We start from the raw sequence: 51836 nt of genomic DNA, 5'->3' as shown, positions 1-51836 counted from the left end.
CATTGACACTTGCCAAACCATGTGTAGGATAGGCGGGAGACTTTGAAGTGGCGTCGCCAGGCGTCATGGAGTCACCCTTGAAATACCGCCCTTGGTTTGGTCGGTGCCTAACCCACGGCCGTGATCCGGTCGGGGAACAGTGTTAGGTGGGTAGTTTGACTGGGGCGGTCGCCTCCTAAATTGTAACGGAGGCTTGCAAAGGTGTCCTCAGCACGGTCGGTAATCGTGCGTAGAGTGTAAAGGCACAAGGACGCTTAACTGCGAGACATACAGGTCGAGCAGGTGCGAAAGCAGGCCTTAGTGATCCGGCGGTCCCGAATGGAAGGGCCGTCGCTCAAAGGATAAAAGGTACGCCGGGGATAACAGGCTTATCTCCCCCAAGAGTTCACATCGACGGGGAGGTTTGGCACCTCGATGTCGGCTCATCGCATCCTGGGGCTGGAGAAGGTCCCAAGGGTTGGGCTGTTCGCCCATTAAAGCGGTACGTGAGCTGGGTTCAGAACGTCGTGAGACAGTTCGGTCCCTATCTGCTGTGGGCGTTGGAAATTTGACTGGAGCTGTCCTTAGTACGAGAGGACCGGGACGGACTGACCTCTGGTGTACCAGTTGTGCCGCCAGGCGCATCGCTGGGTAGCTATGTCGGGAAGGGATAAGCGCTGAAAGCATCTAAGCACGAAGCCCACCAGAAGATGAGATTTCCCTTGTAGGTCGTTCGAGACTAGGACGTTGATAGGCGGCAGGTTGAAGCGTGGTAACATGTGAAGCCGAGCCGTACTAATTACCTACGTGGCTTAACGCCACACGTTGTTGCATTTACATATTGCATTTGCTTGATACGATGAGAGTTGACCTGCTAGGTCGCCCTGATCGGTTTTGCTACGGCTATCCGCATGTCACCCGATTCTTGGTGACTCTAGCGCGGGGGACCCACCTCTTTCCATTCCGAACAGAGCCGTTAAGCCCCGCAGCGCCGATGGTACTGCCACTAGGTGGGAGAGTAGGTCGTCGCCAAGTTCCTTTGAGCCCCGACTCCTGATTGGAGTCGGGGCTCTTTTTGTGTGCGCCCCCGGCTATGCAACGTCAGCGCCGGTTTAACCAACGAGAAGGTGCATCTTCCTCGAGGCGTAGTGCCTTGGGTAAGGCCTTATCAGAGCCCTCGGAAGGCAAGCCGGCGAGGACCGCAATTCTCGCCTCAACATCGGTGGCTTCGATTGCGTCGATCGCAAACTCGTTGTCGACATACGCAGTCGAGTACTCTCCTGTTTGAAACCGAGGGTTCTCTATGACTGAGGCACAGAAGGGTATGGTCGTTGAGACCCCAACGATCATGTAGTCCTGAAGCGCGCGACGCATACGCCGTAGGGCAGTCTCTCTGTCTTCCCCCCATGCGATCAGCTTTGCAATCATAGGGTCGTAGTAGATCGGCACGCGGCCTCCTTCGCTGACTCCGGTATCGACTCGTACTCCCGTACCGTCAGGAGAGCGGTGTCTAAACAGTGGCCCTGGGTCTGGTAGAAACCCACCCGGTACGTCTTCTGCGTAGATCCTGCATTCGATCGCATGTCCGTTGATCGTGAGATCATTCTGGCTGTACCCCAGTGTGGCTCCAGACGCGATTCGTAGTTGCTCGGCTACGAGGTCCAACCCGGTAATCATCTCTGTAATGGGGTGCTCCACCTGAAGACGGGTGTTCATCTCAAGGAAGTAGAACTCCATTTCAGAGGTCAGGAGGAACTCGATGGTGCCTGCACCTTCGTAGGAGCACGCTTTAGCCGCTGCTACCGCTGCAGCGCCCATCCTCTCGCGTAGTTCAGGAGTCAGTACTGAGCTCGGTGCCTCCTCCACCACCTTCTGGTGACGCCGCTGGATAGAGCAGTCACGTTCAAAGAGGTGCACTACGTTGCCATGGGAGTCAGCGAGGATCTGAAATTCGATGTGACGCGGTCCAACCACGTACTTCTCCAGATACACCCTTCCATCACCAAAGGCGCTTTGGGCCTCACTGCGTGCCATCTCGAAAGAGGAGAGGAAGTCCTCTGCCCGGTGAACAACCCGCATTCCCTTGCCGCCTCCGCCTGCTGCCGCTTTAACGAGCACAGGGTATCCGATGTCACCTGCGACCCGTTCTGCTTCTTCAGCGTCCTCGATCGCGTCGGGAGTGCCCGGAGCCATTGGGACACCTGCGGCTCGCATAAGCTCACGCGCCGACGTCTTGTCGCCCATCTGCTCAATGGCCTCTGGCGATGGCCCAACGAAGATTATTCCGGCTTCTGCACAAGCGCGAGCGAACCCGGCGTTCTCGGAGAGGAAGCCATAGCCTGGATGGATCGCCTGAGCGCCAGTGGCCCGAGCTGCGTCTAGGATCGCGTCGATGCGCAGATAGGATTCGTTGGATGGAGCGGGCCCAATTCGGACGGCCTCGTCAGCCATCTGCACGTGGAGCGCGTCTCGGTCGGCGTCGGAGTAAACGGCCACGGTACGTATACCGAGTTCTCGGCAGGTCCGGATGATGCGAACGCATATCTCGCCTCGGTTCGCGATGAGGAGGGTGTCGAATGACAGGGCGTCGGGCATCAGGGTTGGTACGGTTTTAGAGCCGGTAGAAAGGATGAGCTCACTCGTGCCAGATCGGCACGGCGGGACGAAGTCGCATGGCAGAGATATCCAACCATTACCACGTCCTAGACGTCTCGGAGACGGCCAGCCACGCTGAAATTAAGCGGGCCTACCGGAGTCTCGCCCAAGAGCTACACCCGGACCGAAACGCGGGTGCTCACGACCGATTGGAGCACTTTCGGGAGATCCAAGAGGCGTATGAGGTGCTGTCCAACCCGTCCGCTCGATTGGAGTACGACCGTATGCGCTTCGGTCTCGGAGACGCAGGGCGCGACATGCACGCTTCTGTTCATTTCGGAGCGGCGTTCGCAATCTCCAAAGCGTACACGCGGAGCCACGTCGAAGCCGAAGTCCGGCTAATGTTTGAGCAAGCGCTTAAAGGAGGGCACACGAGCGTTACGCTCACCGATGGCACAGCGGTACAGGTGCCAGTCCCGCAGGGGGTCCGCTCCGGCGTAAAGGTTCGGTTCAAGGAGAAAGGTCCGGAGTCCGAGAGCGGCAAGAGGAGCGACCTCTACGTGGTCTTTCGCGTAGCCCCAAGCCCCCGTTTTAGACGCGAGGGGAATGACCTCCACATCGTGGAGCCCATTACGGTGATTGAAGCCTTGTTGGGCACTCAACGCGCAATTACAAACGCGTACGGCCGAAGCGTCAAGATCAGCGTCTCGCCTGGAACGCAGCCGGGGGAACGGTTGCGTCTACGTGGGCAGGGAGTACGGACTGCCACACAGTGCGGAGACCTGTACGTAGAAGTGCGAATGATCGTGCCGCGCTCCCTGACAGAAGAGCAGAGAGAGGCGCTTGCGGCATGTGTCCGAAGCCTCGGGCTGCAGTAGCCTCTGGCGAGGCCCGTTTCCAGATCGAGCGCGCCGGTGGAGTGCTGGCGCGCATTCGTAAAAGTGGGACGACGGCATAAAAAAACGCGTCGACCCGCAAGGTCGACGCGTTGCGCCTGAAGTCGACAGTCGATTAGGAGTCCAAGACGTCGAAGTCTGCGCGGCTGCCCACCGCGACGTTGACGACGTTGGTGACATCAACAGGCACCTCGTCCGTCCGCTCTGAGGTCTTCAGGTATACCGTCCCCTCGAAAGTGGCGTCGTCACGGCCGGGGAGGCCATCGAGGTCTGCGTCGTTGCCAGCAAAGAAGACACCGCGGTAGACAGTGCCTTTGTACGTGTCGACGGGGTAGGCGTATCCTTCGCCAGGAATGCCGCCAAGGGTTGCGTTCTGAAGCTCGTAGAGGGCCAAAATAGGAGGGTGCTAGTGAATGGATGTTGAGTGGTAATGTATGGAATGCTTTGAGGGCGCGGTGAGTTCGGCCCTTTGGCGTCCTTCATTCATTCCCGCCCACCCGATATGCGTCGATTCCGTCCGTTCCTCCTCGTCACCGCGATGGCGCTAGCCGGGTGCTCCGCAGGTGGGCCGGTAGGAGCGCCAGAGGCCGTGCCACCGGTGCGCGCCTCTGGCGATGAGGTGCGTCTTACGATTCTACACCTTAATGACGTGTACGAGATCACGCCTGTAGAGGGCGGGAAAGCGGGAGGGCTCGCGCGGGTCGGCGGTCTTCTGCGGCAGCTTCGCGCCGAAAACCCGAACACCATAGCGGTCCTGGCAGGGGACTACCTCAGCCCATCCGCGCTCGGCACGGCGCGTGTAGACGGCGAGAGGCTAGCAGGGCGGCAAATGGTCGCAGTTTTGAATGCGATGGGCTTGGACGTTGCTGCGCTGGGCAACCACGAGTTCGACGTGAGCGAGGACGCGTTCCGCCAGAGGATGATCGAAAGCGAGTTCACGGTCATCTCTGGAAACGCTCGGGCCGCCAGAGGCTTCGCGTCGTTTGAGGGCGTGGACGAACACACCGTGCTCACGGTGGGACCGGACAACATCCGCGTTGGCGTAGTCAGTACCGTTTTGCCGTCGACCGTGAAGGACTACGTCCAGTACGGGGACGTGATGGAGGAACTGGCTGCAGATGTGCGCGAGACCGAAGGGAAGAGCGAAGTGCTGATCGGTCTGACGCACCTCTCTTTCGCCGACGACGTGAGAGCGGCGGCAGGCATTCCCGCGCTAGACCTCGTGCTAGGAGGGCATGAGCATGAGAACATCCGCGCCTACCGCGGAACGGACGCCACGCCCATCCTCAAAGCGGACGCCAACGCCCGGACCGTCTACGTGCACGAGGTGCGTCTGAACCGGGCCTCTGGCGAGATGACTGTCGAGTCCACGCTGGTTCCGATTACTGAGCGGACGCCAGAGGACCCCGCCGTTGCCGCCGAGGTGGCACGATGGGTGGACGCCGCGTACGCCGGCTTCCGCGAGCAAGGGTTCGAGCCCGACCGCATCGTGGTGCAACTGGGCGAGCCGTTAGATGGGCGCGAGGGGACGATTCGGACGCGGCCCTCTCTCCTGGGGACAACCATCGCCGACGGCTTCCGTGCCGTCTCCGGTGCGGAGGCTGCGGTCTTCAACGGCGGCTCCGTCCGCATCGACGACGTGCTGACGCCGGGGCCGTTTTCCGAGTACGACGCCATCCGTGTGATGCCGTTTGGCGGCGACGTGGTCACCGTCGAGATGCCCGGACGGCTTCTGGCGCGCTTGCTAGACCAGGGACAAACCAACGCCGGAACAGGCGGCTACCTCCAAACCAGTGGCATTACGGGCGCCTCTGGCGCGTGGCTGGTGAACGGTCAGCCTGTCGACCCCGCGCGTACGTACACGATCGCCTCGAACGACTTCCTCGTGTCTGGCCGCGAGGCCGGGCTGGACTGGTTCAGCGTTGAGGGCAACGACGAGATCACCCAGACCGGCGTGTTCGGGGATGTCCGGCAGGCCTTTATCGCGGAGCTTAAGAAGCTCTACGGTGATGGCTGAGCCTCTGGCGCCAGAGGCCGCGCGCCGGACGGCGCCCTAGGTCAGGATGTCCAGCAGCACCACCTCGAAGATGAGCGTGGAGCACGCGGGGATAATCTCGACCTCCTCGCCGTCGACAGTCCGAGTCCTTCTCTCCGTGCTGTAGGCGAGGTAGGGCGGGATTGTGAGGCGGCGCTTGCTGCCGATCCGCATGCCGGTGACGCCCTCGCTGAAGCCCGCGACGAACGCCGAAACGCGCTCGGTGTAGTTCGTCGCGCTGTCAAAGACGGTCCCGTCTTCGAGCTGGCCGACGTAGTTGATGCGCACCAAGTCGTTGGCATCTGCGCGCGCGGGGCTCGTCCCGGTAACGAGTTCCTCCATCACGATCTCCCGCGACTCGTTCGCGCACGAGTTGACGACGGGTTCGTTGGAGTCGCAGCCGGCGAACGGCAGGGCCAGTAGGAGAAGCAGAGAGAGACGGTTCATCGGGGACCAAGAGGGAGGGCGCGAAGATATCGGCCTGGTGGGGCCGTCTCGTGCCCAGGGCACCCGTCTTCACCCCGTCTGCGGCCTCTGGCGGCACAAGAGCCGGGCCCCTGGCGCCAGAGGTCTCGACGCGCGTCGCGCAGCGCCAGAGGCTACACGCCGAGGACCTCGGGGTCCAAGATGGCGTGGTGCTGGCGGAGCGTCTTGTAGCCCAGCTTCTGGCCGGCCTTGGCCCACTTCATCCACTTCACCTTCTTGATGCCCTCGCCCTTCTCCGGGATGAACTCCCGGGCCTCCGTCGTCATGGAGAACCAGTGCGTGGTCTTGACGGCGTAGACGCCGCGCTTATGCCAGATGTACCCGTGGATGGTGTGCCCGAGCGGGTGGAGGATCTCGATGTACTTCTTCTTGACGCCGACCTCCTCAGACACCTCGCGCCGCGCGGCTTGAACGGGCGTCTCGCCGGGGTCCTCCTTGCCCTTCGGCAGGTCCCACTTCCCACGCCGCTTGATGAGGAGCAGCTTGATGTTGCCCTTCTGGGAGCGGCGCACCACGAAGCCGCCAGCGGCCACGACGGGGTACGGCCGCCAGTAGTCGCCGTCGGCGTCCACGTTCAGGATGGCCTCTCGCGGGATGGACCACACGACGGGCGGGCTCGGCATGGTGAGCTCGGCGCCGTCCGGGCTTGTCGCCAGGTCGAGCGCGTCGCGGTCCAGCACGAGGATCCAACCGGGCCTGCCGGGGTGGCTCCGCCGTGCGTGCTCGGCGGTGGGGAGTTGGTCGTACATCCAGAACGGCTCAGTCTTGGTGCTGAGGCCTTTCGGAGTCAGGCTGCGGGGATCGTCGTACGTGACGGCGTAGAGGAGCACGTGCGGTCAGTCGCGAGCGACAGGCGTTTGAAAGGAGGGCTCCAAGGTCGCACCTCGCGCGTAGTCATGCCCATATCCGTCCGTTCACGATCTCAGCCTCTGGCGCCAGAGGCCTTCCCCTTCTCGATATGGCTCAGTACGACTTCGACTACATCGTTATCGGCGGCGGCTCCGCTGGCCTCACCGCGGCAGGCATCGCGGCCAACGCGGGCGTCAAGACGATGATGATCGAGCGCGACCGCCTCGGCGGCGACTGCACGTGGACGGGCTGCGTGCCCTCTAAGGCGCTCCTCCACGCGGCCCACCTTGCGCACCACGCGCGCGAAGCCTCCGCCTTCGGCGTGGACGCCGAGGTAAGCGTCCGCTTCGGCGACATCATGCGGCACGTCCACGCGCTCCGCGAGGAGGTCTACGAGGACGCGGACGATCCGGCGATCTACGAAGGCTTCGGCATTGAGGTGGTCCACGGCGACGCGCGGTTCATCAACCCCCACACCATCGAGATCACGCCAGAGGCCTCTGGCGGCGACCACCACAAGCGCCGCGTGACGAGCCGCATGTTCGTCATCTGCTCCGGCGGACGCGCTGCGCCGCCGCCCATCAAAGGACTGGACGCGGTGGACTACCTCACCAACGAGACGCTGTTCGAGATCACTGAGCAGCCCGAGCACCTCGCGATTGTGGGCGCCGGACCCATCGGCATCGAGATGGGGCAGGCGTTCAACCGGCTGGGCACTCAGGTGACGATCGTGGACAACGCGGACCGCATCCTCGGCCGCGACGACCCCGACCACGCGGACACGCTCCGCCAGAGGCTTGAGGAGGAAGGCGTGCGGTTCGTCTTCGGCGCGAAGGTGGAGCGCGTAGAGGCGGCCGATGCCTCTGGCGTGCGCCTGCACCTCGGCGGTGGCGATACACTGGAAGCCGACCGGCTGCTCATCGCGACAGGGCGGAAGCCCAACATCGAGACGCTCAACCTCGGCGACGCCGGCATTGAGTACACGAAAAAGGGCATCACCGTCGACGACCGCTGCCGCACCTCGCAGGGCCACATCTGGGCCGCTGGCGACTGCACCGGCGAGTACCAGCTCACCCACATGAGCGAGCACATGGCGAAGGTGGCGACGACCAACGCTATCCTCAAGATTCCCTCCTCTATCGACCGGGCCGGCGTGCCGTGGACCACGTTTTCCGACCCCGAGCTGGCGCACCTCGGGGCGAGCGAGGAGGAACTACAGGAGCGCGGCGAGAGCTACGTCACCTACGACTTCCCATACACGAAGGTGGACCGCGGCATCACCGAGGGCAAAACCATCGGCAGCATCAAGGTCTTCGCGACCGAGTGGCGCGGCAAGATCCTCGGCGCGAGCGTACTGGGCGAGCGAGCGGGCGAGCTGATGCAGATCTTTGCCGTCGCGATGAAGGCCGGGACCTCGCTCCAGACCATCTCGGACACCATCTTCGCCTACCCCACCTACGCGCTCGGCGCCCGGCGCGCGGCAGACCAGTGGTACGTCCAGAAGCAATTCCCGGTCGCGATCAAGGCACTCCAAACTGTTCTCGGCTACCGTGGGACCGTTCCGCCGCCGCCAGACCCCGACCGTGTGATGTAAGCGCGCAAGTGAGCGCCAGTAGGGAGCAGATCGGGCCTCTGGCGCCAGAGGCTTGCGCATTCGCCAGAGGCCGGCTTGCTTCCAGTCCCCAGTCCCCAGTCCCCAGTCCCGCAATGAACCTCCTCCTGCTCAGCAACTCTTCCTCCGACGCGGGCTACCTCACGCATGCGCTCCCGTGGCTTCGGGAGACGCTAGACGGCGTGAAACGCGCGGCGTTTATCCCCTACGCGGGCGTCACCGTGTCCTGGGACGATTACGCCGCAAAGGTGCGCGAGGCGCTGGACGGCTTGGGCATCGAGATCGTGAGCGTGCACGAGACGGCAAACCCGACGGGACTGGTAGGGGAGGCCGATGCGGTTCTCGTCGGTGGTGGCAACACGTTCCAACTCCTGAAAGAGACGTACCGCGTGGGACTGGTTGAACTCGTGCGCCAGAGGGTGCAGGACGGGATGCCGTACGTGGGCTGGAGCGCGGGCTCCAACCTCGCGTGCCCCACCATCAAGACGACGAACGACATGCCCGTTGCGCAGCCGCCAACATTCGAGGCGTTCGGGCTCGTCCCGTTCCAGATCAATCCCCACTTTACCGACGCGCATCCGCCCGGCCACCGCGGCGAGACGCGCCGCCAGAGGCTGGCGGAGTTCGTTGTGGCGAACCCGGAGATGCCGGTCGTGGGTCTGCCCGAGGGCACGGCGCTCCGTGTGGCCTCTGGCGAGATGCACATCCTCGGCGCCGAGCACGCGCTCGTGTTTGACCCGACCTCGCCCGAAGGACGCGAGATCAGCGCGGAGGAAATCGCTGCGCTGGCGGTGTAGCCTCTGGCGGCGCGGCCGTCACTTTCCGCACAGGCAGGACGTAGGGGCGGCACGTCCTGTTGATTCCACTGCTCCCCCTCTCGATGCCTCTTATCCCCATTACCTCCGCCGATCACATCCCTGGCGAGACGATCACCGACCACCTCGACGTGGTCTACGGCAACACGGTTCGCGCCAAACACGTCGGGCGCGACCTTATGGCCGGGCTGAAAAGCGTCGTCGGCGGCGAGATCCGAGGCTACACGGAAATGCTGCGCGACGCGCGCGACGAAGCGCTGGACCGCATGAAGCAGGACGCGATCGATGTGGGCGGCGACGCCGTCATCAACGTCCGGTTCACGACCAGCATGGTGGGGCAAGGCATGGCCGAAATGATGGCCTACGGTACAGCCGTGCGCCTCAAAGCGTAGCCTCTGGCGCCAGAGGCATGTCCGGTTCTCGCCAGAGGCCTCTGGCGCTACGGTCCGGGAACGAGCGCGCGCACGCTATCGGGCAGACCCGAGGAGATCGCAGGCGACTCCGCCGCCGTTTTCCACGGGAGGTCCGGCCACCACGGTTGGGTGCGGTAGGCCTCTGGCGTGACGCTCTCGCCCGGGCGCGGGAACGCGACCGGAATCCCGAGCTGCTCGGCGGCGGCGCGGACGCGCTCAGCGGGCTCGGTCCAGCCGTGGACCGAGAGGTCGAACATGGCCCAGTGGACGGGCATCATCACGCGCCCGCGCACCATCCGGTGGACCGCGATGGCCTGCTCCGGCCCGAGGTGCACGTCGGCCCAGGCCTCGTTGTACGCGCCGCTCTCGATGAGCGTGAGGTCGAACGGCCCGTAGCGTCTGCCAATCTCGGCGAAGGACGGCGTGAGCGCGGTGTCGCCGCTATAGAACACGCGCTCGGACTCGCCGAGGATGGCCCAGCCGGTCCAGAGCGTTGCATCGCGGTCATTCACGAAGCGCCCGGAGAAGTGCCGCGCGGGCGTGCTCACGAGCGTCACGCCAGAGGCCTCGGCTGTTTCCCACCAGTCCAGTTCCGTGATCGCCTCTGGCGCGATGCCCCATGCTTCCAGGTGCGCGCCGATGCCGAGCGGTACGATCCACCGCGGCACACGGCCGGCGAGTGCGCGGACGGTCGGCGTGTCGAGGTGGTCGTAGTGATCGTGAGAGATCAAGACGGCATCGAGCGGAGGCAGCGCGTCCAGCGCCAGAGGCGGCGGCGCGAACCGCCGCGTGCCGATCCACCGCGACGGCGAGACGCGCTCGCCCCATACCGGGTCGATCAGGATGCGCGCCGAGTCCAGTTCGACGAGCAGCGTCGAGTGCCCCAGCCACGTCACGCGCAGCCTCTGGCGCGGAGCGGAAAAGTCCGTGGCCTCTCGCGTGACCGTCGCCAGAGGCGCGTCGGGAAACTGCGCGGGCGTCGCGTCGGTGAAGAAGTCCCAGGCCGTGCCGAGAGAGAACCCGTCGGCTTGGGCAGGGATCACGTTTTCAAACCCCTCGGCGCCATACTGCGGTGAGCGCTGCACGCGCTCCAGCCTCGCGCCTCGGATCTCGCCACCCAGCGAGGGCCACGCCTCGACTGTCACGATGACCGCTGCGAGCATCAGCGCCAGGAGCGTCCACCCGAGCACGCGGCGCCAGAGGGGCCGGCTGCGTGGAGCCTCTGGCGTCGAGTCCGGCACAGGCTAGGCGTCGGCGCCAGAGGCCTTCTGCGCGAAGGCGAGCACGAGCCGCGCGTGCGCGGCCAACACATCCACCAGGCCGAGATCGCCCAGCCGCTTGTCGGGTGAGGTGGGCAGGCCCGGCGGCGAGACGCGGCCCATCCAGAGCGGCAACTTGTCGCCCAGCGCACGCGGCCCCGGAAACCGTCCAGGAGGCAGGTGCGCGGTATAGAAGTCCGCCTTCCGCGCGAGCCGGTCGTAGACCGACTGGTCCGGCTCCACATCGCCCTCGGCGCCGGCCGCGATCATCTCGGCGCCCAGCAGGAAGTCGTGGTAGAGAAACGGCACCTCCGCCAGCGCTGGCCCCACGGCCTGCAGGGCCTCTGGCGCGGACTGGAGCCCCACCTCTGCCGCGCGGGCCGTGACCGTCGCGACGAGCACGAGCGTTTCCTCGGCCACGACGCTCATGTCGGCGTCTGGGCCGAGTGCCGGAGCCGTCGCGCGGATCAGGTCTTGCGTGGTGGAGAGGGCGGCGGTGCTGGCGAAGGCGGCCACGCGGGCCGCCAGAGGCGCAGGACTAGTCATCGGAAAGGGCGTGTTCGAGCAGCACTACGCCGGTCTCCCCGTCGAGGATCTGCACGAGGGACTGGCCTCTGGCGCTGACCGTAACGGGGCCGGGAGCGTCTACGACGAGGCGATCCAGCGGGACGGCGTCGGGGCCCTCGCTCGCGAGGCGGACCTCGACAAGGCAGAGCACCCGTGCGCAGGCCTCTGGCGCGGTGACTGTCGCGAGGTGGCGGCCGGGGAGGGCGAGCACCGGGCGTTCTACGCGGGGCGCGAAGGATTGGAGGTCCACGCTGTAGCGGACCGGCGCCAGAGGCTCACCGCTGGCACCGAGCAGAAGCGCGGGGACATCGCCGAGCAAACCCGCCTCGTCCGCACCGCGGCGGAGCGGAGTGTCGAACGCGGGCTCGCTCGCCGCCGCCATCGTCACCTGATCAACGGTCAGCGGGTCGATGCCCGTGAGCTCTCGGAAGTACACCGCCATCGGGTAAAACCGCGGGCCGACCTCTTCCTCAATGTGGCCGAAGCCCGCGTGGACGAGCACTTTGGCGTCAGGATCGCGCGCGAAGATGCGGTCGCGCAGGTGCTCCGCCTCGGTCAGGTCGCGGCGCTTCTGGTAGTCCAGCGTGTCGTTCTCGATCTCCGGCTTGGCGTCGTCGTACGGGATCAGGGTGTAGCCCAGCCGGACGGCCTCGCGGATCATCTCGCCGAAGACCGGCTCGTCGGAATAGTACCCGTCCCCCGCAGCCGGATAGCCTCTGGCGGCAACGCTGCTGTCGATCTCGGGCGCGAACGTCTCGGCGGCGAGGTAGCGATAGCCGCGCTCGTACAACAGGGGCAAGAGGCGGAGCGTGAGCAGACGCGTGGCCGCGTCGTGGTGCGCTTCGTTGACCATCACGACGCGTTCCGCCTCCGCACTTTTAGCGATGTACGCCGCGGCATCCACAGCGCGGACGCCTGCGTCAAGCACGGCTACGCTGTCCCGGCGGCGTCCCATCGAGCGGTCCCACATCACGAGGGCGCTTTGGTGGCGGCCCAACGCTGCGTCCCGCTGCGCCAGCGTTTGGATGTAGGCATCGCGCCATTCGTCCGATTCTATCCACGCCGCTTCGGTCTCCAGCAGACGCGCGTACGCCGAGAGCGGGCCGTCACCATCCTGCGCGCGGCTCAGCTCCCACGGCGGCGGCACGTCGCCAGAGGCGTCGGTTTGGCCTCTGGCGGGAAGCGTCAGGAGCGCGAGGGCGGTGAGCGCAAGAAGGCGGAGCATGGGCGGTCGGGGAGAAGCGGAACGTGGGGAGACCGCCACGCCAGAGGCGAGTTGCCCGGCCTCTGGCGGAGGCGTCCGCCAGAGGCGCGGTCGTTACGCCTGGCTCTCCGTACCGTCGCTGCCGCCGCCGATGGAGTCGCGCATGCGCGTATCGGCTTCCACGTTGCGGATCTGGTAGTAGTCCATGATGCCGAGGTTGCCCTGGCGGAAGGCCTCGGCCATCGCCTTCGGGATCTCGGCCTCGGCGGCGACGAGGTTGGCGCGCTGCTCCTGCTCGGCCGCGACGGCGGCGGCGCGGCGCTCCTCCGCCTTGGCGCGGGCAACCCGGAGGTCGGCCTCGGCCTGGTCGGTCTGGAGCTTGGCGCCGATGTTCTCGCCCACATCCACGTCCGCGATGTCAATAGAGAGGATGTCGAACGCCGTCCCGCTGTCCAGCCCCTTCGCGAGGACCGTCTTGGAGATCAGGTCTGGGTTCTCCAGCACCTGTGCGTGCGTCGCAGACGAGCCGATCGTGGACACGATGCCCTCGCCGACGCGCGCGATGATCGTTTCCTCGCCGGCGCCACCGACGAGCCGCTCGATGTTGGCCCGGACTGTCACGCGCGCGATGGCGCGGACCTGGATACCGTCCTTCGCGATCGCGGAGATCGGTGGCGTCTCGATCACTTTCGGGTTGACGCTCACCTGCACGGCCTCGAACACGTCGCGGCCCGCGAGGTCGATGGCGGTCGCCTGCTCGAACGAGAGGTCGATGTTCGCCTTGTCGGCGGAGATCAGCGCGTTGACCACCTGGCGCACGTCGCCCTCGGCGAGGTAGTGCGTTTCGAGCTGGTTAGCGGTCACGTCGATGCCGGCCTTCCGGGCCGTCACGAGCGGGCGCACGATAGCGGGCGGCGGCACCTTGCGCAGGCGCATCCCGATCAATTCGCTGATCTTGATGTCGACCCCGGCGGTGCGCGCCGAAATCCAGAGCCCGAGCGGTACGAAGTACGCCAGGAGGATGAAGCCGAGGACGATCGCGAGGATGACGACGATCGCGCCGCCACCGAGGAGTGCGTCAAACATGGACGTGTGGGCCTGTGGCCCGGGGTGTTAGTTCGTGCGGCGGTAATCGCCGCTACGGCCGCCAGATTTCGCCAGGAGCCGCATGCTGCCGATCTCGATGTCTTTCGAGACCGACTTGCACATGTCGTAGACCGTCAGCGCGGCGATGGACACGGCCGTCATGGCCTCCATCTCCACGCCCGTCGCGCCCTCCGTCTTCGTGATCGCGCGGATGTCGATGGCCGACTCGGCTTCGTTGAGCTCGAACGCGATCTCGACGTTCTGGAGGAGGACGTCGTGGCAGAGCGGAAGCAGGCGGCTGGCCTGCTTGGCGCCGAGCACGCCCGCGATCTGCGCGACGGTCAGCACGTCGCCCTTCTGGATCTGCTGGTCCCGCACGGCGACAAAGGCGCGCTCGCCGAGCCGCACCTGGCCTGTAGCCACGGCCGTCCGCGAGGTCGCCGTTTTGGCGCTGATGTCCACCATCCGCGCGCGGCCCTGCTCGTCGAGGTGGCTGAGGCCGCTGGCGTGGTGCGGTGGAGAGTCGAGGTCGGTCATCGTGTAGAGGTGGTAGGTGCTGGCAAAGATACCGGCGAGGGCCGAACGGGGTTGCGCTCATGCCGCAGGATGGCGCCTCTGGCGCCCGAAGAAAACCGGCACGCCGGCATACCGTCTCGCGCGTCGCCTATCCCCCGATCGCAATCATGGAGCGGTTCGCGTTCGCGCCAGAGGCGAGCGCGTCCAGGCTGATGGTCTGTCCGTCGTGGGCGGGCTTTTTGCGCGCGACCGCACCGGCAACGAGCGCGCGGAGGTCGTCGTCGGTTGCACCCTCGCGCATGGCGTCGCGGAGGGAGACCTCGGCGGAGCCGAAGAGACACACTTTGAGGGCGCCATCGGCGGTGACGCGGAGGCGCGTGCAGCCGCGGCAGAACGGCGCGCTCATGCTCGCGATAAAGCCGACGCGGCCCGGCCCGCCTCTGGCGAACGTGAACGTGCGCGAGGTGGAGTCCGGCGCGTCCTCACGCGGCGCCAGGGGCCCGTGCGCGTCCTCTATGCGCGCGTGGGTCTCGGTCCACGGCACGAGCGCGCTCTTCTCCCAGCCCAGCCCGGCAAAGGGCATCCACTCGATAAAGCGCACCTCCACGGGATAACGGAGCGCGAGCGCGGCCAGGTCTTGCACCTCGTCGTCGTTGCCGACGCTGCCGCCAGAGGCCTCCTCGTTGCGCAGGACGACGACGTTGATCTTGAGCGGCCGGCCAGTGCCGACGCCGTAGCCTCTGGCGAGCGCGGCCTCCATCGCGCCGAGCACGCGGTCCAGGCCGTCGCGGCGGGTGAGCGTGCGGAAGCGGTCGTCGCGGAGCGTGTCGAGCGAGAGCGTGATCTGGGTGACGCCGGCCTCGTCCAGTGCGGGCAGGTGCTTTTCCAGCGCGAGGCCGTTGGTGGTCATCGCGAGGCCTTGCACACCCCCCATCGCGCCGATCCGCCGCGCCACCTCGACGGCGTCTTTGCGCGCCAGAGGCTCGCCGCCGGTCAGCCGCACCTTGTTGACGCCCATGCCGACGAAGAGCGCGGCGACGCGCTCCAGTTCATCAGTCGTGAGGAGCAACCGGTTGGGCGTCCAGTCCAGCCCCTCGGCGGGCATGCAGTACGTACAGCGCAGCGTGCAGCGCTCCGTGAGGGAGAGCCGGAGTTGCGTGTGCCGCCGCCCGAGCGGGTCGATAAGGGCCGGGTTCATCCTTTATCGCGCCAGATAGCTCTCGCGATGGCGAACGCGACCCCGACGGCGATCCCCGCGAGGAGGAGCACAGCGTACCAGGTGGTCGATCCGAATTGCATGGGGTGGGGGAAGGGGCAGGGGACTACGCCAACCGCGCCGCCCGCGTTCGCAGTCCGCGGGCGGAGTTCTCGCGACCTCCCGTGGCCGCCGTCCGGCGCGGCGCCAGAGGCCTCTGGCGGCTATCGAAAGTCCGGGACGAAGGCGATGTCGCTCTCGCCGCGCTCGATCTGTGTGACCAGGATGCGCTCGCCGCCTGGCAAGACCGCGAGGCCGGGTTGGTCCGGCACGTCGGAAACCTGCGCCACGTCCTCGCGCACGTTCCGGCCCGTTTCGACGCGGACGACGAGGGCGCCGCCGTCGATTCGGCGTTCCAGCACGTAAGCCCAGGCGCCATCTACGGTCCAGTTCGCCCAGTCTGCGGGCGCGACGTTGGCGCGGAGCCGCGTGATGCTGTTGTCGCGCGCGATGCCGTCCGGCCCAGGCGGGAGCCGCCAGAGGCCGTTCCGGTCGTGCCGCACGACGAGGAGCGCGCCGTCCGACGCCTCCATCGCGCTCACGCCGCCGTAGCGCGTGATTACTTGCGCGTCGCCGCCAGCGGCGGGCATGCGGTAGATCTGCCACGTATCGGTCCGCTGGCTCGCGAAGTAGATCCACTCGCCGTCGCGGCTCCAACTCGGCGCCACCTCGTCTCCGGGGTCGCTCGTGAGCGTGCGCACCTCGCCGTCGGCGCCGACGATGAAGAGGTTGGTGTCGCCCTGCTGTCGGCGCGCGGCGAGCACGATGGATTGCCCGTCTGGGCTCCAGCGTGGCGTGCTCACGCGCGGGCCGTTGAACTGCGTGAGGCGGCGCGGATTCTCGCCTCTGGCGTCGGAGACCCACACTTCGTGCGAGCCGGAGCGCGTGGAGACGAACGCGATCTTGCTCCCGTCACGGGACACGTTGGGTTGCGTGTCCTCGCGCGTGGAGGAGAGTAGGGGGACGGGCTCGCCGCCGGGGTACACCCCCACGATCTGCGTGCGTGAGAGGCGCCGCGCGAACGCGAGGCCGGACCCGTTGTCGGCGATGGACGGCTCCGAGACCTCGCCGCCGTCGGTGCCGAGCGCGATCCACCGCGGACGCCCACCGTTGACGCCGATGCGCCAGAGGCCCGCCGCACCGTCGCGGTTGGCGGCGTAAACGATCTCGCGGCCATCGGCGCTCCAGTCCAGGCCGGTCACGCCTTTCTGTTCTAGAACCAGCCGGGAGACCGTCCCGCCCGAGGCGGAAACCGTGCACACGTCCTGGCGGCCATCCAGAGCCGTGCGGACAAACGCGAGCCGCAAGCCGTCCGGGCTGAACGCAGGGTCGAGGTCGCCCGGGTAGGTCGCGGGCGGGGCGGTGAGGCGTTGGGGTGCGCTCCCATCGAGCGGGAGGAGGTGCACGCCAAAAGCGCCGGAGCCGCCCTGGCGCCCGGCGAACGCGAGCCGCAAGCCGTCCGGACTCCACACGAGGTTGCGCACCTGGAACCGCTCCAGGTCGCTGAGGAGCGCGGGCGTCCCGCCAGAGGCCGAGACGGTGTAGACGCCGCAGCCGTCTTCGGTGCAGCGCGCGAACGCGAGGCGCTCGCCGTCCGGGCTCCACGCCGGGCTGTGATCGTCGGCCGGGCTGTCCGTGAGCTGCTGCATCGAGCCCGCGGCTTCTTCGGAGGCGTCCTTGATGTAGATGTTGAACGGCTCATCCCCTCCGCCATCCCACGCAAACGCCACGCGCGAGCCGTTGGGCGAGAGCGCGGGGTCCCGCTCCACGCCGGGAAGGCTGGTCACGGGCACGGCCGCCAGAGGCCGGAACTGCGAGGTGTACACGCGGATGGCGATAAACGCCCCGGCGCCCACGAGCGTGAGCGCGAGCAGGATGCCCAAAACGAGGCTCAGCCGCCGCCTCTGGCGCCGCCGCAAGAGGTCCGCGCGGCGGCTCTCGCGTGCCGAGGCCGGAGCGCCCGCGCGGCCGCCGGTGATGCGCGCGCCAGCGGCGATGCGCGTGTCGGCGCGGGCCTCTGGCGCGTCCTCCACGTCGGCGATGAGGCGGTAGCCGCGCTTGCGGATCGTCTCGACGTAGGACGGATTGCGGGCGCGGTCGCCGAGCGCTTTGCGGAGCTCGGAGATGCACCGCGCGAGCACGTCGTCGGTGACGATGGTGCCCTCCCACACGTCGGCCATGAACTCGTCCCGCGTGACGGTCTCGCCGGGGCGGCGGGCCATGCACACGAGGACCTCCATCACCTTCGGCTCAATGCGGCGCACCTCGTCCCCCCGCCGTAAGCGGTTGGCCATCGGTTCCACCTCCCACTCGCCGATGCGGAGGCGGGTGGGCAGCGGAGCGGCCGACGTGAGAGGGGGCGTCGCCTGTTCCATAAATGCCGGGGCGCGGGAGCTGCTGTCCCGCGAAAGCCAGGGCCGAGCCAACGTGCGCGCCTCGCGCCGTCGTGCCCGATCCCGGATGGGGAGGATAGAGGCATGGGCCGCAGGTGTCCACTATCCACGGCGAACGGAATCCGCCCGTTCCCTCTGTTTTCGCCTCCCTCAGGTATTCCTCAGACACGCCACACGCCTTCCCCATCTGATTCGGGCCCTTTTGTCCGCATCCTGCCTCCGGTCACCGACACGGCGCCCCGCCCCACTATGACACGCGACTTCCTCATCCGCTGGAGCATCGCACTCGTCGTCGGGCTCGCCATCGCGCCTCTGGCGCAATCGTTCGAGGACCGCTTGCTCTTTGCCAACGCTGGCGCCGACCCGATCCCTGAGCGCACCCTGGTGCGCTCGCCGGACCAGCCCCGCGGCGTCCTCCATCACTACGTGGTACCGGGGAAGGTATCGGAGGACGCCGCGGGCGCTGCTGGCGCCACGCTCTCGACGGACGCCTCGGCAGGGGGCGTTGTCATGAGCCCTACAGACTGACCTGAGACCGGCTGCGCGACTGGCGTCACCTCACCAGCGACCCGCGGGGCTGTGTCCACCACCACTGCCACGCGAGGCCGATCGCATTTCTTGTCGGTCTCGCCGAGCCCACATCCTTTGCCCGGGGGATGTGGGCTCTTCTTTTATGTGCCTCCCCGCCGAGCCTCTGGCGCCAGAGGCGACCTACGCTGCGGGCGAAGCGGCGTCGAACCGGATGGCCTCTGGCGGGACGGCCTCCGTGAGCCACACGCCGTTCGTCGTGAGGTAGAACGCCGCGCCGCGGGCGTGGAGCGAGGCGGCATCCACCTCCAAAATGACGGGCGCGCCACGGCGGCTGCCGACGCGGACCGCGGTCTCTCGGTCGGGGGAGAGGTGAACGTGGTGGCGCTCCATCGGGCGGAGGCCTTCGCGGCGGATGGCAGGAAGCGCCCGCGCGACCGTGCCGTGGTATAGCGTCGCGGGGGGCTCGGCGGGCGCGAGGCCGAGATCGACCGGTACCGAGTGCCCCTGGCGGGCGCGGATCCGCGCGCCGTCCGGGCTGATCTCGAACCGGCGCTTGTCGTTGGTCTCCACCACGCGCTGCAACGCCTCTGGCGAGATCGGCACGCCAGCGGCCTCGGCGCCCAGCAAGAGGTCGCCGATGTCCGTCCACCCGTTGGAATCCAACGTGACGCCAGCGGCCTCGGGCTTGTGGCGCAGCACGAGCGAGAGGAACGTGCTGAGGCGGCGGTCGGACATCGGCGCCAGAGGCTACTCGGCGACGTAGATCGGCGCGCCGTCCAGGACCGTCATCACGACCTCGGTGTCGAGGATGGCCTCTGGCGGGACGCGCATGAGGTCCTGCGAGAGGATCACGAAGTCGGCCCGCTTGCCAGCTTCCAGGCTGCCGACCATGTCTTCCATGAAGCCGGCGTAGGCGGCGTCGAGCGTGAAGCCGCGCAACGCTTCCTCGCGCGAGAGCACCTGGTTGCCGTACCAGCCGCCTGCGGGGGCATCCTCGGCGTCCTGGCGCGTGACCGCGGCGTGGAAGCCGAGCAGCGGGCTCACGCGCTCGACCGGGAAGTCGCTGCCGAGCGCAAGGCGCGCGCCGGCGTCGATCAGACGGCGCCACGCATAAGCGCCGCGCACGCGGTCCGCGCCGACGCGGGTCTCGGCCCACGGCATGTCGCTCGTGGCGTGCGTCGGCTGCACGCTCGCGATCACGCCGAGGTCAGCCGTGCGCTGGATGTCGTCCAGCGAGACCACCTGCGCGTGCTCGATGCGGTGGCGTCCGGCGCCAGAGGCCGCGCCCGTCTCGGCCATCGCGGACTCGTAGGCGTCTAGGACGGCGCGGTTCGCGCGGTCCCCGATCGCGTGGGTGTTGACCTGGAGGCCACAGGCCATCGCGTCCGCTACGACGGATTCGAGCACCTCTGGCGACATAAAGAGCAGGCCGGTGTTGCCGGGCTCGTCGGCGTACTCCGCGAGAAGCGCGGCGCCGCGGCTGCCCAGTGCGCCGTCGGCGTAGACCTTGACGGAGCGGACGACGAGCCGCTCGTCGTTGATCATGTCCGGGTACTGCTCGCAGAAAGCGGGGAAGACCTCTTGCGAGACCATCGCGTAGTTGCGGATGCCGAAGCGGCCCTCTGCGGCGAAGGCCCGGTACATGTCGATCAGGGCGAGCGGGATGCCGGCCTCGTGAACGCCCGTGAGACCGAATCGCGCCGTTTCCTCCAGCGCGCGCGTGAGCGCCTCCTCGTAGAACGCCGCATCGGCTTCGGGCACGCTCGCGCCCACGAGGTCCATCGCGCCGTCCACGTACACGCCGGTCGGGAGGCCTCTGGCGTCGCGGATTGTCGCGCCGCCCTCGCGGTCGGCGGGCGGCTCGGCGTTGGGGTCTACGCCAGAGGCGCGGAGGGCGGCGGTGTTCGCCCAGCCCGCGTGTCCGTCGATGCGGACGAGCCAGACGGGCCGCGTCGGGAACGCCGCGTCCAGGTCGGCGCGCGTGGGGAAGGGCTCGCCCTCCCCCCAGTCGTTTTGGTCCCAGCCGCGGCCGGTGAGCCACGCGCCCTCGGGCAGGTCGGCCTCGAAGGCCGTCAGTCGCGCGATCACATCGGCTTTGGACGTGGTCCCCACCAGGTCCGCCTGCAGCAGCGACGTGCCCAGGTTCATCAGGTGCGCGTGCGCGTCGATCAGGCCCGGAATGACCGTGTGGCCCTTGGCGTCCACCTCGGGCCACGTGTACATCGCCGTGAGGTCCTCCCGCGAGCCCACGGCCGCGATCACACCCGTCGGGTCAACGGCGATGGCGTCGGCCATCGGGTTCGCGTCATCGACGGTGTAGATCCGCGCGTTGGTCAGGATGTACGGCGGCAGGTCTGGCAGCGCCAGAGGCTGCGCAAAAACGGGGGCGGCGAGAAGCGCGAGGAGAACGGCGGCGAGGCGCATGGAGATCGGTCGGCGTGGGGAGAGGAAAGAAACGACGAGACGGACGGCGACGCCTCTGGCGCCAGAAGCACGCTCGGTTAGGCCGCGCCAGAGGCCTCGCGCTCCAGCAGCAGCGTTACGGGGCCGTCGTTGAGGAGCCGAACGTCCATGTGTGCGCCAAAGCGCCCGGTCGGGACGGGGCGGCCGAGCGTGTCCGCCAGCCGCGCGACGACGCGTTCGTACAGCGCCTCGGCCTCTTGGGGCGCGGCGGCGCTCGAAAAGCTGGGGCGCGTGCCCTTTTTGAGCGAGCCGTAGAGCGTGAACTGGCTCACGACGAGCGCATCGCGGCCGGTGTCGGCGAGGGAGAGGTTCATGCGCCCGGTCTCGTCCGGGAAGACGCGGAGCGCCGCGATCTTGTCCGCGATCCAGTCGGCCTCTTGCGCGGTGTCGCCGGTGCGGACGCCGAGCAGCACGAGCAGGCCCCCCTCGATCGCGCCGGTTTCCTCGCCGTTGACCGTGACCGACGCGTTCGCGACGCGCTGCACGAGCGCTCTCATGTGCGGTCGGCCATCCAGGCCGTGAAAGCGTCCAGCGCGCGGCCGCGGTGCGAGATGCCGTTTTTCTCCGCCGCGTCCATCTGCGCGAACGTCCGCCCGTCCCCATCGGCGGGCACAAAGACAGAGTCGTAGCCGAAGCCGCCATCGCCAGAGGCTTCTGGCGCGATGGTGCCCTCGCACACGCCGTCGAAGAACTCGACGCCCGCTTCGTCTGCGAAGGCGAGGACGGTTCGGAAGCGCGCGGCGCGGTCGGTGCGGCCACTCAGCGACGCGAGGAGCTTCTGGCGGTTGGCTGCGTCGTCCGCCTCGGGGCCCGCGTACCGCGCGGAGTGGACGCCCGGGGCGCCGCCGAGCGCGTCGACTTCCAGGCCCGTATCGTCGGCGAGGGACGCCTCGCCGGTGTGCTCAAACAGCGCGCGCGCCTTTTTTTCGGCGTTGCCGCGTAGCGTGTCCCGGTCCTCGTCCACCTCGGGCGCGCCCTCCACGCCAGAGGCCGATACGAGGTCGATGCCGAGGCCAGAGAGCCGGGCGTCGAGTTCGGCGACTTTGCCGGGGTTGCGGGTGGCGAGGACGAGGCGCATGGGGAGGGGAGGGGAGCGCTCGAAACTACCGGCCTCTGGCGCTGAGCGTACGCCGGCCCCTTCGGCCCGTTTTCACCGTTCATGGGCGTTGGGTTCGTTGGTTCAGGGGCCGGTACCGGCTACTTTGTCCGACCGTGCGTGGCATCCCCGCACCTCGTGTCCCCATCTCTAGACTGTACATCGGTTTGGCCATCGGCATCAAAGTTCGCGACAAGGAGTCCATCGACCGCGCCCTGCGCCGTTTCAAGCGCACCGTGAACCGCGCCCGCGTCCTGCGCGAGTTCCGCGACAACCTCGCCTTCACCAAGCCCTCCGACGTCAAGCGCGTTGAGCGCAAGGAGGCGTACAAGAAGGCCAAGCGCGCATCGCGCCGCTACTACTGAGCCCAGGTAGATAGTCAGGCGCGCGCCAGAGGCTCGGTCTCGGCGGCATCCCTGGCGTTAGCTCTACTGTCAAGCCCGTTCCGGATGCCGGGGCGGGCTTTTCCTGCGTCCGGCCACGAGATCGTATGTGGGCCTCTGGCGCCAGAGGCCAAACAAAACGCCCCCGCCAGAGACTGACGGGGGCGCGTGTCGGGATGGCGGGATTTGAACCCACGACCTCCTCGTCCCGAACGAGGCGCGCTACCGGGCTGCGCCACATCCCGAGGGTGTTCACGAGCGCCAGAGGCGCTCCGAGAAGGGACCGCAAAGTAGGCCTCTGGCGTCGCGCGTCCAACCGGAGACGACGTGAAGCGAGAGGCCTCTGGCGCCAGAGGCTGCCTCACGAACCCCCAGTTTGTCATCGCGAGCGAAGCGCGGCAATCCCGGAATGCCGAGCGCTTGGGATCACGGGGGCCGCGCCGTTGCGCGTCTCGCGAGGACACCGGTTCTGCGAGGACGTCTCAGTCGTCGCCGTACATCTCCTCCACGAGCGCGGCGTGGCGCACCTCGATGGCCTTGCGCTTGGGCTTCATCGTCGGCGTGAGCAGCTCGTTCTCGACCGAGAACTCCTCGTCTACGAAGCGGAAGTCGCGGATCTTCTCGTGCGAGGCAGCGCCTTTGGAGTACTCGCGGAAGATGCCGTCGTAGATCTCGCGCGTGGCCTCCTCGCCGCTGGCGCCGCGCGCCTTGAGCTCCGTCGCCAGAGGCTCCTCGGCCGGTACGACGAGCGCCGTGAGGTACGACCGGCCTTCGCCGATCACGAGGATCTGCTCCACGAGCGGGTTCGTCGCGAAGTGCTCCTCAATGGGGCCGGGGTAGATGTTCTTGCCGCCGCGCGAGACGATCATGTGCTTGATCCGGTCCGTGATCCGGAGGTAGCCGCCTTCGAAGCGGCCCACGTCGCCGGTCTTGAACCAGCCCTCGTCGTCGAACACCTCGGCCGTCTCGTCTGGACGCTTCCAGTAGCCGCGCATCACGTTGGGTCCTTTGGCAAGGATCTCGCCCGCGCCGGTCGTGAGGTCGGGCGTGTCGCCCTCGGTCCCGGTAAGCTGCCCGATGATGTGGCCCGTCTGCAGGTCCCGAATGGCGACGGTGACGCCCGGGAAGACGTGCCCGACTGTTCCGTAGATGGGCGCCTCAACGGGGTTGGCCGCTAGGATGGGCGAGGTCTCGGTCAGTCCGTAGCCCTCGACGAGCGAGAGGCCGGCGGCCTCGAAAAATTCCCCGATCTCGCGCGGGAGCGCCGCGCCGCCGCTGACGGCATAGCGGACACGCCCGCCCAGCTTCTGGTGCAGGGCGGAGAACACCAGCTTTTGCGCGAGCGCGTATTGCGGCCCCAGGAGGACACCCGGCGATTTCCCCCGCCTCTGGCGATCCGCGACCGCTTTCCCCGTATCGACGGCCCACGCGAAGATGCCGCGCTTGAGAAGGCTGCCATCGCTGACCGACTTCTGGATGGTGGCGTAGATCTTTTCAAACACGCGCGGGACCGAGATCAGGATCGTCGGCTGCACCTCGGGGAGGTTTTTCGAGACGCTGTCGATGCTCTCGGCGTACGCGATCGTCGTGCCGCCGCCCAGCATGGCGGTGTAGCCGCACGTCCGCTCAAAGGCGTGGCTGAGCGGGAGAAACGAGAGGTGGATGTCGTCCTCGTAGATGTCCAGCGCGCCGTGCGCAGCCTTCGCGTTGGAGCAGAGGTTTTCGTGCGTGAGCTCCACGCCCTTCGGGTTGCCCGTCGTGCCCGAGGTGTAGATGAGGACGGCCAGGTTCTCTGGCGTCACGCTCCGACCCATCTCGGCGATCTCCTCGCCAGAGGCGTCGAGGTGGGCACGGCCTTCCTCCATCGCGGTCTCCCACGTCGCCAGAGGCAGCGCCTCGCGCACCTTGCGCGGCTCCGCCATGCTCACCACGACTTCCAGGCTCGCCGACTCCTGGTGCGCTTTGTCGGCCTTGCGGAGCTGCAAGCCGGTAGAGACCACGAGCACCTTCGCCCCGCTGTCTTCCAGGATGTAGGCGACCTGACTGGCCGGGACCGTGGTGTACAGGGCGACCGTCACGGCGCCGAGCGACTGCACGGCGAGGTCGGTCACGGCCCACTCCGGCCGGTTCTCCGAGAGCAACGCGACGCGGTCCCCCTTGCGGACGCCTCTGGCGTGGAGGAAGCCCGCGAAGGCCCGGACCTGCTCCGCGAGCGCGTCGTGCGTGATGTCGGTCCACTCCTTGGACGCTTTGTCCTTGTAGCGGAGAGCGGCGTGATCCGAGCCCGCGTAGCGCGCGGTGACGTTGTCGAACAGCTCGGGAAGCGTGTCGAAGTCGACGACGAGAGGCATAAAACCGGGTGCAGAGGGAGGGCGCCATGATAGGGCCTCTGGCGCCAGAGGTCAGCGGCGAGCCGGCCCTATACAGCTTCGGCCCGCTCCCAGAGGGGAACGGGCCGAACAGTCTGAATTTCCAGAGAGCTACTCCGTGTCGCGCTGGCGAAGGCGACGCGCCGCGTATCCCGCGCCTGCGAGAGCCAGAAGACCGAGGCCGCCGTCAAGGGGCACGTTCGGTGGTGGCGGAGGCGGAGGCGGAGGGCCAGGGCCGAAGTTGTCTTCCGACGCCTCAGAGGTAGAGGTGGAGGACGACGCCCAATCCGGAACGGACTGAGCCACGGCCGATCCTGCGAACAGGAAAGCGAGGGCGAAGGCGAAGAAAAGGCGGGGCATGGACGGGGGGGCGAGAGCGGTCTCTTCAGATATACGGGTTTCGGCCGCGAACGGGGTCATCTTAAACCCAAGTCCGGCAAACGGTGCAGTCCTTTCAGGATGCCTTAGCTAGTGTACGGCGGAGATCCTAACTGGCAACGTGAACAATCGGTACTCAAAAGCGCTTCCAGGCCTTCGTCTCCGTCTGAACCCGAACGAAAAGCTTATGACAGCCTCTGGCGTCCGTTCCTGCCTTTCCCGTGAAGTCAAAGCTCAAGCGCTCCGTTTGGGCTTCGATCTGGTGGGGATCGCGCGAGCCGAGCGCCTAGATGCCGAAGCTAGGCGCCTGGAGGCGTGGTTGGATGCCGGCCGTCACGGCGGCGAGGCCGGCGCGATGCCGTGGATGGACCAGAACTTTGACAAGAGAATCGACCCGCGTGAGCTGGTGCCGGGCGCGAAAAGCGTCGTCAGCGTGGCGCACACCTACCTCGCACACGCCCCCGAGCCGCTGGCGGACGCCGACGCTCTCGCCAGAGGCGTCGGCAAAGTCAGCCGCTACGCGTGGGGCGACGACTACCACGACGTGCTGAAGGAGAAGCTGGCCGAGCTCTTCGACTGGTTGGACACGGCCTCTGGCGGCGCGGGCGGGCGCGCGTTCGTGGACTCCGCACCCGTCATGGACAAAGCGTGGGCGCAACGCGCCGGCATCGGGTGGATTGGCAAAAACACGAACCTCCTCACGCGCTCGCACGGCTCGTTCGTGTTTCTGGGCGAGCTCATCGTGGACGTGGACCTGGAGCCCGACGACCCGTTCGCGGCGGACCACTGCGGAAGCTGCACGCGCTGCCTGGACGCCTGCCCGACGGATGCACTGGACCAACCCTACCAGATCGACGCGACGCGCTGCATTTCGTATCACACCATCGAGCAGCGCGGCGCTGCGTGGCCGCCCCAGGCGCAGGAGCTGGCGAAGGAGTTTGGCCCGTGGATCTTCGGCTGCGACATCTGCCAGGACGTGTGCCCGTGGAACAAGTTTGCCCGTGAGACCCGCGACGCCCGCTTCCAAGCCCGCCCGGAAGTAGCCGAGACGCCTCTGGCGACGTGGCAGGAGATGGACCTGGAAGCGTTCCGGCAGCGGCTCCGCAAGAGCCCTCTCAAGCGGACCACGCCCGAGGGCATGGCGCGAAATGCGGCCAACGCCGAAGCCAACGCGCGCCGCTGGCGCGAGCAGAACGGGTAGCGGCCCCTGGCGCTACCGCGCGACCGTCAGCCCCGCGCTCACCGCCCCGTCCTTGGTCTCGGCGCGGACGACGTAGACGCCAGCGGCCCACCCCGACGTGTCCACCTCCCACGCGTGCTCGCTTCTGGCGGGACTGGCGCCAGAGGCCACCCTCGGGCCGCCGTGCCTACGCCCGAAGCCCTATACCGCCTCTGGCGTCGCGTCCAACTCCGCGTCGGAGAGCGCGGCCATGTGTGGCGCGGCCACAGACCGGTCCGTCTCGACGGACCCATCGCGGAGGCGCACCACGCGGCGGGCGTGCTCGGCGATGTCGTCCTCGTGCGTGACCACGATGATGGTGTTGCCGCTGCGGTACAGCTTCTCGAAGAGGCGCATGATCTCGTCGCTCGTCGTGCTGTCCAGGTTGCCGGTCGGCTCGTCGGCCAGGAGGATGGCGGGGCGGTTGACGAGCGCGCGCGCCACGGCCACGCGCTGCCGCTGCCCGCCCGAGAGCTCGTTGGGCTTGTGGTCCATCCGGTCCCCGAGCCCGACCGAGCGCAAGACGTCACTCGCGCGCTCGCGGCGCTCCTTGCGCGAGACGCCGGCGTACACCAGCGGGAGTTCCACGTTCTGGATGCAGTCCTGGCGCGGGAGCAGGTTGAAGGTCTGGAAGACGAACCCGATCTCGCTGTTGCGCACCTCGGCCAACTGGTCGTCCGTGAGGCGCGAGACGTCGCGATCGGCCAGCCGGTACATCCCCCTCGTGGGCGCGTCCAGGCAGCCGATGACGTTCATCAGCGTGCTCTTGCCGCTGCCCGACGGTCCCATGATGGCGACGTACTCGCCTTTCTCGACTTCCAGCGAGCACCCGCGCAACGCGTGCACCTTCTGGGTGCCCATGGTGTAGGTCTTCCAGACGTCGGCGATTTCGATGACAGGCATGGGGGCGGGGAAGCGGCCAACAGGGAGTGGCCCGTGACAGGGAAAGGCGTTGGGATCGGGCGCCAGAGGCCTCTGGCGTGTGGACAGCGGCGAGTGAGCGCCGCCTCTGGCAGCTTGACTCCGCGCCAGAGGCCGCGCTGCTTTGGCTACTGGCTACTGGCTACTGGCTACTGGCTACTGGCTCACTCCTCCTTGACCGCATCGCCAGAGTCCAGCGTGGTGCGGAGAAGTTTGAAGGGGCCGGTGACGACCGTTTCGCCGCCTGCCAGGCCGGATGTGATCTCGATGTGCGTGTCGTCCGCGATGCCGGTTTCGACCAAGCGCATCTCGGCCTTGCCGTCTACCACCACGAAGACCACGCGGCGGAGGTCTTCCTCTTCCGGGACGGCGTCGGGGTCGGCGGTCTCGTCGCCCTTGGCGTTTGCCGTTTCGAGACTGTCCCGGCGGATCGCGTTCAGATCGCGCACGGTCACGGCCTGGATGGGCACGACGACGGCGTTGGGGACTGTCCGCGTGAACACGTCCACCGTCCCGTTCATGCCCGGCCTCACGCGCACCGACGGCGCCCGAGGCGTGCGCTCTTCGCCCGAGGCGGCGAGCGTGACGCCCTCTGGCGTCTCGCCCGAGGCGAGGATGGCGATCGTGACCGGGAAGTTGGTGGAGGCCTGGCCGCTGGCGTTGGGCGCCGTGCGGGCGCTCGTCGCGATCTCGCTGACGACGCCGACGAGCGGGTCGTCCGGGAACGCGTCCACTTCGACGCGGGCACTGTCTCCCAGCGCGAGGTTCGCCACGTCGGTCTCACTCACCTCGATCTCGATGGTCATGTCGTTGAGCTGCGCGATGCGGAGCAGTTCGGTGCCCGCCATCGTGGCCGTACCGACCACGCGCTCGCCGGCTTCGACGTTGAGGTAGGTGACGGTCCCGCTCATGGGCGCGTAGATCGCCGTCTGCGCGAGCTGCTGACCCGCCTGCTGCGCGCTGGCCTGCGCGCTGGAAACCCGAGCTTCGGCGCCGCGAATCCGCGCCTGCGCGCTCGCGATGCGGGTGTCGAGCGTTGCGAGCCGGGCCTTTGCCGCCTGCTCGGCCGCGCGGGCCTGCTCAAAGGCGCCTCTGGCGTTCTCCAACTCGACCTCGCTGCCGAGCCCCTGGTCCAGCAAGGATTGCTGGCGGTCCATCGTGCGCTGCGCGCGGTCTCGCTCGGCCGTGGCCTGCGCGATGTCGGCCTGGAGCTGCCCGCGCTCGGCGGCCACCTGCGCGGCGTCCGCGCGCGCGGCCTCCACATCCGTCTGCGAGGCGCGCACGCCCGCGAGCGCCTGCTGCCGCTGCGAGGCGTACGTGTCTGGGCGGATGCGGAGCAGAAGTTGTCCGCGCTCCACGGCGTCGCCTTCTTTGACGCCCACGAAGATGACCTCACCTGAGACGTCCGGCGAGATGCTCACCTCGCTCTCGGCCGCGACCACGCCAGAGGCGGTCACCGCCTGGGTAATCGGGCGCACGCGCGCCTCGGCGGTCTCCACCTCGACGCCGTCCTCTCCGCCGCCGCCGACCACCACGGCCACGACGACCAGGAGCACGACGGCCACACCGAGGGCGATCAGGAGTTTCTTCGTTGGGGACATGGGTGGGATGCGTCAGGATGCGGGAGGGGCCTCTGGCGCCAGAAGCCAGAGCGCGGGCGCGCCAGCGGCGCTAGGGGATGAGGTCGGTGATCTCGTCGCCGGTGGCGAGGCGGAGCAGCGCGCGGCGAAAGACGAGCGTGTACGCGGACTGCGCGCGCGCCGCCAGCGCCTCGGCGAGGCGGCCGCGGGCGTCGGCGAGGTCGTACGGCGTGGTCACGCCGAGGCTGTAGCGGGCCTCCTCCGCGTCCACTGCTGCCTGGGCAGCCTCGACGCGGGCGTTGGCGGCGTCCAGGCGCGCCTCGGCCCCTGCGATCTCGACGGCGGCGAGCCCGATCTCCGCCGAGACCGAGCGGCGCAGCGCGTCCAGCTCGACGCGCGCGTTTTCCGATTGGAGGCGGGCCTCCTGCCTCTGGCGCCGCGCCGCGAAGCGGTCGAAGATGGGGACCGTCACGCTGATGCCGAGGCTGCCGCTGCGGTTGTCACCGAGCTGGCTGAAAAACGGCGTCGTCTCAAACTCGAAGTCCGGCTGCTGCGGGACGACAAACGGGACGCCTCCCAGGAGGACCGGCGAACCGTCCGAGAGCGTGACCGGGAGCAGCGTGGGCTCAGCGTCCGGGTTGGTCAGGCGGCTGGCGAGGCTGGAATATCCCGTCCCGATCTGGCCGAAGGCGCTCACGTTGGGCCGCGAGGCCGTCCGCGCAAGCGCCTCGCCTGCCACGGCCGCGTCCACGGCGATCTCTTGAGCGCGCAGGTCCTGGCGCGAGTCCAGCGCCGCCTCTACGAGCGCGGCCACCTCTGGCGCGGCGAGGTCCAGCAGCCCGGCGGCCTCCAGCTCTTCCAGCGTCGGTCCGACAAACGTCACCTCCGCCAGAGGCCCAAGCCCGAGCCGGTCCAGCAGACGCACCTGGTCTCGCGCGATGGAGGCGGTCGCTTCAGCGAGGGCGGCCACGCGCTCGGCTACGGTCGCGCGGGCAGCGGGGAGGTCGCTTTCGGGCCTCGCGCCAGCGGCCACGAGGCGCTGCGCGCGGTCCAGCTGCTGCCGCGCGGCCTCCAACTGCTCGGTCTGGATCTCGACCAGCTGCCGGTCCAGGAGGAGCTGCAAAAAGCGGTCGGCCACATCGGCCGCGACGGTCTGGCGCGTCCGCTCGCCAGAGGCCTCGGCGGCGGCGCGGTCGAACTCGGCCTGCCGCACGAGCGCCCGCGTTCGGCCGCCGTCGTAGATCTGCACGTTCGCGCTCAGCCCCGTGTTGAAGCTCTCAACGGTCTGGGAGACCAGCTGGCCGGTGGTCTGGTCAAAGGAGAGGCCGTAGCTCTGTGACGGCTGCGCTGAAAAACTGACAGACGGCAACCGCTCCGTCCGGGCGCCGCTGATGGCGAGCCCGCGGCCCTCTTCGGCCAGCTCTGCGCGCGCGACCTCTGGGCTCGTGCGCAACGCTAGCGCGATGGCCTCTTCGAGCGTGATCCCGCCAGAGGCCTCTGGCGGCAGCGAACCGTCGGGTTGCGCCCCGGCGGTCTGCACCACCTGAGCGTGGAGGAACGCGGGGAACAGGAGCGCGGCGAGGGCGAGGGCGGATCGAAGGCGCATGATGGGGGAGAGGGTCGCGGCTCTCAACGGGCGCGGCGCCGCGAGGTTACGCGGCGCCAGAGGCGGGGTGTGGAAGCTAGTGGCGCGGGCCTCTGGCGTATGAGGCGTGGCCTCGCGCGCGGCCCCGTGGCTAAAACCGTCCCGTCACACCCAGGCCTCCCGTCCAGCGCGTCAGCGAGTCGTCCCAGATGTAGCCCAGCGAGGCCGAGACGCCGAAGCCAGAGCGCACCTCGCGCTGGACCCGGCCGTTCACCACCCAGGACGGCCGGATCTCCAGCCCACCTGCCGCCACAACCGGCTCCCGCCCACGCCCGACGGTGACCTCGGCGAACGGAGCCGTCAGCCCGCCGACGCCGTCGAAGAGGTAGCGCGCCGAGAGCGAGGTGGAAACCGCGATCGTCTCGTCCAGCGTCGCGACGCCTCTGGCGCGGACGGTCCAGTTGCCGACGTACTTCGCGACGGAGCCGGTCCCTAGCGTGGCGGCGCTGCTCGCGGTGACGATGTGCCTCGCACCCAGAGAGGCCTCCCAGCCCGTGCCGACGACCGCGTAAGCCTCGGCGAGGAGGTCCAGACGCGGCACGCCAGAGGCCTCGGGCGCCCACTGCGCGCGCAGGTTGCCGTAGCCGCGGGTGCCCGCGCGGGCGTACAGGTCCGTCGCGACAAAGGGGTCGGTAAAGCCGTTGCGCGAGACGGTCCCGCCTTCCAGCGAGGCCGCCCCGGCTGAGAAGCGGCGCTGCACGACCAGGCGCTCCTCGTGCCACGCCTCGCGGTCGGCGCGGAACACGTCGGCGTTGAAAAAGGCGCCGCCGCCCCAGCCGCTCTGCGCGCTCGCGCCGGAGGCCAGGAGCACGGCTGCCACGGCGCACACCCACAGGCAGAGCGCGCCTCTGGCGCCAGAGGCGTGGGCGGGGGGCGTCGGAGGGCGGTAGGGCAAAGGAGCGGAATGCGTAGGCATCAGGCCGGGTCGGCGGTGTTGAAGCCGGAGCGGGTCATCTCGCCCCAGGAGGTGTCGCCACGGAGGAACTTCCAGAAGCCGCGCACGCGCCACCAGACGGTGAGTTGGCGGTACCCGAGGTTCTCCACGACGGTGAGCGCGAGCAGCATGAGCAGATCGGGGAGCGAGGTGTAGCGCCGGAACGCGTACTGCTCCAGCGCCAGCGCCGCGATGGACTGCGCGAGCCCGAGCACGAAGGCCAGCGCCAGAAGCAGCGCCGCCATCGGCACGTTGATAATGCCGAGCCACAGCGAGAGCGCGAACGCGACGTAGCCGCACACCTCGATCACCGGCCCCATCATCTCGACGATGAAGAAGACGGGCAGCGAGACCATCCCGATGCGACCATAGCGCGGGTTGAGCAGCATCGCGCGGTGCTTCCACATCACCTCCATGCCGCCCTTGTGCCAGCGGTCGCGCTGCTTGCCGAGCACCTTGAGGTCGGAGGGGCACTCGGTCCACGAGACGGCGTCCGGCACGTACTCGATCTTGTACGGGATCCCCGCTTCGCGGTAGTGCCGGTGCAGGCGCGCAGTCACCTCGAAGTCCTCGCCCGTCGCGTCGGTGTCCAGCCCGCCAACGGCCACGAGCGCCTCACGGCGGAACAGCCCGAAGGCGCCCGAGATCAGCGGCAGCGCGTGCGCCGCGTTCCACCCCACGCGCGCCGAGGCGAATGCCCGGATGTATTCCAACACCTGGAAGCGGGGGATCCACTTGTTGGGAAGCTGAATCCGCGTCACGCGCCCAAACCGCACGGTGCAATCGTTCACGATGCCGATCGTGCCGCCAGCGGCGATCGTCGTCGCGTCTTTGAGGAACGGCTGCACGATGCGGTGCAGCGCGTCCGGCCCCAGGAGGCTGTCGCCGTCCAGCGTGCACAGCAGCGGCGTCCGGCAGTGGTTGATGCCCACGTTGATGGCGTCCGCCTTGCCGCCGTTCTCCTTGTCGATCAGCCAGAGGTCCGGGCGGCTCCGGCTGCGGTACGCCGTGCGGATGGCGGCGGTCGGGATCGTGGCCGTGGCGGAGCGCATGGCCTCCTCCATGTCGAACGCGGCAATGAGCCGCTCAACGGTGTCGTCCTTGCAGCCGTCGGCCACGACGAGCACGTCCTTTGTCGGGTAGTCCACGCCGAGCAGCGCGCGCACGGCCTCTACGCACACCATCGCCTCGTTGTACATCGGCGCGATCAGCGTGATCGGCGGCGAGGTCGCCGATGCCGCCACCTCGTCCACGTAGAACGTGCTGGACCACCGCCGCAGCTTGAGCAGCGCCGGGAGCGCCAGCAGCGTCGCCGTGGTGTAGCTCACCGCCACGAGCACGAAAAAGCCGAACACGACCCAGTCGGCGACCCAGACGATCTGGCGCAGGGTTTCCATCATGTCTCGGCGGGGGAGTAGCCGGCCTCCGCGAGCGCCTGCCGCGCGATCGCCGCCTCTGGCGCGTCGCCAGAGGCCACGGTCTGCAACGAGGCTACGCGGCCAGATTCGATCAGGCCTCTGGCGGCCCGCAGCGACACCCACGAGGACTCGTCGCGGAGCGCGTACTCGATGCGGGCGGCGTCGATGGGCGAGAGGCTCAGCGCCGAGAGCGCGCTGATGGCGTGGAGGCGGAGGACGGGGTCCTCGTGGTCGCAGAGGGGGCGGATCGCGTCGGCGTGGCCCGGCCCGCCGATGTCGCGCAAGAGGCGCAGGACGGCCGCCCGCACCTCGCGGTCGGCGTCTTCGGCCAGCACGCGGGCGGCCGGTTCGGCCGCCGGGACGTACACGAGCCGCCGCAGCGCCTCGGCGCAGGAGACGCGCGCGAGGTCGCTCCGCGTCGCGTCCATGAGCGCGGCCTGGAGAACGGCGCCGCCGCGCACGCCGAACAGCGCCAGCATGGCCGCGAGCGACCCGGCGCCCCAGGACTCGAACCGCTCCAGCGCGTCGATCACCAGCCGCCGCGAGACCGCGTCGCCGGAGCGCGCGAGCGCCCGCGCAACCGTCATGGCGACCTCCAGCGAGGGGTCCCAGAGCAGCGGCCGGAGCCTCTGGCGCTCCTGCGGTCCGCCCACCAAGCCGACGAGGTGCGCCGCGAGCGCGCGCTGGTCCGCGCGCGGGTGCGAGAGCAATTCCAACGCCGCGCCGAGGTGCAGGCTCGCGGCCTCGGCGAGGACCCGGCGGCTCTCGCCGCCCAGCCGGAGCGCGTACGCCACGATAAGCCGGAAAAAGTCCAGCCTCTCGCGCGGGGTCACCATGAGGCCGAGAGATCGCGGGTCCCGCTCGCCGGCCAGCATGTCCAGTAGCATCGGCTCCCAGCGCGCCCAGTTCCGGTCGCGCCGGGCGTCAGCTTGCGTTCCCATCCATTGCGCGACGATCGCCGCGATGACCAGCCCACCCGCCAGCAGGATCATCGCGACCAGGGCCAATGTGATCAGGCGCGAGAGGGGAATGGTAGCGAGGGAGAGCATCATGGCCGCACCCGGGGGCGTCGTGCCAGGCGCGCCACGCTCGCGCTCAGCGCAACCAGCGACAGGGGGCGCACCATCACGTTGTCCGCGTCCAACGCGTACGCCCGCGCCAGAAGCGAGTCGTTCCCCGGCCAGCACAGCACGCCAATGCCGATGTCCGAGGGCCCTGCTTCGCCCAGTCGCACCCGCCGGACGAGGTCCAGTCCATCCACGCCCACCAACACGGCGTCGATAATGGCGACGTCGAACGCCTGCGTGCTCAGCGCGTCCATCGCGGCCACGCCGTCCCGAACGGCCGTGACGTCCATCCCGTCTCGCGTAAGACGGTGATGGACGACTCGTGCCGTGAGCTCGTCGCCCTCCGCGAGGAGAACGCGAGGTCTCGGGGGCTGGGGACGGACGATCCAACTGCTCGGTGGTGGGACAGCGGAGCTCACACGCGCGTGCCCGGTGGCCAGTGCGCCTGCCAGGTCGGCTGGGACAACATGCGAGCGGCGGCCTCTGGCGGGACAGGCCGTGAGAAGTAGTAGCCCTGCCCGAGCGGGCAGCCCGCATCCCGGACCGCCTGGAGTTGCGCGAAGGTCTCGATGCCCTCGGCGGTGACGCGAAGACCGATCTCCTTGGCGAGGTCGCTCACGGCGCGCACGATGGCGCGGGCCTGCGCCGAGTTCTCCAGGTCCGACACGAACGAGCGGTCGATCTTGAGCGCGTCCACCGGCAGGCGGTGCAGCAGGCCGAGCGAGGAGTAGCCGGAGCCGAAGTCGTCAATGCTCAGCTTGAGGCCGTGGTTGCGGAGGCGGTCCAGCGCACCCGCGGCGGCGTTGGACTCCACGAGCGCGCGCTCGGTCAGTTCGAGGACGAGCCGGTCGGGCGAGATGCCAGCGGCCTCCGCCGCAGAGCGCGCGCGCTCTGCTAGGCTTTCCCGCAGGAACGTCTGGTCCGAGCAGTTGACGCTGATGGTCAGAAACGCGTTGCTGTCTGCCCCCCACGTCCCGATCTCGCGGCACGTCGCGTCCAGCACCCAGCTGTCGATCTCGGCCACGAGGCCAAGCTCTTCCGCCAGAGGCAGGAAGTGGAACGGCGCGAGAAGGCCTCGGACGGGGTCCTGCCAGCGCACGAGCGACTCGAACCCGGCCAGCTCGCCAGAGGCGAGGTCCACGATGGGCTGGAAGTGGACTCGGAGCTCGTCCTCCGCGATGGCGCGGCGGAGGTCCCGCTCCAGCGAGAAGCGCGCCGCGGCCTGGATGTGGAACGATGGCTCGAACGCGACCGATCGGCCGCGGCCCTGCCGCTTGGCCTCGTACATCGCCGTGTCGGCGTCGCGGAGTAGCGCCTCCGGATCGGTGTAGTCCTCCGCGCCCAGCACGATGCCCACGCTCGCCGTCGGCGTGAGCAGGTGAGGTCCGATCGTGACCGGCCTCTGGACCGCTTCCACGAGGGCGGCGGCAACGGCCTCGGCCTCTGGCGCCGAGCCGGGGAACACGACGGCGAACTCGTCGCCCCCGAGACGGGAAACGGAGCCGGGCTCAGCGACCGCCGCCATCGTGACGGCCACGTGTTCGAGCAGCTTGTCCCCGACCTCGTGGCCGAGCGAGTCGTTCACGGTCTTGAAATGGTCGAGGTCAATAAAGAGGACCGCGAACGGCTCTTTCATCTCGATGGCCGCACCGATCAGCTCGCGGAGCCGGAGCCGGTTGGGAAGCTTGGTCAGCGCGTCGTGGTTCGCCTGGTGCCACAGCCGCGCTTCCAGTTCGCGGTGCTGCGTCTCGTCCCGCACGACGGCGAGCAGTCCGTTTTCCCGCCCCTCAGCGTCGTAGAGCGTGCTCGCGGAGACGGAGACCAGCCGCCGCGTTCCGTCCGGGCAGGTGTACGTGAGGTCTTGCGCCTCTTCCGAGGCCTGTCGGAGCGCCTCTTGGGCCGGAAACGTGCCGTCTCCCTCCGGCTGTGCCGGTCCGAAGTCGTAGTGCAGTACGTCCTTGAACCGCTTGCCGAGCACGGCGTCGGGGGGGAGGCAGTGCAACACGGAGGCGCCCTCGTTCCAGTACGTCACGTAGCCCTCGGCGTCGAGCGCGACGACGGCCTCCGAGACGTGCGCGAGGACGTTGGACTGGAAGCGGGTCTGCTCCTGCGCCTCGCGCCGCCGCGTCACGTCGCGGATGGCCGTCAGCCGGACCGTTCGGCCTTTGTAGGGCGCCGGGCGGCCTTGCACCTCGGCCCAGAACCTCGTCCCGTCGCGGTGGAGCAGGACCACCTCGTACGGCTCGGGGCGGTTCGCGAGGTTCATCTCCGCGACCTTCGCCAGTGACTCCGGCGGCACGAGTTCCGCCAGAGGCAGCCCGATGCAGGCCTCTCGCGACTCGAAGCCGATCATGTGCGCGCCCTGCTCGTTACAGTCCAGCACGCGGCCGTGCTCGGAAAAGAAGATGCCCTCGAAGGTGGCCTCGCCGAGCGCGCGCAGCCGCCGCTTGCTCTCGATGTACGCCTGCTCCCGGTCCTCGCGCTCAATGGCCCCACCGACCCACAGCGCCAGAAGCCGCAGCAGGTCGTCGTCGGCCTCGGTCAGCGGCGCCGTGCGCGGCGCGGCGGAGGAGAAGCTGAGCGTGCCGTACACCTCGCCCCGCACCACAATAGGGATCCCGACGTAGCTCTCCAGCCCGAACGCGCTGTAGCACGGGTGGCGCCGGTGTGGGGACGTCGCCATGTGGTCGATCTCGAAGAGGTCGCTACCGGAGACCGTCAGCGCGCAGTACGTCTCGCCAAGGTCGAACTGGGCTCCGGCGTCCAGGTCCGCCTCTGGCGCGTGGCACGAGCGCACGGTGTAGGTCTGCCCCTCGATCCGGCTGCAGATGGCGATGTCGTAGCCGAGAAGGTCGGCGGTCAGGCGGAGCGCCTGCCGGATGGTGTCCTGGAACGGGGCGTTCTGGGAGGTGACCGTGGCGAGAAGCCGGAGGCGGTCGGCCTGGGCGGAGCCGTTCAGGTCGCCCCGCCGCCGACGGTCGGCGTGGAGCCAGCCGGTGACGCGCCCGTCCTCGGCCATCCCTTCGGCGCCTCGCGTGCGCGAGAGGTAGATCCACACCGGCTCATCGGAAGCGGAGTGGATGCGGAGGCTGGTCTCGTCGATCTCGCCCGAGCGGACGCGGCGGAGCACCTCCTCGGCGGCCTCGCGGTCGTTCTCGTGGAAAAGCGCCGCGAAGGGCTGCCCGACAAAGGCGTCGTGCGCGAGACCGGTCAGCGACGCGGCCTCTGGCGAGAGCGCCACGAGACGTCCGGAGGCGTCGATCGCGACGGCGCCGTCGGTTGTAGGGGAGTGGGGCATGGGCAGGGGGGGCGTGACCTTCCCTATGCATGATGCATTCCACGCTTCTGAACCCCTCTAAACGTGCCGGATCGGGTCCTCTTTGCCCAAAGGATTACAGATCGTGACGATCTGGATTCCCATAGGGGACGTCTTTACCCATGTGCGCCCTGGCGCGCGCCGCCCCCGAAAGGCTGTCGGGCTCTGCGCCAGAGGCCTCTGGCGGCGGAGAGCAGGCCCAGAAAAAGCCCGCCTGCGCATGGGCGCGCAGGCGGGCTCTGGGATCGCGGCGGAGGGGGAGGGATTCGAACCCCCGGTACCTTGCGGTACGTCGGTTTTCAAGACCGGTGCATTCAGCCAGACTCTGCCACCCCTCCGTGGGGCCCCGGCGGCGGGCGCCAGGAGCCGAAAGGTAGTGCCTCCGGCGCGTCCGGCTGCATGGAGGAATCGGGGAATGCACGCGAGGGGCCTCTGGCGACGCATTCGGCGTCCAGGCGAAGGCGCCAGAGGCTCGCCTCCGGCGGCGCGGCACGACGCAGCGAGGGCGCCCCCACCGGAGTGGAGGCGCCCTCGAAGGACCGCGGCCGCCGTCGCCAGAGGCCGCAGGGGCCGCGCGCTAGCGCACCACCGTCAGCGTCCGCGTCATCTGCGTCCCGCTCGCCGCGAGGCGGAGGACGTAAACGCCCGGGGCCAGTGACGACGCCCGCAGCGTCGCCGTGTGCGCGCCGGCGGCGAGGTCGCCCTCGGCGAGCACGGCGACCCGGCGGCCGAGCGCGTCGTAGAGCACGAGGGAGACGTCGCCAGAGGCCGGCGTCTCGAAGCGGACCTGCGCGTCGGAGCGGAGCGGGTTCGCCACGGTCAGCACCATCGTGCCGTCCGGGGTCTCCTCACTCGCCACGTCGACCGGGGCGGAAAGCGCCGTCGTGCCGTCGGGCTGGACCACGAGGATCCCGACCGGGACGGCAGCCCCTGGCGCCGCGGAGCCCGTCGCGATGAGCAGCGCGCTCTGGCCCGAGAGGCCAGAGAGGTCCGGCTTGAACTGCGCCAGCACGACGTTGGGCTCAGCGGAGGTGACGTCAATGTCCACGATGGCCGGGACCGTGGGCTGGTAGGTCTCGTCCGCGAAGGTGCCGTACGGGACGGCGTTGAACAGGATGGCCTGCTGCGTCACGCCCGTACGCACGTCCACGGCGCCCGTCTCCAGGGCTCCATGGAGGAACCCGACATCTACCGTGCCCGGCGTGGTGGAGAACGGCCGAGCGTTGTCGTACAGGACGATCATCGGGTCATCGTCCGGCGTCCCGTTGTCGCCACCAATCCCGACGACGACCGCGTAGTAGGAGCGCGAGCCGTTGAGAGTGACATCCGTTCCCAAGAAGCTGTCGGCCGAGGACGCGGAGGCCCCTGGCGCAACGTCCAGCTTGGCGGAGGCGCCGGCGCGCAAGAGGACAAACGGAGTCGCCCCCTGGAACGCGAGGTCGTCTACGAGAAGCTCGTCGTCGAGGTACACGTCGACCGTCCCGAGGCTCTGGTCTGGGGAGTTGTGGACGATCTGGACGAGCGCCGCCGAGGCATTGATTTCGCCGGGCGTATCGAAGCCGCCATCGCGGCTAAACGTGCCGATACGCCACGCGCCATCGTCGCGGTTGCGGAAAAGGTGGCCCGGGCGGAAGTCCCCGTCGGGGCCAACGTCTTCAAAGCCCAACTGCGCCGCGTAGGTCGCGTCACCCTCGTCGCCAGAGGCTGCGCCCACCGCGTCGGCGATGGCGGACCACGGCTCGGCGTCGAGCACGCCGTCGTCGTCAGTGTCGAGGTCGTCCCCCTCGGTGCCGGCGACGCCTTCTACGAGGAGGTAGGTCACGGCGTCGGAGTTTTCGAGGTTGAGGTCCACGTCGAAGTCCGGCGTCGCGGACTCGAGTTGGCCGAAGAGGAAGTATCCGTCTTCCGGGATGATCTGTCCGGAGAGGTCGATCACCTCCTCGATCACACCGATGCCGCCCGGGCCGTCTCCGATGACGACGAACGAGTAGCCATCGAGGCTCGTGCCGGGAGGCCCGGACAACTCCACGTACTCATCCACGTCGGCTCCCGGCTGATCCGAGCGGACCTCGTTGAGCGACACCGCTTGGACGAGCTGCCCGCGGATCTCGCCCCCGGCGTTGGCGACGGAATGCACGTTGACGTAGTACAGGCCATCGCGCAGGGCCTGGATCTGGTCGGTGGTGAGAGAGAAGCGGTTCTCAGGCCCGTACCACTGACCTCCGCGGAGATCACGGTCTAGGGAGGGGCTCAAGGGGAAAACGACGGATCCATTGGCGCCGACCGGCGCGCGGTGGATGTGCGAGCCGACCGTGGCGTTGTAGTCGCTTTCCAGCCCGGCGAACTGGCCTCGGAGGATGAGCGTCGAGCCGTCCAAGACGGCGGTGGCGAGGCCGCTGGCGGTGGTCGTGACCGGCGGGACTTCCTGGGCGCCGGTAAGCTCGGCGCGGAACAGGCGCTGGCCTGTGGCCGCGGGCGCGAGGATGGCGACGAGTAGCAGCACGAGAAGGCTGCGAGAGGTGTGGCGAAGGGGCATGTGCGGAGGAGAGATGCGGAAAGGATCTTTCTAACGGGCGAGGCTTGGTCCGGGTCCTCCGCCTCTGGCGCCGGCCGGGTTTGGCCTCTGGCGCCCAACGAGGCGCGCGAGCCACGCCAGAGGCCCCGACGCCGAGCCCACACATGCAAAGAGGGCGCCCCCACCGGAGTGGGGGCGCCCTCGGAGGACCGCGGCCGCCGTCGCCAGAGGCCGCAGGGGCCGCGCGCTAGCGCACCACCGTCAGCGTCCGCGTCATCTGCGTCCCGCTCGCCGCGAGGCGGAGGACGTAGACGCCCGGGGCCAGCGACGACGCCCGCAGCGTCGCCGTGTGCGCGCCGGCGGCGAGGTCGCCCTCGGCGAGCACGGCGACCCGGCGGCCGAGCGCGTCGTAGAGCACGAGGGAGACGTCGCCAGAGACCGGCGTCTCGAAGCGGACCTGCGCGTCGGCGCGGAGCGGGTTCGCCACGGTCAGCACTATCGTGCCGTCCGGAGTCTCCTCGCTCGCGCTCGGGAATCCGCCGCCTCCACCGGTGAGGTTGGAGACGCCAGGCGAGAAGCGAACGGGGTTCTGCGGGTTCGTGGTGTGAGCCGCGAAGTCACCCGTGAGGTCCGGGATGCGCGCGATGGCCTCGTCCTGAACCGAACCGTCGTAGGTCACGGTCGCGATGACGTTGCCGCCAGCGTTGTTCTGGATCGGGGCGTCGGCGAGCGTCACGGTGTCGCCACCGTTGTTCAGGCCGAGACCGCCAGTGTTGCTGGCCGTCTGCACGATCGAGGTGCCGAAGTCACCGGTCGGCGTACCGCCACCGAAGACGACAACAGCCTGACCGGCTTCGAGAACCGTTCCGACCGGGAAGCGGTGACGGATAAACGTCACGTCGTCCGAGCCCAGCGATGCGCCGTCCTCGATCACGAAGTTGCCGAGGTCGACGGAGCTCGTGCCCGCGTTGACGATCTCGACGAACTCGTCCTGGACCCCGTCACGCGTGCCGTCGCCGTTGGCGTCGCCCGCGAGCTCGGAGGCCGGGTCATAGAGGATCTCGTTGATGACCAGCTGCGACGGATCGCCCTGCGCCACAACGTCGCTCATCCGAATGGGGGTGAGCTGGTAGCCGCTGTCACGTGGGTCCTCGTTGTCGAACTGGCCGAGAACGCCACGGAAGATGGCGGCCTCTTGCGGGATGTCGACGCCCGCGATGCGGGTGTCGCTCGCGCTCGGCGTGCGGAGCGCGACGGCACCGCTCTGGTCACCGATCTGGTACGTCGTCGATGCGGCGAACGCGCCCTCGGCGCTGAACATGAGGCCGCGGACTTCAAGCAGCTCGCTTTCGTACTGCTCGCCGTTGGCGGCGATCTCTGCCAGCGTCACGCGCTGGTAGAGCGGCAGCGCGTTGTCCCGCGAGATGACCTCGAAGCTGTCGACCCCGTCGATCTGGAAGAAGCCGTTGAAGCTTCCCGTCATGCCGGTCACGCGGAGCGAGTCGCCAGCGGCGATATCTCCGGCGTCCACGGCCGTGCGGAAGGCGCCCGACGTCTGGAAGATGGCGAGTGCAGCCGTCTCGTCCTGCACGTACGTGATGCGGCCCTGCGAGCGCGTGACCACGCCCACGATGGTGACCTGCTGGTCGTCGCCGCCGGCGCGGACGTCAGCGATGTCCATCGGCTCCGCGTCCATCTCGTTCTCGAAGCCGATCTGGCCGCGGATCTCGCCGCTCGGCGAGGCATCGGAGTGGACGTTGATGTACGCGAGCCCTGCGCGGAGGGAGTCCGCGAAGGTGGTGCTCACCTCGAACATGTTGTTCGCAGCCTCCCACTCGCCGCTGCGCGCCATCGCCATCGGAACGGTGGGGTTGAGCGCGAAGACGACCGGGCCGTTCATGCCTCTGGCGCCGGCGTGGACGTGCGACGCCTGGTAGTCGCCGGTGAGCCCCATGAAGGAGCCGGTTACGGTCACGGTCGTGCCGTCGACCGTCACGGTCGCGGAGCCGCTGGCGCTCGTCTCGAACGGCGGGACCTCCTGGTCGCCGCTGAGCGCGACGGGAAGCGCATCGGCGTTCATGCCGAGCTGGCCGCGGATCTCACCAGAGCCGTTGTCTACGGTGTGGAGGTTGAAGTACACGAGGCCGGCGCGGAGCGAGTCCGCAAACGTCTCGCGGACGTTGAACATGTTCTCCCCGGCGGCGAAGAAGCCGCCCCGGTTGTCCGCGTCGAGCGTCGGCGTGAGGGAGTAGCGGACGGGGCCGTTCTCGCCAGAGGCGCCTCCGTGGAGGTGCGCGCCGACGGCGGCGTTGTAGTCGCTCTCGAGGTAGGCGAAGGCGCCCGTTACGGTCAGCATCGTGCCGTCCAGGACGGCGGTGATGCCGCCCTTGCCCATCGTCTCAACGGCCGGGACCTCGAACTCGCCTCTGGCGAGCGCGGTGAAGGTCTGCGGGCCCATGCTCGGCGTCGTGCTGTACGTGCCGACCGGGAAGGGGACGTTCGTTGTCGCGTTGGTACTACCGCCTTCGAGGCCATCCACGCCGCTGTACGTCCAGTTGGAGACCGTGAAGGTGGCGCCTTCAGGACCGGTACCATCCATGCGGTAGGCCCACCCGTCGAGGTGCTCCCACGGTTGGCCCGTGCCGTCCACGCCGACTTCGCCGAACACGTCCACCACGGCACCGTTGAGGTACAGCTCGACGGCGTCGTCGCCGTTGATGAACAGGGAGCCGGTGTAGTCCGGCTCAAAGCCGAAGAAGTTGTTGAACTGCTCGGTCTCGGTCGCGACGTAGATGTAGTCGCCAGCGGAGGCCGCGTCTGCGCCAAGCATGAACGACGGGGCTCCGCTTGATGCGTTGCCGTTGGCTGCAACAGCTACGCCGTAGACCGAGAGGTCCGGGATGTCGTTGATCGCGTAGAGTTCGAGCACCTTCGGGGTGCCTCCTGAGAGAGGCCCGTCGGCGACGCCGGTGATGACGAGATCGCTTTGAGCGACCGCGCCAGAGGCAGTGAGGAGGAGCGCCAGTGCGAAGCACGAGCGCAAGAGGTATCGGAGGGACATACAGTCAGTAGGGGAAGAGAGAGAACAGGCTACGGGCGAAGCGGGCCTGTGTGCCCGCCGCGCCCCTCACGTTATGAAACCGTCACACGCCGCGCCTCTGGCGTGGCGCCAGAGGCGGTGAACGTCTGACGCATTCTAGCCCAGATGCACTCCGATTTCGAGCAACCCCGCGAGGTGCGGCTCGTTGTGCCCCCTAGCTTTGCCTCCTCTAGGGGAATCCCCCACGCACCCCATGGCCCGCCAGTTCGACGTCCCCGACTTCTACCGCAGCCCCGTGGTGAGCCGTGTCAAAGCGGCCCGCCGGGACGCGGACCCTCGCAAAAAGGACCTCTCGCCGAGCGTGCTGGACTTCGGGCCGCTGCGCGTCAAGCTGGCGCGGCACTTCGGCTTCTGCTTCGGCGTGGAGAACGCCATCGAGATCGCGTACCGGGCGCTGGACGAGAACCCGGAGATGGCCTCTGGCGGGCGGATCTTCCTCCTCTCGGAGATGATCCACAACTCGCACGTCAACGAGGACCTCGTCGCCAGAGGCATCCGCTTTCTCCGCACCACGACCGGCGAGCAACTCATCCCCTATGACGACCTCCGGCCGGGCGACATCGTCATCATCCCGGCCTTTGGCGCGCCGCCGGAGATCGTGGAAGACCTCCGCGCCAGAGGCATCGAGCCCAAGACCTACGACACAACCTGCCCGTTCGTCGTCCGCGTGTGGAAAAAGAGCGCCCACATCGGGGCGAAGGGCTACACCGTGGTGGTGCATGGCAAGCGCAACCACGAGGAGACGCGCGCCACGTTTGGCCACGCGAAGGAGAGCGCGCCGGTTGTGGTCGTGCGCGACATGGAGGAGACGGAGGCGCTCGCGGCGGTGATCGAAGGCCGCGAGGGCGTCGACTTCTTCTGGTCGCGCTTCGAAGGCCGCACGTCGGACGGGTTCGACCCGGCGCGTGACCTAGCCCGGCTCGGGGTGGTCAACCAGACGACGATGCTGGCGACGGAGACGGCCGCCATCGCGGAACGCGTGCGCGAGGCCGTGGTCACGCGCGATGGCGACGCGGGCGCGTTCGCGGACACGAGCGACACGCTCTGCTACGCGACAAAAGAGAACCAGGACGCGACGCTGGCCCTCATCGAAGCCGGCGCCGACCTCGCGCTCGTCGTGGGAGGCTACAACTCGTCCAACACCAGCCACCTGGTGGAGCTGTGCGAGGACGCCGGCCTGCCTACCTACTTCATCTCCGACGCGGACGACATGGTGAGCCCGCGCGAGATCCGCCACTTCGACTGGCGCGTCAAGGAGCCGCGCGTGTCACCCAACTGGCTCCCGCCAGAGGCCTCTGGCGGCGGCCCCCTGGGGGTGATCTTGACCGCCGGCGCCTCGTGCCCGGACGCGCTCCTGGACGAGGTCATCCGGCGGCTGCTCCTGTGGTTCCCCGACGCGCGCTCGGTCGACGAGGCCGTCGAGCCGTTCGCGGAGGAGGCGGCCTAGAGGGCAAGCCTCTGGCGCCAGAGGCTCAGTTGACGAGCGCGGCCCGCGAGGCCACCGCCGGCCCCCTCTGGCCTCTGGCGGGGACGCCGTAGAGGCGGAAGCGGCCCATGCCCCACCACGGCCAGCCCTCGCCAGAGGCGATGCGCGCCAGGCGGCGCGAGACGTCGCCCTGGGTGGCCCAGTAGCCGCGGTCGCGGAGTTCGCGTTTGACGTCGAGCGTGGTGGTGGTGCCGGTGCGCTCGGCGTCGAGAACGGCGGCGGCGCGCACGGCGCGGTCGGTGAGGGAGGTGTAGCGGGTCATGGCTAGAGGGGTAAGGGGATTGAGAGTGGCGCGGGACGTGCGGATGCGGCGTGGGGGAGAGGCGCGTGCGCCTCCCTCCATGCCCTATCCCTCGCGGACTTCCACCAGGTAGCGGGGGCAGGCCTGCGCCTCGCGGTAGACCACGATCTCATCGTGGCGGAGCATCTCGCCCGCGCGGGCGTGGAGCGAGTCGTAGCGGCGCCAGAGGCTGCCTCTGGCGTCGAGGCCGTCGGCGGTGAGGGCGGGGCACCACGCCTCGTGGCGGTCCACGGTGAGCGGGCGGCCCATGTGCACGTCGTAGAGCGCGAGGACGCCGCGGTCGGCGCGCTGGCCGGTCCAGAAGGCGCCGCGGAGCGACGTGTAGCCCAGCGACTTCTGGAACGAGCGCGCGAAGTAGAGCCCGTAGCCGAACATCTTGCCCGTGATCACAGCGCGGTCCGGGTGGAGGCAGAGGCCGGTTTCCAGGATGGAGAGCCAGTTCTCGGACCGCGAGCCGTGCCACAGCAACTCCGTCCGCCTCTGGCGCGCGGCGCCGACGTGGGCGTCGAACCGCTCGCGCAGCCGCGGGTGCACAATCTCGACCGCGCTTTCCAGCCGGTCGGCGTGGTCGCCCATCTTGCTGCGGATGCGGCGGAGCGTTTTCTCGTCGGTGACGGGGCGGAGCTCGAAGCCGAGCGCCTCCATCAACGTCGGGCGCGTGGGCGCTTCGCCGAGCCGCACGCGCTGCGCCATGCGGTCCAGCGCCTCTTGCTCGCTGTTGAGCAGGTCCGGCACGCCAGAGGCCTCCAGGCGCTCGCTCAGCTGGAAGTCGCGCACGTCGCCCATCTTGCGCGGGATGGTGGTGAACAGGTCGATCAGGCGCGCATCGAAGGCGTCGCGGGCCTCTGGCGAGCCGTCGAGCGCGATCGCGCTGAGGGCGTCGAGGTGTGCTTGGGCTTCGGCGACCTGGCGGGCGCTGACGGCGTCGGGCGCGACGAGGTACTGCGCGCGCAGCGCGTCGTCGGCGGCGGCCTGCAAGTGGTCGACAAGCGCGGCGACCTCTGGCGCGTCGATGGCGAAGCCGCGCTCGCCTTCCTCGGCCGCGAGGGCGGTCACGTCGGTGTAGCCCTTCCGCGTCTTCGCGCGGTACGTGGCGTCCCACTTGCTCGTGGGGTAGGTCTTGGCCTGAAGCGCGGCGCCGATGCGGCCGAAGCGCGCCGTGAACGTGCCGTCGCCGTTCTCGGCCATCTCGTAGACCTTGTTGTTGTTGGCGCCGGTCACCATGACGAGGCGGACGGTGGGGCGGCGGTCGGGGGCGGGCGCGGACATGTGAACGGGGTGCTGTACAAGTGAGTGGTGGCAATCTCAGAGGCCGTGGTGACACCCGAATGGCACACCTGCTTCTGGCGCCAGAGGTGTTTTTTCTGCCCGCGATCTGGGGTGCTTGAGCGTGCGCCAGAGGCCTCTGGCGAGGCGCGGGAGCCACCCCTCTGGTTTGCTCCCCTCCGGTCGCAAACCGGTCTCCCCTCACGCGCGAGGGGAGACGGAACGAGGACGGGGGGTCGAGCACGGCATCCCATCCCCCCTTGCTTCGCGAGGGGGGACAGCCGGAGCGAGAGCGACGGCAGGGGGGTGAACATCGGCCGAGCACCGAAGCACTAGCCTCTGGCGCCAGAGGCTGGCGAACCGGAGGGCGGGTGCCGCCGTCTATAGACGGCATCCTCTTTCCAACACACCTCCCAGCATGGACGCCGCTCTCGATTACGCCCGCTCCCACTCCGACCGCTTCGTCGAAGAACTCAAGGCGTGGCTCCGCATCCCGAGCATCTCAACCGACCCCGAGTACGCCCCGCAGACGCGCCAGGCCGCCGAGTGGCTGGCCGACAACCTCCGCCTCATCGGCGTCGAGACCGTCGAGGTGATGGAGACCGGCTCGGCGGACAAGCCCGGCCACCCCATCGTGTACGGCGAGATCCACGTCTCGGACGACGCGCCGACGGTCCTCGTCTACGGCCACTACGACGTGCAGCCGCCGGACCCGCTCGACCTCTGGGACTCACCGCCGTTCGAGCCCGTCGAGGTGGACGGCAACATCGTCGCCAGAGGCTCCGCCGACGACAAGGGGCAGGCGTACATGCACGTCAAGGCGCTGGAGGCGTACCTCCAGAGCGGGCAGGACCTCCCGGTCAACATCAAGCTGATGATCGAGGGCGAGGAGGAGTCCGGCTCGGTCCACCTGCCGGGCTTTATCGAGGCGAACAAAGAGCTTCTGGCGGCCGACGTCGTCCTCGTGAGCGACACGGCGCTGTTCGCCCCCGGCGTGCCCAGCATCGCGTACGGCCTGCGCGGGCTGGCCTACGTCGAGGTGGAACTGACCGGCCCCAAGAAGGACCTCCACTCCGGCGTCTACGGCGGCGGCGTGGAGAACCCCGTCAACGCGCTCGCGCGGATGATCTCGGACCTGCACGACGCCGACCACCACGTCACCGTGGAGGGCTTCTACGACAACGTGCGCGACCTCACGCCAGAGGAGCGCGAGGCGTACAAGGCGCTCCCGTTCGACCTGGAGGCGTGGATGGAGGAGGCCGGCGTCAAGACGACCAAGTCCGAGAAGGGCTACTCCGCGCTCGAAGGCACGAGCGGCCGGCCCACGCTGGATGTCAACGGCATCTGGGGCGGCTACACCGGCAAGGGCGCCAAGACGGTTCTGCCGTCGAAAGCCACAGCCAAGATCTCCTGCCGCCTCGTCCCAGATCAGACGCCCGGCGAGATCACGGACAAGCTCCGCGCCCACTTCGAGAAGCACGTCCCGGACACGATGACGCTGGACTTCCGCGACCTCCACGGCGGCCACGGCTCCATCGTGGACACCACGGCGCCCGCGATGCAGGCGGCCTCGGTCGCGCTTGAAGGCGTCTTTGGCCAGAAGCCGCACTTCACGCGCGAGGGCGGCTCCATCCCCGTCGTGGCCGACTTCAAGAAGATCCTCGGCCTGGACACCGTCCTCATGGGCTTCGGCCTGGACTCGGACTCCATCCACTCGCCGAATGAGAAGTTCGGCATCGACCGCTTCCACCAGGGCATTGAGGCCAGCATCCGCTTTATGGACGCCTACGCGAAGCAGGAGGCCGCCTAGCCTCTGGCGATAGACTTCTTCGACGGGCCTCTGGCGCCAGAGGCGCAGGCGTTGGGTCTACCCGGGTCGCCCCTGGCATCGTGCCGGGGGCGACCCTTTGGTTCTGAGCCGTTCGCTCGCCGCCAGAGGCCTCTGGCGAGGCTGAGGAGCGAGCACTGGCAGGCAGCGTTGGGCGGGGATGTGCCCGACACGCAAGCCGTCACACTCCTCCCCGTCGTCATTCCCGCGAAGGCGGGAATCCAGAGTGGCGACTGAGCAGCCTTTAGTGGGCACAGACCCTCTAACCCAAACCGGTGTCATCGCGAGCGAAGCGCGGCGATCTCGCGCAGCCGAGCACGGAGTCACGAGGACACCACCCTGGCTTGCGGCAAGAGGCTTCTGGCGATGCAGGGAAAGGCGGAGGCGAAGCCATCTCCTGTATGCGTCCAGGCCCGAGGGGGCGGGGTGCGAGGCGTTCCCAGTACCCTGGATTCCCGCCTGCGCGGGAATGACGTAGGGAGGTGCAGGGGTGGGGACGGGGGACGGGAGCCTCTGGCGGTGCTGTCGGAGCCGCTCCGGCGCCAGAGGCCTCTGGCGTTACACCCTGGTTAAGCCGCCGGGGCACCGGAGCCGGGGGCGCGCCAGAGGCGCACGGCAGGTTCACCCGGAACGGGCGCGGCCTTCCGAACCGGCGGGCGGGCGCGTCGTTTGCGCGGCCGACTCCTCCGCATCCCGTGCCCAAGCCGCCCGCTCGTCCGTCCGAAGCCATCCTCCAGGGGCCGATTGCCCCGGCGCTGCTCAAGCTGGCCGGGCCGGTCGTGCTCGCCAACGTGTTCCAGACGGTCTACCAACTGACCGACACGTTCTGGGTGGGGCGTCTGGGCGCCGACGCCGTCGCAGCGGTCTCGTTCAGCTTTCCGGTCATCTTCCTGTTTATCGCCATCGGCGGCGGGATCACCATCGCCGGGACGATCCTCGTGGCGCAGGCGGAGGGCCGCAGCGATACGCGGCAGGTGGACTACATCGCGGGGCAGACGTACGCCATCGTGACGCTGCTCTCGCTCGTGCTCGCCGCCAGCGGCTATGTGCTCGCGGAGCCTCTCTTGCGGCTGATGGGTGCCGCGCCAGAGGTGCTGGGACTCGCGACGGAGTACCTCCAGCTGAGCTACCTCGGGCTTCCGTTCGTGTTCGGCTACTTCGTGTTCCAGGCGCTCCTGCGCGGCGTGGGCGATGTCAAAACGCCGCTCTACGTGGTGGGCGTGACCGTGCTGCTCAACTTCGTGCTAGACCCGCTGTTCATCCTCGGCTGGGGGCCGGTCCCGGCGCTCGGCGTGGCGGGCGCCGCCGCGGCCACCATCGGCACGCAGGGGCTGGCGGCGGCGATCGGGCTGTGGCTCCTGCTCAGCGGGCGGCGGCCGATTCGCGTCCGGCTGAGCGACATCCGGCCCGACCTCGCGCTCGCGCGCCGGATCGTGGGGCTGGGCTTCCCGGCCTCTGTCGACCAGGGGATGCGCGCGGTCGGCCTCGGCGTGCTCGTGACGCTCATCGCGGGGTTCGGCAGCGAGGCCGTGGCGGTGTACGGCGTGGGCACGCGGATCTTCTCGTTCGTCCTCATCCCGGCGCTCGGGCTCGGCATCGCGACCTCGACGGTCGTGGGGCAGAACATCGGCGCGGGGCAGCGGCAGCGCGCCCGCGAGACGACGACGGTCGGCTCGTGGATCGCGCTCGGCACGATGACGGCGGCGGGGCTTCTGGCGTTTGTCTTCGCCCGCCCGATCGTGGCGGCGTTCGTGCCGGGCGAGCCGGCGGTGATCGAGCAGGGCGCGCAGTTTCTCCGCATCATGGCGCCGGGCTGGGGGCTCATCGGCGCGCAGGTGGTGATCGGCGGCGGCTTTAGCGGCGCGGGCCGCACGTACGTCTCCATGGCGATCTCGATCGCGAGCCTGTGGATGCTCCGCTTCCCCATCGCGTGGTTCCTCTCGACGCGGACGGCGCTCGGCCTGGAGGGCGTGTGGTGGGCGTTCCCCATCTCCTACGTTGGCGGCGCGCTCGTGGCCGTGGTGTGGTTTATGCGCGTGCTGCGCCAGCCCGTCGAGGACGACGACGCCATCGAAGAGCAGGCCGTGACCGAGTCCACGACCGCCCGGCCGTTCGGCCGCTGACCCGCGCCTGCCTCTGGCGCCGCCGCGCGGTGCGGCGGTACCTAGAGCCCTCTCCCTAGAGCGTCCGCCAGAGGCCCCACGCGATTGACACGTTTCGCCCTTCTGCTCCTCCTCGCCGCGCTCGGCTGCGCCCCTGGCGACCCGGATGCGCCCCCGAACGACCCCGCGCCAGAGGTCGCGGACGCGCTCGCGTCCGACCTGCAAACCCGGCTGGCATCGGCCGGGCTGAAGGCGGTGACGCTGGACGTGGCCTCTGGCGAGGGCCTGGAGGCGTACGCCCTCGCGAATGTGAGCCCGTCCGAGGGCGCCTATCTCGTGCAGTGGGCCGATCTGGGGCAGGTCGAGTTGGAGCAGGTGCTAAGCGCGATGGTCCCGGCGCCAGAGGCCGAGGGCTTTTTCTATCCGGCGGCGCCCAGCCCGGCGTTCGGCATGATGCGCGCCGACAGCGTCGTGGCCGTCGCCAGAGGCGGTACGGGTGAGCTCTTGGCAGTGATGAACGGCGCGTTTCTGGAAACCCCGATGCAGCCGAGCACGCGCCTCGCGTTCCCCGTCGCCTCTGGCGGCGAGATCGTGACGGGCGGGAGCAGCCCGAACGGTCCCGGCCGCCCCGGCGCCAGAGGCCGGCGGTGGGACCAGCCGCTGCGAGCCCTCGCGATGGGCACGCGCGAGGTGCGGATCGCCGACGTGGACCCGGCCTCTGGCGCCCCGCTGGGAGCCGATGCCTTTGCCGACGCCTTCGCGAGCTACGCGCCCGAGGCGCACCCCACGCGACGCGCGACGCGCTTCCACGTGTTCGGCGCGCTCGACCGCGACGGCGACGGGACCACCGAGACGCTTGTCGCCGTCACCAACGACGGCACGACAAGCATCGAGCAGACCGGCGCCGTCCTGGACGCGCTCGGCGTCGCGCCAGAGGCACGCATCGCGCCCGATGGCGGCGCGTCGGTCTTCGTCTGGAACCGATCCTCCGGCGCGCTCCACCGCCCCACCGGCGACCAGCCGCTCCCGCACTTTCTCACCCTCCGGCTCCGCTGAGCCGCCCGGCCTCTGGCGCCAGAGGCGCCCCGATCCTATGTCCGACACCTCCTTTCGCGACCTCGCCTTTTCCGACCTCGACCTCGAACTCGCGGGCACGCGCCGGCTCCTGGAAGCCGCGCCCCAGGCGCACTTCGGCTGGCGCCCGCACGAGAAGAGCTGGACGCTGGGCCAACTCACGGCCCACATCGCCAACCTGTTCTGGTGGGGCACGATGACGCTCACGCAGGACGAGTTCGACATGGGCGCGCCGATGCCGCCCAACGATCCGCCCGAAAGCACCGAGGCGCTTCTGGCGACGTTCGACCGCAACGTCGCCGCGTTCCGCGCCACGCTGGAGCAGCAGACCGACGCCGACCTCGACAAGCCGTGGACCCTGCGCAGCGGCAAACACCACATCTCGACGGACCCGACGCACATGGTCCTACGGCGCTTCACGCTGAGCCACATCGCGCACCACCGGGGCCAGCTGAGCGTCTACCTCCGCCTTCTGGACGTGCCCGTTCCTGGCGTCTACGGACCGTCCGGCGACGACCGCCGCGGCGCGAGGAGCGAGTAGAAAAGAGCCTCTGGCGCCAGAGGCTCGTCGTGGGCGACACAACGCCGGCCAACGCGCGTTTAGGGGCGCCGCCCATCCCTCGCTATGGCCTACCGACGCGCCAGCGGCTGCCTTTCGTTCGTCTTCGTCGCCGCGCTGCTCGCTCTCGGTGCCGCTTCGCTCGTCCCGCAACTCGGCGCCGCGTTCCGCCAGCCGCTCTACGCCGCGCGCCTCGCCGCGATGGAGCCTCTGACGAGCACGCCGGTCCCCGTCGCGGGCGTCTCGCCAGAGGCGCTTACCGACACGTGGGGCGCGGCACGCTCCGGCGGGCGCCAGCACGAGGGCATCGACATCTTCGCCGCCA

45 protein-coding genes, 2 tRNA genes and 2 rRNA genes (2 of these 49 cut by a window edge) are annotated in these 51836 nt (G+C 68.7%); 16 read left to right on the top strand and 33 right to left on the bottom strand.

Annotation, left to right across the window (positions count from 1 at the left end; all coding sequences use genetic code 11):
- Together BSZ36_RS13390 and rrf are read left to right on the top strand one after the other, a co-directional pair.
- Window positions 1-799: ribosomal RNA gene (locus tag BSZ36_RS13390) — 23S ribosomal RNA — on the top strand (it extends 2116 nt beyond the left edge of the window).
- A 104-nt stretch (window positions 800-903) separates the two neighbouring features.
- A 5S ribosomal RNA gene (gene rrf / locus BSZ36_RS13385) occupies window positions 904-1014 on the top strand.
- Between the two features lie 66 nt (window positions 1015-1080).
- Here the strand turns inward: rrf and accC are convergent.
- Complete coding sequence (gene accC / locus BSZ36_RS13380) at window positions 1081-2574, bottom strand: acetyl-CoA carboxylase biotin carboxylase subunit (protein WP_094549790.1); 1494 nt, start codon at window positions 2572-2574, stop codon at window positions 1081-1083.
- A 77-nt stretch (window positions 2575-2651) separates the two neighbouring features.
- Between accC and BSZ36_RS20045 the strand changes: the two genes are divergently transcribed.
- Window positions 2652-3452 (top strand): DnaJ C-terminal domain-containing protein, encoded by an 801-nt coding sequence (locus BSZ36_RS20045; RefSeq protein ID WP_094549788.1) that lies wholly within the window; start codon window positions 2652-2654, stop codon window positions 3450-3452.
- A 133-nt stretch (window positions 3453-3585) separates the two neighbouring features.
- Here BSZ36_RS20045 and BSZ36_RS13370 read toward each other — a convergent pair whose 3' ends face one another.
- Window positions 3586-3864 (bottom strand): hypothetical protein, encoded by a 279-nt coding sequence (locus tag BSZ36_RS13370; RefSeq protein ID WP_094549786.1) that lies wholly within the window; start codon window positions 3862-3864, stop codon window positions 3586-3588.
- 108 nt (window positions 3865-3972) lie between these two features.
- Here BSZ36_RS13370 and BSZ36_RS13365 point away from each other — a divergent pair, with 108 nt between their 5' ends.
- Window positions 3973-5487, top strand: a complete 1515-nt coding sequence (locus tag BSZ36_RS13365; RefSeq protein ID WP_094549784.1) for a bifunctional metallophosphatase/5'-nucleotidase — start codon at window positions 3973-3975, stop codon at window positions 5485-5487.
- A gap of 36 nt (window positions 5488-5523) precedes the next feature.
- Here the strand turns inward: BSZ36_RS13365 and BSZ36_RS13360 are convergent, their stop codons facing one another.
- Window positions 5524-5952 carry an FKBP-type peptidyl-prolyl cis-trans isomerase gene (locus BSZ36_RS13360; protein ID WP_094549782.1) on the bottom strand — a complete coding sequence of 143 codons (429 nt, stop codon included), beginning with the start codon at window positions 5950-5952 and terminating at the stop codon, window positions 5524-5526.
- 152 nt (window positions 5953-6104) lie between these two features.
- On the bottom strand, window positions 6105-6821 hold the full coding sequence (locus BSZ36_RS13355) for an NUDIX hydrolase (RefSeq protein ID WP_094549780.1): 717 nt from the start codon (window positions 6819-6821) through the stop codon (window positions 6105-6107).
- A gap of 128 nt (window positions 6822-6949) precedes the next feature.
- On the opposite strand from BSZ36_RS13355, the gene BSZ36_RS13350 reads away from it, so the two are divergent.
- The 3 genes from BSZ36_RS13350 (at window position 6950) to BSZ36_RS13340 (ending at window position 9659) form a co-directional block, all read left to right on the top strand.
- Entirely contained in the window at window positions 6950-8434 is a 1485-nt protein-coding gene (locus BSZ36_RS13350) for a dihydrolipoyl dehydrogenase family protein (protein WP_094549778.1), read from the top strand.
- 113 nt (window positions 8435-8547) lie between these two features.
- Window positions 8548-9249 carry a dipeptidase PepE gene (gene pepE, locus BSZ36_RS13345; RefSeq protein WP_094549775.1) on the top strand — a complete coding sequence of 234 codons (702 nt, stop codon included), beginning with the start codon at window positions 8548-8550 and terminating at the stop codon, window positions 9247-9249.
- A gap of 83 nt (window positions 9250-9332) precedes the next feature.
- Complete coding sequence (locus BSZ36_RS13340) at window positions 9333-9659, top strand: YbjQ family protein (RefSeq protein WP_094549773.1); 327 nt, start codon at window positions 9333-9335, stop codon at window positions 9657-9659.
- A gap of 47 nt (window positions 9660-9706) precedes the next feature.
- Here the strand turns inward: BSZ36_RS13340 and BSZ36_RS13335 are convergent, their stop codons facing one another.
- From BSZ36_RS13335 to BSZ36_RS13305, 7 genes are all read right to left on the bottom strand, one after another.
- On the bottom strand, window positions 9707-10921 hold the full coding sequence (locus BSZ36_RS13335) for an MBL fold metallo-hydrolase (protein WP_218827667.1): 1215 nt from the start codon (window positions 10919-10921) through the stop codon (window positions 9707-9709).
- A gap of 3 nt (window positions 10922-10924) precedes the next feature.
- Window positions 10925-11485, bottom strand: a complete 561-nt coding sequence (locus BSZ36_RS13330) for a hypothetical protein (protein WP_094549770.1) — start codon at window positions 11483-11485, stop codon at window positions 10925-10927.
- A complete protein-coding gene (locus tag BSZ36_RS13325; protein ID WP_094549768.1) occupies window positions 11478-12731 on the bottom strand; it encodes a hypothetical protein in 1254 nt (417 codons plus the stop codon). Before BSZ36_RS13325 ends, BSZ36_RS13330 begins: the two co-directional genes overlap by 8 nt.
- Before the next feature lie 93 nt (window positions 12732-12824).
- The gene (gene floA / locus BSZ36_RS13320) at window positions 12825-13796 is read right to left on the bottom strand and encodes a flotillin-like protein FloA (protein ID WP_094549766.1); all 972 of its coding nucleotides are present in this window, start codon (window positions 13794-13796) and stop codon (window positions 12825-12827) included.
- A 27-nt stretch (window positions 13797-13823) separates the two neighbouring features.
- Window positions 13824-14333, bottom strand: coding sequence for a cyclic pyranopterin monophosphate synthase MoaC (gene moaC, locus BSZ36_RS13315; RefSeq protein WP_094549764.1), 510 nt, complete (start codon window positions 14331-14333; stop codon window positions 13824-13826).
- Between the two features lie 127 nt (window positions 14334-14460).
- A complete protein-coding gene (moaA, locus tag BSZ36_RS13310) occupies window positions 14461-15510 on the bottom strand; it encodes a GTP 3',8-cyclase MoaA (protein ID WP_094549762.1) in 1050 nt (349 codons plus the stop codon).
- 221 nt (window positions 15511-15731) lie between these two features.
- Window positions 15732-17861 (bottom strand): winged helix-turn-helix domain-containing protein, encoded by a 2130-nt coding sequence (locus tag BSZ36_RS13305; protein WP_179271191.1) that lies wholly within the window; start codon window positions 17859-17861, stop codon window positions 15732-15734.
- Window positions 17862-18209: 348 nt separating this feature from the next.
- Here BSZ36_RS13305 and BSZ36_RS13300 point away from each other — a divergent pair, with 348 nt between their 5' ends.
- Complete coding sequence (locus tag BSZ36_RS13300; RefSeq protein WP_094549758.1) at window positions 18210-18488, top strand: hypothetical protein; 279 nt, start codon at window positions 18210-18212, stop codon at window positions 18486-18488.
- A 183-nt stretch (window positions 18489-18671) separates the two neighbouring features.
- On the opposite strand, the gene BSZ36_RS13295 is transcribed toward BSZ36_RS13300, so the two are convergent.
- The 4 genes from BSZ36_RS13295 to rdgB all read right to left on the bottom strand — a co-directional run bounded on the left by BSZ36_RS13295 (window position 18672) and on the right by rdgB (window position 22032).
- A complete protein-coding gene (locus BSZ36_RS13295) occupies window positions 18672-19226 on the bottom strand; it encodes an RNA 2'-phosphotransferase (protein ID WP_094549755.1) in 555 nt (184 codons plus the stop codon).
- A 12-nt stretch (window positions 19227-19238) separates the two neighbouring features.
- On the bottom strand, window positions 19239-20915 hold the full coding sequence (locus BSZ36_RS13290; protein WP_094549753.1) for an amidohydrolase: 1677 nt from the start codon (window positions 20913-20915) through the stop codon (window positions 19239-19241).
- 77 nt (window positions 20916-20992) lie between these two features.
- The gene (gene dtd / locus BSZ36_RS13285; RefSeq protein WP_094549751.1) at window positions 20993-21451 is read right to left on the bottom strand and encodes a D-aminoacyl-tRNA deacylase; all 459 of its coding nucleotides are present in this window, start codon (window positions 21449-21451) and stop codon (window positions 20993-20995) included.
- On the bottom strand, window positions 21448-22032 hold the full coding sequence (rdgB, locus tag BSZ36_RS13280; protein WP_094549749.1) for an RdgB/HAM1 family non-canonical purine NTP pyrophosphatase: 585 nt from the start codon (window positions 22030-22032) through the stop codon (window positions 21448-21450). The genes dtd and rdgB overlap by 4 nt, the downstream gene beginning before the upstream one ends.
- A 185-nt stretch (window positions 22033-22217) precedes the next feature.
- On the opposite strand from rdgB, the gene rpsU reads away from it, so the two are divergent.
- Window positions 22218-22415, top strand: coding sequence for a 30S ribosomal protein S21 (rpsU, locus tag BSZ36_RS13275; RefSeq protein WP_094549747.1), 198 nt, complete (start codon window positions 22218-22220; stop codon window positions 22413-22415).
- Window positions 22416-22604: 189 nt separating this feature from the next.
- Here the strand turns inward: rpsU and BSZ36_RS13270 are convergent.
- The 4 genes from BSZ36_RS13270 to BSZ36_RS20160 form a co-directional block, all read right to left on the bottom strand.
- A tRNA-Pro gene (locus tag BSZ36_RS13270) sits at window positions 22605-22678 on the bottom strand.
- Between the two features lie 7 nt (window positions 22679-22685).
- Window positions 22686-22835, bottom strand: coding sequence for a hypothetical protein (locus tag BSZ36_RS19510; protein WP_179271190.1), 150 nt, complete (start codon window positions 22833-22835; stop codon window positions 22686-22688).
- Between the two features lie 80 nt (window positions 22836-22915).
- Window positions 22916-24784, bottom strand: a complete 1869-nt coding sequence (locus tag BSZ36_RS13265; RefSeq protein WP_094549745.1) for an AMP-dependent synthetase/ligase — start codon at window positions 24782-24784, stop codon at window positions 22916-22918.
- A gap of 129 nt (window positions 24785-24913) precedes the next feature.
- Window positions 24914-25162, bottom strand: a complete 249-nt coding sequence (locus BSZ36_RS20160) for a PID-CTERM protein-sorting domain-containing protein (RefSeq protein ID WP_094549743.1) — start codon at window positions 25160-25162, stop codon at window positions 24914-24916.
- A gap of 205 nt (window positions 25163-25367) precedes the next feature.
- Between BSZ36_RS20160 and queG the strand changes: the two genes are divergently transcribed.
- Window positions 25368-26381, top strand: coding sequence for a tRNA epoxyqueuosine(34) reductase QueG (queG, locus tag BSZ36_RS13255; RefSeq protein ID WP_094549741.1), 1014 nt, complete (start codon window positions 25368-25370; stop codon window positions 26379-26381).
- A 12-nt stretch (window positions 26382-26393) separates the two neighbouring features.
- Here queG and BSZ36_RS19505 read toward each other — a convergent pair whose 3' ends face one another.
- From BSZ36_RS19505 to BSZ36_RS13200, 12 genes are all read right to left on the bottom strand, one after another.
- Window positions 26394-26531 (bottom strand): hypothetical protein, encoded by a 138-nt coding sequence (locus tag BSZ36_RS19505; protein ID WP_179271189.1) that lies wholly within the window; start codon window positions 26529-26531, stop codon window positions 26394-26396.
- Between the two features lie 30 nt (window positions 26532-26561).
- The gene (locus tag BSZ36_RS13250) at window positions 26562-27302 is read right to left on the bottom strand and encodes an ABC transporter ATP-binding protein (RefSeq protein ID WP_094549739.1); all 741 of its coding nucleotides are present in this window, start codon (window positions 27300-27302) and stop codon (window positions 26562-26564) included.
- A 182-nt stretch (window positions 27303-27484) separates the two neighbouring features.
- The gene (locus tag BSZ36_RS13245; RefSeq protein WP_094549737.1) at window positions 27485-28921 is read right to left on the bottom strand and encodes an HlyD family secretion protein; all 1437 of its coding nucleotides are present in this window, start codon (window positions 28919-28921) and stop codon (window positions 27485-27487) included.
- A gap of 70 nt (window positions 28922-28991) precedes the next feature.
- A complete protein-coding gene (locus BSZ36_RS13240) occupies window positions 28992-30506 on the bottom strand; it encodes a TolC family protein (protein ID WP_094549735.1) in 1515 nt (504 codons plus the stop codon).
- A gap of 130 nt (window positions 30507-30636) precedes the next feature.
- Entirely contained in the window at window positions 30637-31461 is an 825-nt protein-coding gene (locus tag BSZ36_RS13235; protein ID WP_094549733.1) for a YaiO family outer membrane beta-barrel protein, read from the bottom strand.
- The gene (locus BSZ36_RS13230) at window positions 31461-32879 is read right to left on the bottom strand and encodes a glycosyltransferase family 2 protein (RefSeq protein ID WP_218827666.1); all 1419 of its coding nucleotides are present in this window, start codon (window positions 32877-32879) and stop codon (window positions 31461-31463) included. The genes BSZ36_RS13235 and BSZ36_RS13230 overlap by 1 nt, the downstream gene beginning before the upstream one ends.
- The gene (locus BSZ36_RS13225; protein WP_094549729.1) at window positions 32876-33949 is read right to left on the bottom strand and encodes a HEAT repeat domain-containing protein; all 1074 of its coding nucleotides are present in this window, start codon (window positions 33947-33949) and stop codon (window positions 32876-32878) included. The genes BSZ36_RS13230 and BSZ36_RS13225 overlap by 4 nt, the downstream gene beginning before the upstream one ends.
- Window positions 33946-34383 carry a response regulator transcription factor gene (locus BSZ36_RS13220; RefSeq protein WP_179271188.1) on the bottom strand — a complete coding sequence of 146 codons (438 nt, stop codon included), beginning with the start codon at window positions 34381-34383 and terminating at the stop codon, window positions 33946-33948. Before BSZ36_RS13220 ends, BSZ36_RS13225 begins: the two co-directional genes overlap by 4 nt.
- Window positions 34380-37262: an EAL domain-containing protein gene (locus BSZ36_RS13215; RefSeq protein ID WP_094549725.1), complete on the bottom strand. Its 2883-nt coding sequence runs from the start codon at window positions 37260-37262 to the stop codon at window positions 34380-34382. Before BSZ36_RS13215 ends, BSZ36_RS13220 begins: the two co-directional genes overlap by 4 nt.
- 269 nt (window positions 37263-37531) lie before the next feature.
- A tRNA-Ser gene (locus BSZ36_RS13210) sits at window positions 37532-37618 on the bottom strand.
- 239 nt (window positions 37619-37857) lie between these two features.
- Complete coding sequence (locus tag BSZ36_RS13205) at window positions 37858-39816, bottom strand: CHRD domain-containing protein (protein ID WP_094549723.1); 1959 nt, start codon at window positions 39814-39816, stop codon at window positions 37858-37860.
- 226 nt (window positions 39817-40042) lie between these two features.
- Complete coding sequence (locus tag BSZ36_RS13200; RefSeq protein WP_094549721.1) at window positions 40043-42856, bottom strand: CHRD domain-containing protein; 2814 nt, start codon at window positions 42854-42856, stop codon at window positions 40043-40045.
- 232 nt (window positions 42857-43088) lie between these two features.
- Between BSZ36_RS13200 and BSZ36_RS13195 the strand changes: the two genes are divergently transcribed.
- The gene (locus BSZ36_RS13195) at window positions 43089-44342 is read left to right on the top strand and encodes a 4-hydroxy-3-methylbut-2-enyl diphosphate reductase (RefSeq protein ID WP_094549719.1); all 1254 of its coding nucleotides are present in this window, start codon (window positions 43089-43091) and stop codon (window positions 44340-44342) included.
- Between the two features lie 25 nt (window positions 44343-44367).
- On the opposite strand, the gene BSZ36_RS13190 is transcribed toward BSZ36_RS13195, so the two are convergent.
- Window positions 44368-44643 (bottom strand): hypothetical protein, encoded by a 276-nt coding sequence (locus tag BSZ36_RS13190; protein WP_094549717.1) that lies wholly within the window; start codon window positions 44641-44643, stop codon window positions 44368-44370.
- Between the two features lie 84 nt (window positions 44644-44727).
- The gene (locus BSZ36_RS13185) at window positions 44728-45951 is read right to left on the bottom strand and encodes a hypothetical protein (protein WP_094549715.1); all 1224 of its coding nucleotides are present in this window, start codon (window positions 45949-45951) and stop codon (window positions 44728-44730) included.
- Between the two features lie 415 nt (window positions 45952-46366).
- Here BSZ36_RS13185 and BSZ36_RS13180 point away from each other — a divergent pair, with 415 nt between their 5' ends.
- The 5 genes from BSZ36_RS13180 to BSZ36_RS13165 all read left to right on the top strand — a co-directional run.
- Complete coding sequence (locus BSZ36_RS13180; RefSeq protein WP_094549713.1) at window positions 46367-47758, top strand: dipeptidase; 1392 nt, start codon at window positions 46367-46369, stop codon at window positions 47756-47758.
- Between the two features lie 713 nt (window positions 47759-48471).
- Window positions 48472-49899: an MATE family efflux transporter gene (locus BSZ36_RS13175; protein ID WP_218827665.1), complete on the top strand. Its 1428-nt coding sequence runs from the start codon at window positions 48472-48474 to the stop codon at window positions 49897-49899.
- An 84-nt stretch (window positions 49900-49983) separates the two neighbouring features.
- Window positions 49984-50934 (top strand): hypothetical protein, encoded by a 951-nt coding sequence (locus BSZ36_RS19500; protein WP_179271187.1) that lies wholly within the window; start codon window positions 49984-49986, stop codon window positions 50932-50934.
- A gap of 37 nt (window positions 50935-50971) precedes the next feature.
- Entirely contained in the window at window positions 50972-51493 is a 522-nt protein-coding gene (locus tag BSZ36_RS19495; protein ID WP_179271186.1) for a DinB family protein, read from the top strand.
- 84 nt (window positions 51494-51577) lie between these two features.
- Window positions 51578-51836: the start of a M23 family metallopeptidase gene (locus tag BSZ36_RS13165; RefSeq protein ID WP_094549709.1), read on the top strand. 314 nt of this gene lie beyond the right edge of the window; only the first 259 of its 573 coding nucleotides appear in the window; it begins with the start codon at window positions 51578-51580; the stop codon falls past the right edge of the window.

This window comes from Rubricoccus marinus, assembly GCF_002257665.1.
Lineage (GTDB): Bacteria > Bacteroidota > Rhodothermia > Rhodothermales > Rubricoccaceae > Rubricoccus > Rubricoccus marinus.
The sequence above is the reverse complement of the archived record's forward strand: the minus strand, read 5'-3'. Positions and strand labels throughout refer to the sequence as shown.

Coding starts and splice junctions, on each gene's coding strand:
- accC (WP_094549790.1), bottom strand. CDS start 2,574: ATGCCCGACGCCCTGTCATTCGACACCCTCCTCATCGCGAACCGAGGC.
- BSZ36_RS20045 (WP_094549788.1), top strand. CDS start 2,652: ATGGCAGAGATATCCAACCATTACCACGTCCTAGACGTCTCGGAGACG.
- BSZ36_RS13365 (WP_094549784.1), top strand. CDS start 3,973: ATGCGTCGATTCCGTCCGTTCCTCCTCGTCACCGCGATGGCGCTAGCC.
- BSZ36_RS13360 (WP_094549782.1), bottom strand. CDS start 5,952: ATGAACCGTCTCTCTCTGCTTCTCCTACTGGCCCTGCCGTTCGCCGGC.
- BSZ36_RS13350 (WP_094549778.1), top strand. CDS start 6,950: ATGGCTCAGTACGACTTCGACTACATCGTTATCGGCGGCGGCTCCGCT.
- pepE (WP_094549775.1), top strand. CDS start 8,548: ATGAACCTCCTCCTGCTCAGCAACTCTTCCTCCGACGCGGGCTACCTC.
- BSZ36_RS13340 (WP_094549773.1), top strand. CDS start 9,333: ATGCCTCTTATCCCCATTACCTCCGCCGATCACATCCCTGGCGAGACG.
- BSZ36_RS13330 (WP_094549770.1), bottom strand. CDS start 11,485: ATGACTAGTCCTGCGCCTCTGGCGGCCCGCGTGGCCGCCTTCGCCAGC.
- BSZ36_RS13325 (WP_094549768.1), bottom strand. CDS start 12,731: ATGCTCCGCCTTCTTGCGCTCACCGCCCTCGCGCTCCTGACGCTTCCC.
- floA (WP_094549766.1), bottom strand. CDS start 13,796: ATGTTTGACGCACTCCTCGGTGGCGGCGCGATCGTCGTCATCCTCGCG.
- moaC (WP_094549764.1), bottom strand. CDS start 14,333: ATGACCGACCTCGACTCTCCACCGCACCACGCCAGCGGCCTCAGCCAC.
- moaA (WP_094549762.1), bottom strand. CDS start 15,510: ATGAACCCGGCCCTTATCGACCCGCTCGGGCGGCGGCACACGCAACTC.
- BSZ36_RS13305 (WP_179271191.1), bottom strand. CDS start 17,861: ATGGCCAACCGCTTACGGCGGGGGGACGAGGTGCGCCGCATTGAGCCG.
- BSZ36_RS13300 (WP_094549758.1), top strand. CDS start 18,210: ATGACACGCGACTTCCTCATCCGCTGGAGCATCGCACTCGTCGTCGGG.
- BSZ36_RS13295 (WP_094549755.1), bottom strand. CDS start 19,226: ATGTCCGACCGCCGCCTCAGCACGTTCCTCTCGCTCGTGCTGCGCCAC.
- BSZ36_RS13290 (WP_094549753.1), bottom strand. CDS start 20,915: ATGCGCCTCGCCGCCGTTCTCCTCGCGCTTCTCGCCGCCCCCGTTTTT.
- dtd (WP_094549751.1), bottom strand. CDS start 21,451: ATGAGAGCGCTCGTGCAGCGCGTCGCGAACGCGTCGGTCACGGTCAAC.
- rdgB (WP_094549749.1), bottom strand. CDS start 22,032: ATGCGCCTCGTCCTCGCCACCCGCAACCCCGGCAAAGTCGCCGAACTC.
- BSZ36_RS13265 (WP_094549745.1), bottom strand. CDS start 24,784: ATGCCTCTCGTCGTCGACTTCGACACGCTTCCCGAGCTGTTCGACAAC.
- BSZ36_RS20160 (WP_094549743.1), bottom strand. CDS start 25,162: ATGCCCCGCCTTTTCTTCGCCTTCGCCCTCGCTTTCCTGTTCGCAGGA.
- queG (WP_094549741.1), top strand. CDS start 25,368: ATGACAGCCTCTGGCGTCCGTTCCTGCCTTTCCCGTGAAGTCAAAGCT.
- BSZ36_RS13250 (WP_094549739.1), bottom strand. CDS start 27,302: ATGCCTGTCATCGAAATCGCCGACGTCTGGAAGACCTACACCATGGGC.
- BSZ36_RS13245 (WP_094549737.1), bottom strand. CDS start 28,921: ATGTCCCCAACGAAGAAACTCCTGATCGCCCTCGGTGTGGCCGTCGTG.
- BSZ36_RS13240 (WP_094549735.1), bottom strand. CDS start 30,506: ATGCGCCTTCGATCCGCCCTCGCCCTCGCCGCGCTCCTGTTCCCCGCG.
- BSZ36_RS13235 (WP_094549733.1), bottom strand. CDS start 31,461: ATGCCTACGCATTCCGCTCCTTTGCCCTACCGCCCTCCGACGCCCCCC.
- BSZ36_RS13230 (WP_218827666.1), bottom strand. CDS start 32,879: ATGATGGAAACCCTGCGCCAGATCGTCTGGGTCGCCGACTGGGTCGTG.
- BSZ36_RS13225 (WP_094549729.1), bottom strand. CDS start 33,949: ATGATGCTCTCCCTCGCTACCATTCCCCTCTCGCGCCTGATCACATTG.
- BSZ36_RS13215 (WP_094549725.1), bottom strand. CDS start 37,262: ATGCCCCACTCCCCTACAACCGACGGCGCCGTCGCGATCGACGCCTCC.
- BSZ36_RS13205 (WP_094549723.1), bottom strand. CDS start 39,816: ATGCCCCTTCGCCACACCTCTCGCAGCCTTCTCGTGCTGCTACTCGTC.
- BSZ36_RS13200 (WP_094549721.1), bottom strand. CDS start 42,856: ATGTCCCTCCGATACCTCTTGCGCTCGTGCTTCGCACTGGCGCTCCTC.
- BSZ36_RS13195 (WP_094549719.1), top strand. CDS start 43,089: ATGGCCCGCCAGTTCGACGTCCCCGACTTCTACCGCAGCCCCGTGGTG.
- BSZ36_RS13190 (WP_094549717.1), bottom strand. CDS start 44,643: ATGACCCGCTACACCTCCCTCACCGACCGCGCCGTGCGCGCCGCCGCC.
- BSZ36_RS13185 (WP_094549715.1), bottom strand. CDS start 45,951: ATGTCCGCGCCCGCCCCCGACCGCCGCCCCACCGTCCGCCTCGTCATG.
- BSZ36_RS13180 (WP_094549713.1), top strand. CDS start 46,367: ATGGACGCCGCTCTCGATTACGCCCGCTCCCACTCCGACCGCTTCGTC.
- BSZ36_RS19495 (WP_179271186.1), top strand. CDS start 50,972: ATGTCCGACACCTCCTTTCGCGACCTCGCCTTTTCCGACCTCGACCTC.